The organism is Lysobacter sp. 22409, from assembly GCF_052045105.1.
Lineage (GTDB): Bacteria > Pseudomonadota > Gammaproteobacteria > Xanthomonadales > Xanthomonadaceae > Lysobacter > Lysobacter antibioticus_B.
Map to the genome: position 1 here is coordinate 1 of NZ_JBQEOE010000023.1, position 57,340 is coordinate 57,340.

49 protein-coding genes (1 of these 49 cut by a window edge) are annotated in these 57,340 nt (G+C 67.5%); 24 read left to right on the forward strand and 25 right to left on the reverse strand.

Annotated features, from left to right (window positions below):
- From ACTJJK_RS12980 to ACTJJK_RS13000, 5 genes are all read right to left on the reverse strand, one after another.
- On the reverse strand, nt 1-2,441 hold a 2,441-nt coding region (locus ACTJJK_RS12980; protein WP_440730402.1), incomplete at its 3' end, for a non-ribosomal peptide synthetase.
- A 70-nt stretch (nt 2,442-2,511) separates the two neighbouring features.
- Nucleotides 2,512-3,633: a hypothetical protein gene (locus ACTJJK_RS12985; protein WP_031372223.1), complete on the reverse strand. Its 1,122-nt coding sequence runs from the start codon at nt 3,631-3,633 to the stop codon at nt 2,512-2,514.
- Complete coding sequence (gene metX, locus ACTJJK_RS12990) at nt 3,623-4,753, reverse strand: homoserine O-acetyltransferase MetX (RefSeq protein WP_440730403.1); 1,131 nt, start codon at nt 4,751-4,753, stop codon at nt 3,623-3,625. Before metX ends, ACTJJK_RS12985 begins: the two co-directional genes overlap by 11 nt.
- Before the next feature lie 105 nt (nt 4,754-4,858).
- Entirely contained in the window at nt 4,859-5,122 is a 264-nt protein-coding gene (locus ACTJJK_RS12995) for an acyl carrier protein (protein ID WP_051885037.1), read from the reverse strand.
- Nucleotides 5,123-5,241: 119 nt separating this feature from the next.
- Nucleotides 5,242-6,882, reverse strand: a complete 1,641-nt coding sequence (locus tag ACTJJK_RS13000; protein ID WP_255610658.1) for a fatty acyl-AMP ligase — start codon at nt 6,880-6,882, stop codon at nt 5,242-5,244.
- A 1,189-nt stretch (nt 6,883-8,071) separates the two neighbouring features.
- Here ACTJJK_RS13000 and ACTJJK_RS13005 point away from each other — a divergent pair.
- Nucleotides 8,072-10,600, forward strand: a complete 2,529-nt coding sequence (locus tag ACTJJK_RS13005; RefSeq protein ID WP_440730404.1) for a penicillin acylase family protein — start codon at nt 8,072-8,074, stop codon at nt 10,598-10,600.
- Complete coding sequence (locus tag ACTJJK_RS13010; protein ID WP_440730405.1) at nt 10,597-12,324, forward strand: cyclic peptide export ABC transporter; 1,728 nt, start codon at nt 10,597-10,599, stop codon at nt 12,322-12,324. The genes ACTJJK_RS13005 and ACTJJK_RS13010 overlap by 4 nt, the downstream gene beginning before the upstream one ends.
- Here ACTJJK_RS13010 and ACTJJK_RS13015 read toward each other — a convergent pair.
- The 7 genes from ACTJJK_RS13015 to ACTJJK_RS13045 form a co-directional block, all read right to left on the reverse strand.
- Nucleotides 12,311-13,453 carry a hypothetical protein gene (locus ACTJJK_RS13015; protein ID WP_440730406.1) on the reverse strand — a complete coding sequence of 381 codons (1,143 nt, stop codon included), beginning with the start codon at nt 13,451-13,453 and terminating at the stop codon, nt 12,311-12,313. The genes ACTJJK_RS13010 and ACTJJK_RS13015 overlap by 14 nt on opposite strands.
- A gap of 38 nt (nt 13,454-13,491) precedes the next feature.
- Nucleotides 13,492-14,220: a helix-turn-helix domain-containing protein gene (locus tag ACTJJK_RS13020; RefSeq protein ID WP_440730407.1), complete on the reverse strand. Its 729-nt coding sequence runs from the start codon at nt 14,218-14,220 to the stop codon at nt 13,492-13,494.
- On the reverse strand, nt 14,217-14,750 hold the full coding sequence (locus tag ACTJJK_RS13025; protein WP_235186252.1) for an SRPBCC domain-containing protein: 534 nt from the start codon (nt 14,748-14,750) through the stop codon (nt 14,217-14,219). Before ACTJJK_RS13025 ends, ACTJJK_RS13020 begins: the two co-directional genes overlap by 4 nt.
- A 218-nt stretch (nt 14,751-14,968) precedes the next feature.
- Nucleotides 14,969-16,843, reverse strand: a complete 1,875-nt coding sequence (locus tag ACTJJK_RS13030) for an ATP-binding cassette domain-containing protein (RefSeq protein WP_440730408.1) — start codon at nt 16,841-16,843, stop codon at nt 14,969-14,971.
- Nucleotides 16,844-17,342: 499 nt separating this feature from the next.
- Complete coding sequence (locus tag ACTJJK_RS13035; protein WP_223619442.1) at nt 17,343-18,227, reverse strand: GNAT family N-acetyltransferase; 885 nt, start codon at nt 18,225-18,227, stop codon at nt 17,343-17,345.
- A gap of 59 nt (nt 18,228-18,286) precedes the next feature.
- Nucleotides 18,287-19,849 (reverse strand): protein adenylyltransferase SelO, encoded by a 1,563-nt coding sequence (locus tag ACTJJK_RS13040; RefSeq protein WP_440730409.1) that lies wholly within the window; start codon nt 19,847-19,849, stop codon nt 18,287-18,289.
- A 138-nt stretch (nt 19,850-19,987) separates the two neighbouring features.
- Nucleotides 19,988-20,668 carry a glutathione S-transferase gene (locus ACTJJK_RS13045; RefSeq protein WP_440730410.1) on the reverse strand — a complete coding sequence of 227 codons (681 nt, stop codon included), beginning with the start codon at nt 20,666-20,668 and terminating at the stop codon, nt 19,988-19,990.
- 140 nt (nt 20,669-20,808) lie between these two features.
- On the opposite strand from ACTJJK_RS13045, the gene ACTJJK_RS13050 reads away from it, so the two are divergent.
- On the forward strand, nt 20,809-21,276 hold the full coding sequence (locus ACTJJK_RS13050; protein WP_440730411.1) for a YaiI/YqxD family protein: 468 nt from the start codon (nt 20,809-20,811) through the stop codon (nt 21,274-21,276).
- Between the two features lie 9 nt (nt 21,277-21,285).
- Here the strand turns inward: ACTJJK_RS13050 and ACTJJK_RS13055 are convergent, their stop codons facing one another.
- Both ACTJJK_RS13055 and ACTJJK_RS13060 read right to left on the reverse strand, forming a co-directional pair.
- Nucleotides 21,286-22,608, reverse strand: coding sequence for an MFS transporter (locus ACTJJK_RS13055; RefSeq protein WP_440730412.1), 1,323 nt, complete (start codon nt 22,606-22,608; stop codon nt 21,286-21,288).
- An 8-nt stretch (nt 22,609-22,616) separates the two neighbouring features.
- Nucleotides 22,617-23,435 carry a DeoR/GlpR family DNA-binding transcription regulator gene (locus ACTJJK_RS13060; RefSeq protein ID WP_440730413.1) on the reverse strand — a complete coding sequence of 273 codons (819 nt, stop codon included), beginning with the start codon at nt 23,433-23,435 and terminating at the stop codon, nt 22,617-22,619.
- Nucleotides 23,436-23,721: 286 nt separating this feature from the next.
- On the opposite strand from ACTJJK_RS13060, the gene ACTJJK_RS13065 reads away from it, so the two are divergent.
- Together ACTJJK_RS13065 and ACTJJK_RS13070 are read left to right on the forward strand one after the other, a co-directional pair.
- Entirely contained in the window at nt 23,722-25,731 is a 2,010-nt protein-coding gene (locus ACTJJK_RS13065; RefSeq protein WP_440730448.1) for a DEAD/DEAH box helicase, read from the forward strand.
- Nucleotides 25,732-26,056: 325 nt separating this feature from the next.
- Complete coding sequence (locus ACTJJK_RS13070) at nt 26,057-26,812, forward strand: type 1 glutamine amidotransferase (RefSeq protein WP_440730414.1); 756 nt, start codon at nt 26,057-26,059, stop codon at nt 26,810-26,812.
- 518 nt (nt 26,813-27,330) lie between these two features.
- On the opposite strand, the gene ACTJJK_RS13075 is transcribed toward ACTJJK_RS13070, so the two are convergent.
- On the reverse strand, nt 27,331-27,762 hold the full coding sequence (locus ACTJJK_RS13075; protein ID WP_440730415.1) for a hypothetical protein: 432 nt from the start codon (nt 27,760-27,762) through the stop codon (nt 27,331-27,333).
- Between the two features lie 178 nt (nt 27,763-27,940).
- On the opposite strand from ACTJJK_RS13075, the gene ACTJJK_RS13080 reads away from it, so the two are divergent.
- Nucleotides 27,941-28,654 carry a DUF5343 domain-containing protein gene (locus tag ACTJJK_RS13080; RefSeq protein WP_440730416.1) on the forward strand — a complete coding sequence of 238 codons (714 nt, stop codon included), beginning with the start codon at nt 27,941-27,943 and terminating at the stop codon, nt 28,652-28,654.
- A gap of 4 nt (nt 28,655-28,658) precedes the next feature.
- Nucleotides 28,659-29,174, forward strand: a complete 516-nt coding sequence (locus ACTJJK_RS13085; RefSeq protein WP_440730417.1) for a DUF4145 domain-containing protein — start codon at nt 28,659-28,661, stop codon at nt 29,172-29,174.
- A gap of 68 nt (nt 29,175-29,242) precedes the next feature.
- Here ACTJJK_RS13085 and ACTJJK_RS13090 read toward each other — a convergent pair whose 3' ends face one another.
- Nucleotides 29,243-29,980: an Arm DNA-binding domain-containing protein gene (locus tag ACTJJK_RS13090; RefSeq protein WP_440730418.1), complete on the reverse strand. Its 738-nt coding sequence runs from the start codon at nt 29,978-29,980 to the stop codon at nt 29,243-29,245.
- Between the two features lie 188 nt (nt 29,981-30,168).
- Nucleotides 30,169-31,059, reverse strand: coding sequence for a pseudouridine synthase (locus ACTJJK_RS13095; RefSeq protein WP_440730419.1), 891 nt, complete (start codon nt 31,057-31,059; stop codon nt 30,169-30,171).
- Between the two features lie 217 nt (nt 31,060-31,276).
- On the opposite strand from ACTJJK_RS13095, the gene ACTJJK_RS13100 reads away from it, so the two are divergent.
- Nucleotides 31,277-31,834, forward strand: coding sequence for a YaeQ family protein (locus tag ACTJJK_RS13100; protein WP_440730420.1), 558 nt, complete (start codon nt 31,277-31,279; stop codon nt 31,832-31,834).
- Nucleotides 31,835-31,836: 2 nt separating this feature from the next.
- Nucleotides 31,837-33,024: an NAD(P)/FAD-dependent oxidoreductase gene (locus ACTJJK_RS13105; protein ID WP_440730421.1), complete on the forward strand. Its 1,188-nt coding sequence runs from the start codon at nt 31,837-31,839 to the stop codon at nt 33,022-33,024.
- Nucleotides 33,025-33,429: 405 nt separating this feature from the next.
- On the opposite strand, the gene rimO is transcribed toward ACTJJK_RS13105, so the two are convergent.
- Entirely contained in the window at nt 33,430-34,803 is a 1,374-nt protein-coding gene (rimO, locus tag ACTJJK_RS13110; protein ID WP_031372245.1) for a 30S ribosomal protein S12 methylthiotransferase RimO, read from the reverse strand.
- Nucleotides 34,804-34,938: 135 nt separating this feature from the next.
- Between rimO and ACTJJK_RS13115 the strand changes: the two genes are divergently transcribed.
- The 11 genes from ACTJJK_RS13115 (at nt 34,939) to ACTJJK_RS13165 (ending at nt 43,896) form a co-directional block, all read left to right on the forward strand.
- On the forward strand, nt 34,939-35,613 hold the full coding sequence (locus tag ACTJJK_RS13115; protein WP_440730422.1) for a dienelactone hydrolase family protein: 675 nt from the start codon (nt 34,939-34,941) through the stop codon (nt 35,611-35,613).
- Complete coding sequence (locus tag ACTJJK_RS13120) at nt 35,610-36,020, forward strand: HIT family protein (protein ID WP_031372247.1); 411 nt, start codon at nt 35,610-35,612, stop codon at nt 36,018-36,020. Before ACTJJK_RS13115 ends, ACTJJK_RS13120 begins: the two co-directional genes overlap by 4 nt.
- Nucleotides 36,017-36,751, forward strand: a complete 735-nt coding sequence (pxpB, locus tag ACTJJK_RS13125; protein WP_440730423.1) for a 5-oxoprolinase subunit PxpB — start codon at nt 36,017-36,019, stop codon at nt 36,749-36,751. Before ACTJJK_RS13120 ends, pxpB begins: the two co-directional genes overlap by 4 nt.
- A complete protein-coding gene (locus ACTJJK_RS13130) occupies nt 36,748-37,722 on the forward strand; it encodes a biotin-dependent carboxyltransferase family protein (protein WP_440730424.1) in 975 nt (324 codons plus the stop codon). Before pxpB ends, ACTJJK_RS13130 begins: the two co-directional genes overlap by 4 nt.
- A 181-nt stretch (nt 37,723-37,903) precedes the next feature.
- Entirely contained in the window at nt 37,904-39,742 is a 1,839-nt protein-coding gene (locus ACTJJK_RS13135; protein WP_440730425.1) for a DUF885 domain-containing protein, read from the forward strand.
- A gap of 417 nt (nt 39,743-40,159) precedes the next feature.
- Complete coding sequence (locus ACTJJK_RS13140; protein WP_031372251.1) at nt 40,160-40,327, forward strand: LiaI-LiaF-like domain-containing protein; 168 nt, start codon at nt 40,160-40,162, stop codon at nt 40,325-40,327.
- A 19-nt stretch (nt 40,328-40,346) separates the two neighbouring features.
- Nucleotides 40,347-41,093 carry a 5-oxoprolinase subunit PxpA gene (locus ACTJJK_RS13145; protein ID WP_223619429.1) on the forward strand — a complete coding sequence of 249 codons (747 nt, stop codon included), beginning with the start codon at nt 40,347-40,349 and terminating at the stop codon, nt 41,091-41,093.
- 72 nt (nt 41,094-41,165) lie between these two features.
- A complete protein-coding gene (locus tag ACTJJK_RS13150; protein WP_440730426.1) occupies nt 41,166-41,867 on the forward strand; it encodes a DUF969 domain-containing protein in 702 nt (233 codons plus the stop codon).
- Entirely contained in the window at nt 41,864-42,817 is a 954-nt protein-coding gene (locus ACTJJK_RS13155; protein WP_440730427.1) for a DUF979 domain-containing protein, read from the forward strand. The genes ACTJJK_RS13150 and ACTJJK_RS13155 overlap by 4 nt, the downstream gene beginning before the upstream one ends.
- Nucleotides 42,814-43,542, forward strand: a complete 729-nt coding sequence (pcp, locus tag ACTJJK_RS13160; RefSeq protein ID WP_440730428.1) for a pyroglutamyl-peptidase I — start codon at nt 42,814-42,816, stop codon at nt 43,540-43,542. Before ACTJJK_RS13155 ends, pcp begins: the two co-directional genes overlap by 4 nt.
- A gap of 45 nt (nt 43,543-43,587) precedes the next feature.
- A complete protein-coding gene (locus ACTJJK_RS13165) occupies nt 43,588-43,896 on the forward strand; it encodes a hypothetical protein (protein WP_440730429.1) in 309 nt (102 codons plus the stop codon).
- 232 nt (nt 43,897-44,128) lie between these two features.
- Here ACTJJK_RS13165 and ACTJJK_RS13170 read toward each other — a convergent pair whose 3' ends face one another.
- The 3 genes from ACTJJK_RS13170 to apbC form a co-directional block, all read right to left on the reverse strand.
- Complete coding sequence (locus ACTJJK_RS13170; protein ID WP_031372256.1) at nt 44,129-44,641, reverse strand: RDD family protein; 513 nt, start codon at nt 44,639-44,641, stop codon at nt 44,129-44,131.
- 256 nt (nt 44,642-44,897) lie between these two features.
- On the reverse strand, nt 44,898-45,467 hold the full coding sequence (dcd, locus tag ACTJJK_RS13175) for a dCTP deaminase (RefSeq protein ID WP_031372257.1): 570 nt from the start codon (nt 45,465-45,467) through the stop codon (nt 44,898-44,900).
- 61 nt (nt 45,468-45,528) lie between these two features.
- Nucleotides 45,529-46,596, reverse strand: coding sequence for an iron-sulfur cluster carrier protein ApbC (gene apbC / locus ACTJJK_RS13180; protein ID WP_223619426.1), 1,068 nt, complete (start codon nt 46,594-46,596; stop codon nt 45,529-45,531).
- 498 nt (nt 46,597-47,094) lie between these two features.
- Here apbC and ACTJJK_RS13185 point away from each other — a divergent pair, with 498 nt between their 5' ends.
- The 4 genes from ACTJJK_RS13185 to rnfB all read left to right on the forward strand — a co-directional run bounded on the left by ACTJJK_RS13185 (nt 47,095) and on the right by rnfB (nt 53,507).
- Nucleotides 47,095-50,070 carry a TonB-dependent receptor domain-containing protein gene (locus ACTJJK_RS13185; RefSeq protein ID WP_440730430.1) on the forward strand — a complete coding sequence of 992 codons (2,976 nt, stop codon included), beginning with the start codon at nt 47,095-47,097 and terminating at the stop codon, nt 50,068-50,070.
- A gap of 206 nt (nt 50,071-50,276) precedes the next feature.
- Nucleotides 50,277-50,714 (forward strand): DUF2147 domain-containing protein, encoded by a 438-nt coding sequence (locus tag ACTJJK_RS13190; protein ID WP_031372260.1) that lies wholly within the window; start codon nt 50,277-50,279, stop codon nt 50,712-50,714.
- A gap of 147 nt (nt 50,715-50,861) precedes the next feature.
- Nucleotides 50,862-52,967, forward strand: a complete 2,106-nt coding sequence (gene metG / locus ACTJJK_RS13195) for a methionine--tRNA ligase (RefSeq protein WP_440730431.1) — start codon at nt 50,862-50,864, stop codon at nt 52,965-52,967.
- Nucleotides 52,968-53,084: 117 nt separating this feature from the next.
- Complete coding sequence (rnfB, locus tag ACTJJK_RS13200; RefSeq protein ID WP_081930913.1) at nt 53,085-53,507, forward strand: Rnf electron transport complex subunit RnfB; 423 nt, start codon at nt 53,085-53,087, stop codon at nt 53,505-53,507.
- On the opposite strand, the gene ACTJJK_RS13205 is transcribed toward rnfB, so the two are convergent.
- The 4 genes from ACTJJK_RS13205 to mutL all read right to left on the reverse strand — a co-directional run.
- Entirely contained in the window at nt 53,504-54,064 is a 561-nt protein-coding gene (locus ACTJJK_RS13205; RefSeq protein WP_440730432.1) for a DUF4303 domain-containing protein, read from the reverse strand. The two genes, rnfB and ACTJJK_RS13205, sit on opposite strands and share 4 nt — an antisense overlap.
- Before the next feature lie 14 nt (nt 54,065-54,078).
- Nucleotides 54,079-55,266 carry a TraB/GumN family protein gene (locus tag ACTJJK_RS13210; protein WP_440730433.1) on the reverse strand — a complete coding sequence of 396 codons (1,188 nt, stop codon included), beginning with the start codon at nt 55,264-55,266 and terminating at the stop codon, nt 54,079-54,081.
- A 100-nt stretch (nt 55,267-55,366) separates the two neighbouring features.
- A complete protein-coding gene (locus tag ACTJJK_RS13215) occupies nt 55,367-56,344 on the reverse strand; it encodes a DUF1684 domain-containing protein (RefSeq protein WP_081930917.1) in 978 nt (325 codons plus the stop codon).
- Nucleotides 56,345-56,387: 43 nt separating this feature from the next.
- A protein-coding gene (mutL, locus tag ACTJJK_RS13220) for a DNA mismatch repair endonuclease MutL (protein ID WP_408953328.1) crosses the window boundary here: on the reverse strand, nt 56,388-57,340 show its 3' portion. 931 nt of this gene lie beyond the right edge of the window; the window shows 953 of its 1,884 coding nt (coding positions 932-1,884); its start codon lies off the right edge, out of view — the gene reads right to left on this strand; the stop codon is at nt 56,388-56,390.

Below are 57,340 nucleotides of genomic sequence, written 5' to 3' on the forward strand. Positions count from 1 at the left end.
TCCAGGTGCGCGTCGACGATATAGATGCGGGTGTTCGCCACCGGCTTGCCGATGTGCGAGGCGAAACCGTCGGCACGGTCCATCGCCACCCAGGTCGAATAGGTCGTGGTCTCGGTCGGGCCGTACAGGTTCGCAACCATCGCGACCTCGGTCCGGGTGAAGATCTGCTCGACCAGCGCACGCTTGAGCGGCTCGCCGGCCAGGTTGACCGTGCGCACCGTCGCCGGCACCCCACCGCTCTGCAGCAAGGCGTTGATGCCCGAGGGCACGGTGTTGATCAGGCTCAACGGGCTCGCTGGATCGGTCGCCAGCACGTCGCGCACCACGGTGATCTGTGCGCCGATGCTGAGCGGCGCGAACAGCTCGTACACCGCCAGATCGAAGTTGATCGAGGTCGAGAACAGCGTGTTCGCCAGCTGCTCACCACTGAAGTTGGCGTTGGCCCAGGCGATGAAGTTGGCTGCGTTCGCGTGCTCGATCGCCACGCCCTTGGGCTGGCCGGTCGAACCGGAGGTGTAGATGACGTAGGCCAAGTGGCGCGCAGTCAGACCGTCGACGACCGGATCGTGCTCGGGCTGATCGGCCAAGGCGGCATCGTCGGCGAACAACACCGGCACCTCGACCTCGCCGAGCAAACCGCTCAGGGACGTCTGACTCAACAGCGCCATCGGCGCGCTGTCGCCCAACATGTAGGCCAAACGGTCCGGCGGGTAGTTCGGGTCCAGCGGCACGTAGGCCGCGCCGGCCTTGAGGATGCCGAGCACACCGGCCACGAGCGACGGGCCACGTTCGAGACAGATCGCGACACGGTCGTCGGCGCGCACACCCAACGCCAGCAGGCGATGAGCGATGCGGTTGGCACGGCGGTTCAGTTCGGCGTAGCTCAGGCGCTCGCCATCGCAGACCACCGCAGTCGCCTCCGGCGTCGCCCGCACCTGCGCTTCGAACGGCTGATGCAGCAGGCGTTCGCGCGGATAGTCGAAGCCGGTGTCGTTGAAGGTTTCGAGCACGTGCGCGCGCTCATCCGCCGACAACAGCGGCAGGCGAGCGACCGGGCATTGTGGGTCGGCGATCATCGCCGCAAGCAACACCTCGAAACACTGGGCATAGCGCGCGACCGTGGCCTGATCGAACAGATCGGTGTCGTAGACGAAATCGCAACGCAGGCCGTCGTCGAACTCCATCGCCTGCAGGGCCAGGCCGATGCGGTCGCTGCCGAGGCGTTGCGGCAGCGGGAACGGCCGCAGACCGATCTCGCCCCAATGCGCCACCGGTGCATCGGACTCGTCGGCCTTCCACAGCGCCGCGAGATCCTTGCTTCGGCGCGCGTTCTGGAATACGAACACGCTCTGGAACAGCGGATGCTCGCCGCGGTCCTGGCCGGCGTGCAGGCGGTCGACCAGGCGCGAGAACGGATAGTCCTGCTGGGCCATGCCCTTGAGCGCGGCGTTGCGGGCCAGGCGCAACACGTCGGCCACGCTCTGGCGTTCGGCGAAGCCGGCACGCAACGCGACCATGTTGACGAAGTCGCCGACCACGCCGTCCCACTGCGGGCGGCTGCGGCCCGGCATCGGCGAGCCGACGACGATGTCGTCCTGGCCGCTGAGGCGGTGCAACAGAATCTGATAGGCGGCCAACAAAGTGGTGAACATCGTGCCGGCCTGGCGCGTGGCCAGGGCGGTCAGGGCTTGGGTGGTCGCCGCCGACAGCGACAGCGAGACCACTGCCTGCAAGCCGCTCGGCCGCGCCGGGCGCGGTCGGTCGCTCGGCAGGTCCAACACCGGTGCGGGCGTGGCGAAGCGGTCCTGCCAATAGGCGAACTGGCGCTCGGCCTCGGCGCTGCCGAGCCAATCGCGCTGCCAGGCGACGTAGTCCCGATAACCGGCGGCGGTCGCGCCCTGCTCGATTTCGGTCGCGGTGCCCGACAGCAAGGCGCCGAATTCTTCGAGCAGGCGCCAGTAGGACCAGCCGTCGCAGATCAAATGATCGAAAGCCAGCACGAACACCGATTCGCGCGCATCGCGCGCGTCACGCACATAGAGGGCGGCCCGCACCAGCGGCGCGCGCTCGTCGTCGAACGCAGCCAGCGCGTCGGCGCCGACCCGCGCCCTCAACTCGTCCTCGTCGAGCCCGGCGGCATCGACGATCGACAGCGGCACCTGCGCGCCGGTCGCGATGCATTGCTCGGGCTCGCGGCCGTCGAGGCAACGTACGCGCGCGCGCAGCATCGGGTGACGCGCGGCCAGGGTCTCCAACGCGCGCGCGATCGCCGACGGCTCGATCCGCCCCTGCAAGGCCACGGCGAACACGTTGTTGTGGTTGCCGCGCCCGGCCGGGTCGAAACGGTACAGGAACCACCGTCCCTGCTGCGCAGCGGACAGCGGAAACCAGGCGTCCATGTCCTCGTTTCGCTCCATGTCGATGGCCCTCTCCAAATTCATCTATCGCGTCCTGTCGATTCGCGTCCTGCCGAAGCCGGTCTCGCGACCGGCGGTCCTGTGTCGCTGCGCCTCAGTCCTGGCGCGTCCAGTGCGCCGCGGCCGCGACCACGTCGCTGAGCACGCCGGCGGCGGTGATCTCCACGCCCGCGCCCGGGCCGCTGACGCACAGCGGCATGCGGTCCTGCAATTCGGTGCGGATCGAGATCAGGTTCTGGCCCGGTTCGAGCTGCGCGAACGACGAGTGCGCCGGCACCCGGCGCAGGTTGATGCGCCCGCCTTCGCGGCTGGCCTCGGCCAGCACCACCCAGCGCTCGCCCTGCTCCAGGGCGCTGGCGATGCGCGCCTTCCAGCCGGCATCGGCGACCTGCAGGGCCGGAATCAGATCGTCGGAGGCGATGTCGAGATCGGCGAAGGGCTCGATCACCAGGTCTTCGAGCTCCATCGCGAAACCGGCCTCGCGCGCCAGCACCAGCAGCTTGCGGCTGAGGTCGATCGCGCGCAGATCTTCCATCGGATCGGGCTCGGTATAGCCCAGCGCGCGCGCTTCGGCGACCGCGGCCGAGAACAGGCAGCCTTCGTGCATGCGATGCAGGATGTAGCTCAGCGAGCCCGACAGCACGCCCTGCACCGAGATCACCCGCTCGCCGCGCAGGCGCAGATCGCGCAGCGGGCCGAGCAAGGGAATCGCCGAGCCGACCGTGGTCTCGTAACGGTAGGGCACGCCGCGTTCGCGCGCGGCATGCTGCAGGTCGCGATAACTCGACAGGCTGCGCGCGTTGGCGCGCTTGTTGGCCGCGACGATGCCCATGCCGCCCATCAACAAACGCGGATAGAAATCGGCGATCTCGTCGCTGGCGGTGCAGTCGACCACCAGGGTGCGCACGCCGCCGTGGCGGCCGACGTGCGACATCAGGCGTTCGACGTCGTCGGCGCCGCGCTCGGGCATGTGTTCGTCGATCGACTCCGGGACGATGCCGTGGGTGTCGAAGGCGAAGCCGCGGCGGTCGAAACCGGCGAGCAGACGCAGATCGAGATTGGCTTCCGACAACAAGGCCGGCTGGCGATTGCCGAGCTGGCGCCGGAAGGCGCTGCCGACTTTGCCGCGGGCGCCGATCAGCACCAGGTCGACGCGGTGGGCGTCGACCACGCTGTTGCGGGCTTGGATACGTACGGGCGAGTAATCAGCCAGCATAAGTTGCGACCTCCGCTGCGTTGATGAAGCGGGCGCCGTGGCCCGGTGTGGCGGCGACGCCGCGGAATTGAGCGATGCTGCGTTCCATCGCCGCGGCATCGATGAGGAAGCCGTCGTGGCCGTGGCGCGAATTGATCTCGAGGAAGTGCGCGCCGGGAATCGATTCGCACAGCAGTTCCTGCTCGGCCGGCGGATACAGGCCGTCGCTGGAAATGGCCACGATCAGGGCCGGCTGGCGGATGCTCGCCAGGGCCGCGTCGACGCCGCCGCGGCTATGGCCGACGTCGTGCTGATCCATCGCATCGATCAGCGCCAGATAGCAATTGGCGTCAAATCGGCGGACGAAATTCTCGGCATGATGCTGCATCCAGCCGCGCACGGCGAAGTCGTCGGGAAGCTTGGCGTGAACATCGAACACCGCCGCGCCGTTGGCGCGCCCGTAACGGTCGTCGAGCGAGGCCGGGCTGCGATAGGTGGCCATGGCGATCGCGCGCGCCGCGCCGAGGCCGGCATGCGGCGCGTCCTCGCGCGGGTAGTCGCCGCCGCGGAACTTCGGGTCGGCGCGCAAGGACAGGCGCTGCGCCTCGCTCCAGCTGATGCACCAGGCCGAGTGGCGCGCGCTCGCGGCGATCACCGCGATCGACTCGACCCGCTGCGGATCGAGCAAGGCCCATTCCAGGGTCTGCAGGCCGCCCATCGAACCGCCGATCACCAACTTGATGCGGCGGATACCGAGCGCATCGGCCAAGGCCATCTGCGCACGGACCTGATCGCGGATGGTCAGCTTGGGAAAGCGCGTGCCCCAGTGGCCGCCGTCGGGATGCGGCGAGGCCGGCCCGGTGCTGCCGTAGCAACTGCCGAGCGCATTGCTGCAGACGATGAAATCGCGTTGCGGGTCGAGCGCCTTGCCGGCGCCGAACAAGGGCTCCCACCATTCGGCGGCGTCGGCCGAACCGGTCAGGGCGTGGCAGACGATGACGGCGTTGTCGCCGGCCGCGGACAGCTGGCCCCAGGTGCGATAACCCAGGGTGTAGCCGGGCAGGTTCTGCCCGAGTTCGAGCGCGAGCGGCGCGGCGCTATGCCAGTGGCGAGTCGCGGGCGATACCGGAAATTCGCTCATGTCGCTGATTCCTTTCGTGACGCGTTGAGCAGGCCGCCCGGTTCCGGATCGCGGAACCGTCCATGGACCAGCCTGCGGAGGGTTTGGTTCGTCGGGCCCGCTGCTTCAACCCGGACCGACGGGCGCGGCATCCATCTCGCCGAAACGCTCGTCGAGAAAACACGCGAGCTGGCGCACGCTGGGGTGGTCGAACAACCATTCCAGTTCGACTTCGCTGCCCAGCAGGTCTTCCAACTTGCGCGTCAAGCGCAGTCCCAACAAAGAATCCACGCCGAGTTCGGCGAAGGACTCGGTCGCCGACAACTGCGAGCGGTCCACCTCCAGCACTTCGGCCATCGCATCGATCAACCACGGTTCACGCTTGCTCATTGCCCTACCCCCAACTGCTCCATGTCTTCCGGTCCGCGAGGACCGGCGCTGCACTCACTGGCGTTACGTTTGTTGTTGTCGCGGACGCAGTCCGCGTGGCCCTCTGCGGGGCCGGTCGGTCATCCCGCGCGCTGCAAGGCACCGGCGAGATAATCCATACGACACTGGTTGCGCCGCACCTTGCCGCTCGAGGTGCGCGGCAAGGTGCCGGGCTTGATCAGCACCACCTCGGACACCGGCAAGCCATAGGCGGAATTGACCGAGGCGCGCATCGAGCCGATCACATCGCCCCACTGCGGATGGCGCCGCAGCCATTCGCGCTTGAGTTCGAACACGACCACCAATCGGCCGCTGTCGCCCTCGGCGACGTCGAAGGCGGCGCCGCCGGACTGGCGCAGCGCTTCATGGCTCTGCTCGCATTCGTCTTCGATGTCCTGCGGCACGTACTTGCGGCCGTTGACGATGATCAGGTCCTTGAGCCGGCCTGTAACGAACAACTGACCGTCGTGCAGATAACCCAGGTCGCCGGTGCGCAGGTAACCGCCCGGCGCCACCGTCTCGGCTTCGCCCTCGATGCGCGCATGGAAGGCGATCCGGTTAAGTTCGGGACGCCGCCAATAGCCTTGCGCGACGCTGGCGCCGTGCACCCAGATCTCGCCGCCCTCGCCGTCCGCCACGAGGCGGTGGGTGTGCGGATCGACGACGACCAGGCGCATGCCGACGCGCGGCGTGCCGCAGCCGACCACGGCCGCACCGTCGCGGCGATCGACCGCGGTCGCGGTGCCGCAACGCACGCCGGTGATCAGCAAGGTCGACTCGGCCATGCCATAACAGGGGTAGAAGGATTCGGCGCGGAAGCCATACTCGCCGAAACGTTCGGCGAAACGCGCCACGGTGGCGGCGCGGATCGGCTCGGCGCCGCAGAAGGCGACGCGCCACGACGACAGGTCGACGCCTTCGATCTGTTCGGGCTTGATCGCGCGCCCTGCCAGGTCGTACATGAAGTTCGGGCCGCCGCTGACGGTGACGCCGAACTTCGAAATGATCTGCAGCCAGCGTTCCGGATACTGCACGAATTCGGACGGCGACATGAAGCCGGCCGGGCAGCCGCTGTACATCAGCTGCAACACGCCGCCGACCAGGCCCATGTCGTGGAACAACGGCAAGGCGGTGAACAGCACCGAGTCCGGCGACAGTTCCATCGCGTCCTGGATCGCGGCGCAGTTATGCACCAGGTTGCCGTGACTCACGACGACGCCCTTCGGGTCGCCGGTGGAACCGGAGGTGTACTGGAAGAAAGCGTGCGCCGAAGGTTCGGGGAACGCTTGAGCCCACTGCCCGGCATCGGCGCGCAAGCCCGCCGCGTCGTGTTCGCGCAGGTCGATCTTGAGCAGTCGCTCGCCATCGAATTCGAGCTCGGTGTCGAGCAATTCGTCGCCGTCGAACAACAGCGCGCGCGCCTGGGCGTCGCCGACGATCAACTGCAGGCGGCTCTGCATCACCTGACGGCGCGGCGGCGCCGACGGCACCGCGACCACGCCGGCGAGCATGCAGGCATAGAAGGCGACTACGAAACTCTGCTGCGACTTGCACACCAATACCGCGCGCTGGCCCGACAGGCCGCGCTGCTGCAACCGCGCCGCCAGGCCGGCGGCTTGCTCGAACAGGCCGCCGAAAGTGAATACCTCCGGCTCCAACGAGGCGCCCTTGAAAAAGCGGCAGGCCACGGCGTCGGGCATGGTTCGGGCACGGTGAAGCATGATCTCGGGAAAACTTTGCACACTGACTTCCTTGAGCAAACCTTTGCTTGACTGAACTGCTTCCGTTCGAAGACCCCATGTCTGGCGTGCTTCGCTTCATGCGATATGCGGACCAACAACTCTCCATCGACGCGCGAAACCCGCGCGCCGCCGCTGGTACTTCCTTTCGATTTCCCCCTGAGTCCGAGCCGATTCGGTTCGGACGGTGCGAGCCTAATGGCGCTGGTTCGCACTCGTTGCGACGGTCGTCAACGCGATCCGCGCAACTCCGGGGCCCATGACGCTTGCCACTGCATCTTGCGTAATCGGCCCTCGCGAGGCTTATACGCTTGGCGTCTCAAGCGCGTCAAATGTACGTATGGAATCTGTGCACTTGGTCTCTACAACCACACGAAACTGAAACGCAGTCACATAAAAAATACGGCCAGGTACGTGCAACCTACACACTTCAATGCACGCGCCCTGATTCGATGTGAAGGCGATGTATTAGGCAAATCCCCAGGGAAAACACCACTTTCGAGTGCACTGACGATTTTTTCGCCAACTCGATTCACCTACATGAGCGAGAGTCATTTTATTGACGCCACATTCTCATTAAGCTATTGCTGTGTGACGTTGGTCTTTCATCGACAGCTGTTCTCGTCGAACCGATGACCGCCTATCAGCAAGGATCCGGGGACGCCATAGGCGCATGATCATTGCGATAGCCGACAACGTGATCGCACTCAAGAATCTGCAAACAAAGGATCGAAACCCCAAGGAACAGGGAAATATCCGAAACCCAGTAAACGGCATCCGGGGGATGCACAGGACACGACCCGCTTCTGCGGCCTGCCAGGCCACGGGCGGTCGCGTCTGAACGCCCGCATGGCCTGATGGGGTCGAGTATCGCGTTAGCTATCGCACGGTGGCGACTCGTGCGCCCGCCCGCTGCGGGCCGGTGCGTCTCGTCATGTGCAACGCCGAGCCGCGAGGATGGCGAACCGACGCTGCGCAGTCCGTTCTCGTCGCGACGACCTGACTACGCGCGGCAATGGCATCCGCGCCGGGCGCGCGGCGCTTCGGCTCGGCGCATGGGCAAAGGCGAAAGCCGGCGCCGCAATGGAACGTACGCATCGACACTCCGTGGGGACGGCGTCGACGGCGGAGACAGGGAGTCGTCCCCTTCACGATCATGGCGAGAGCATCGGTGAAGTTTTTTGCATTATTCAGTTCCTTTCCGCTCGCCTCGCGGTTTCTGGCCATCGTCGTCGTACCGTTGCTGGCCGCTTCGGTCTGGACCTGGTCGTCGCTGAAAGCGAGCCTGCCGCAAACGGCGAACTTGCAGATCGGCCGCGCGCAGCTCAGCCGCGGCGCCACGGCACCGGCGACGATCCGGCGCGATGCCGACGGCATGGTCCACATCCAGGCAGCGAGCGACGACGACGCTTTCTTCGCGGTCGGCTATGCGCAAGCGCAAGACCGTCTTTGGCAGTTGGAACTGCAGCGGCGCCTTGCACGCGGCCGCGTCAGCGAGATATTCGGCAAGGACAGCGTCGACACCGACGTCTGGTTCCGTACCCTGGGCCTGTACGAATCCACCGCCACCGCGTGGCCGGCACTGAGCCCGCAGGCGCAGCGTTCGCTGACCGCCTACACCGCCGGCATCAATGCCTGGATCGGCGAAGGCCACCCGCTGCCGAGCGAATTCCGCGTGTTCGGCATCGCGCCGGAGCGCTGGACCGAACGCGATTCGCTGGCCTGGATCAAGATGTTCGCGCTCGACCTGGGCGGCAATTTCCAACGCGAACTGGCGCGCTACGTCGCCCAGCGCGGCCTCGACGAAACGCAGCTGAAACCGTTCTTCCCCGATTACCCCGCCGATGCGCCGACCACGGTAGCGGCGCTGGGCGCGCGCGATGCCGCGCCGCTGGCCTCGATCGGCCGCCTGCAATCGCAGTTGCAGCGCGACTACGGCCTGGCGGTGCCGAACACCGGCAGCAATGCCTGGGTGGTGGCCGGTCGCCTGACCTCCGACGGCGCCGCCCTGCTCGCCAACGATCCGCATCTCGGCCTGCAGATTCCGTCCTTGTGGTATCCGCTCAGCATCCAGGCGCCGGGGTTGAAAACCTCGGGCATGAGCCTGGTCGGCCTGCCGGTGGTGGTGTTCGGACGCAACGAGCGCCTCGCCTGGGGCGGCACCAATATGATGGCCGACACCCAGGACTTGTTCTTCGAGCGCGTCGACCGCGGCAGCGAGCATTACGAAACCGGCGCCGGTTGGCAGGCGTTCGCGGTGCGCGAGGAGCGCATCGAGGTGCGCGCCGATTTCCCGCGGCAGTTGCGCGAGCAGTACGCGCCGGTCGCCTTGAAGGTCCGCTCGACCCGGCACGGGCCGATCATCAGCGATCGCTACGGCGTGTTCGATCAACCGGTGGCGCTGCGCTGGACCGGGCTCGACCCGGGCGACACCAGTTACGAGGCGTTCTTCCGCCTCGGTTATGCGAAAGACTGGGACGGCTTCCGCCAGGCTCTGGCCTTCCACGTCGCCCCGGCAATGAACATGGTCTACGCCGACCGCGAGGGCAACATCGGTTACCTCGGCGCCGGTCGCCTGCCGTTGCGCAAACAGGGCGAAGGCACCCTGCCCTCGCCGGGCTGGGACGAAGCCTACGGCTGGTCCGGCGAAGTGCCGCCGGCGCAATGGCCGCAAAGCTACAACCCGCCTTCGGGCTACATCGTCACCGCCAACAACAAGGTCGCCGGCGATGGCTACCCGTATTTCGTCTCGCACGACTGGGCTTCGCCGGCGCGCGCGCGCCGCATCGAGCAATTGCTGCGCGAGCGCATCGACACCGGCAAGCGCCTGGGCGTGGCCGACATGCAGCGGATCCAGGCCGACACCCTCGACCTGGAAGCGGCGGCGCTGATCGGCGAGTTGCGCAAGCGTCTTTCCAAACTCTCCGACAGCAGGCTTTCGGACGGCAACGCCCCGGACAAGATGGGGGAACACCGCGCGCAAGCGGCCCGCCATCTCAAGGACTGGAACGGCGACATGCGCGCCGACAGTCAGGCCGCGGCGATCTTCCACGCCTGGATGCGGCACTTCCGCGAGCGCGTCTACGCCGACCGCCTGCAGGCGAACTGGGGCGAGACCGAGGGCGAAGACATCCTCGACGGGCTCGTCGAAGGCGTCGGCCTGGATCAGCTGACCGCGCTGCTGCGCGCCGACGGCGCGGGCTGGTGCGACCGCCCCGCCACCGCCGCGCGCGAGGCCTGCGACCAGGCCCTGGCGGCCTCGCAGGAACGCGCGTTGTGGGAGTTGTACAAACTCAAGGGCGACTGGAGCATGGACAGTTGGCGTTGGGGCGAGGTCCAGCACACCGTGTACCGGCATACGCCCTTCAGCCAGTGGAAGCCGTTCGACAAACTGTTCGAGCGTCGCGTCGGCAACGGCGGCTCGCCGAATTCGGTCAACGTCGCCGGCGCCGCCTACGCCGGCTCGGACGGTTATCTGCAGGCCTTCGGCGCCGGCTTCCGGCAAGTGATCGCGTTGCGCCGCGACGCGGTGCAGCACCACTACATGAATTCCACCGGCCAGTCCGGCAACGTGTTCAGCCCGCACTACGACGACAGTGTCGAAGCCTTCCGCAATGTCGAATACCGCAGGCTGGAGGCGAGCTACGACCGGCCCGCCGCCGCGCCCCGCGCAGGCCAGGCCACAGGAGCCGCCGAATGAAACTGTTCGCCGAGTATTCGCGCCGCGCGCCCAACAAAGTGTTCTTCTCGATCCTGCTGGGCGGCCTGTCGGGCATCTGCTATTCGTTGCTGATCCCGCTGGTGATGAACGTGCTCAAGCAAGGCGACCCGCGCCTGCACACGATCGCGGCCGCGCCGACCCGGCTGTTCTCGCTGGAGATCGCCAACGCCCCGTTCGCCCTGGTGTTCACGCTGGTGTGCGTGTTCATCCTGATCACCCGGACCTTGTCGCAGGTGGTGCTGACCCGGGTCGCGATCGACGTCGCCTCCAGCCTGCGCACCCGCCTGTACGACCGCATCGCCCAGGCGCCGCTGTCGGCGCTGGAGAAGATCGGCCACTCGCGGCTGATCGCCGCCCTGACCTCGGACGTGCCACGCATCGTGTTGGGCGCGCGCATGTTCCCGGACATGCTGATCAACCTGGTCATGCTGCTGGGCATGCTCGGCTTCTTGCTGGTGCTCAACGCCGATCTGTTCTGGTTCGTGCTCGGCTGCATCGCCTTCGGTGTGGTCACCTATCAAATCCCGATGCTGATCGGCGGGCGTTATTTCAACAGCGCGCGCCAGCATTTCGACCACCTGCAGGAATCGATCCAGGGCCTCATCCACGGTATCAAGGAGCTCAAGCTCGACGACGCCAAGCGCGAGGCCTTCTTCGACAAGGTGCTGATGCACTGCGAACGCTCGGTGCAGAAGGACGAGAAGACCGGCTATACGATCCTGCGCGCGGCCAGCAACTACGGCGACCTGCTGAGTTTCTTCGTGATCGGCTCGATCGTGTTCATCGTGGTCAACTACCGCACGATCAGCAACGAGCAGTTGATCGGGGTGATCATGGCGCTGCTGTACATCGCCGGGCCGATCTCGGCGATCCTCGGCTTTTTGCCGCAGATCTCGATCTCGCGCGTATCGATCCAGCGCGTGGCCAAGCTGTTCGAGGAGATCCCGCAGGAGACCATCTCGGCCGTGCAGGAGCCGGCGCGCGACTGGGACAGCGTGCGTTTCGAGCAGGTCAGCTACCGCCACGGCAGCAAGGACGACAAGGACGACGGCTTCCGGGTCGGCCCGCTCGACCTGGAGTTCCGCAAGGGCGAGATCAGCTTCATCGTCGGCGGCAACGGCTCGGGCAAGTCGACCCTGAGCAAGCTGCTGACCCTGCACTACCGCGCGGTCGGCGGCACCATCCGCTTCGGCGAGCACGCCGTCAGCGACGATTCGATCGGCACCTACCGGCAGTCGGTCAGCGCGATCTATTCCGACTATCACCTGTTCGACCAGATCCTCGGCGCCGACGACGACCAGCTCAAGGCGACCGTCGACCACTACCTCAAGGCCCTGCACCTGGACCGCAAGGTCAGCTACCGCGACGGCCGCTTCTCCACCCTCGCCCTGTCCGACGGCCAGCGCCGGCGCATGGCCCTGCTGGCCTCGATCATCGACGACAAAGAACTGTATTTGTTCGACGAATGGGCCGCCGACCAGGACCCGACCTTCAAGGCCGTGTTCTATCACGAGATCCTTCCGGCGCTGAAGGCGCGCGGCAAGGCGATCGTCGCGATCACCCACGACGACCGCTATTTCGATGTCGCCGACCAGTTGATCGTGATGGAGGAAGGCCGCGTCGCCCGGGTCGAGCGTCGCGAGACGCGCGCGGCGCAGGAACTCCCGTTGCCGCGCGCGCAAGCTTTCGTCATGGCCGGCTGACAGGCGCCGCGGCCGCGGCCGATTTCGCCTCGCCGCTGTTAACCTCGCCGGTCTTCGCATCGCCCTCGGCCTCGCGCCGCTGGGTGTCGGCGATCAGCACTTCGCGCGCGGTGCGGCGCACCGCTTCGGGATCGGCCTTGCGCAGATCGGCGTCGGCGGCCAGGCCGAGCTTCGTCGCCACCTCGGCGGTGACGCGCTTGTTGGCGTAGGGATGCGGGTGATCGGGTTCGTCGTCCTGGCTGCGATAGAAACGGTCGAGCAGTTTCTCGCGGGTGGTATCGGCCTGGGCCAGTTCGACCAGCTTGGCGCGGTACTCCAGGGTCCAGGCCGGCATCTTCGGCCAGCGCTTCATGTCGGCGAAATGCTGGGCCTCGTGGCCGAGGAAGCTGACCCGGAAGTCTTCGCCCTTCATGTCGCCGTAGGAACTGCGCACTGCGTACAGGCCCTCGGGCTTGGCCCAACCGGCCGCGCCGGTGCGCTCGCATGAGGTGTAGTGGCCCCAGCCGCGGCTGACCCAACCGTCCATCACGAACACCTTCACCGGCTGCCGCTCGCCGCTCGGCAGATCGACGGTGTAAGCCCGCTCCTCCTGCCGGCCCCACAGCATCAGGTCGTACAACGGCGGCGTGCGGCCCTGCAGCGGATGAAAGCCGCGTTTGCGCAGTTCGACGTTGATGCGTTCGTTCAAGCCTTCGAAAGCTTCTTCGGTCGGTGCCGGCGCGGACTCGCCGATCAGCGCGGCCAGATCCGTCTTCAAGCGCGCCTCTTCGGCCGGACGCACCGCCGGATCGCGCAACGCCTTCCACCAATAGCGCTGATACACCTCCAGCACGCTGCGCGCGAACGGATCGGCGACGGTGCCGGCCAGGTACGGCGGCGTGCTGCGGTCGTGACGGCTGAGCATGCAGGCGCGGAATGCGGCGTCCTTGGCATTGAATTCCTCCAGCGGCGCCGCCTTCAAGGTGCTCAGCGCGGTCGGCATGTCGGCGCGCAGCGACGCGCCGAGCGCATCGTTGACCGCCTTGGCCGCAACCGGGCCGCTGGCGGGGATCGTCGTCGATGCGCCGCTCGCCGCCCAGGCGAGCAGGACGGGCAAGGCCGTGGCGGCGGCAAGTCGGGTGAGGTTCATGGCCTGGCTCCTGGTGCGCCGGCGGCGCGTTGGAGACATTAAGCCGCGATGGCCAGGGGCCGGTCTTGTACGCAATTGATCTGTTGCCGGAGCCGGCCGCGGACCTGTTCGCGCAGCCGCGCCGGCGTGCAGCCGGCATGGGCGACGACGATGCGGTGCAGATGGCTCTGGTCGCTGAAGCCGGCGGCGGCGGCGACTTCGGCCAGCGATGCATTGCCGGCCAGCAGCTGCAACGCATGACGCCAGCGCGCTTCGCGGCGCAGCGCCTGTGGCGACATGCCGTAGGTGCGGGTCAAGGCGCGGCTGGCATGCTCGGCGGAAACGCCCAGGCGACGCGCGAGGGTGCCGATCTCGTCGTCGCATTCGGCCATCGTGCGCAGCAGTTCGCCCTGCCAATCGGGCACCACCACGGCCGTCTGCGGCGTTGCGCAGGCCAGCAGTTCCGACAGGCGCTGCGGACAACGCGCGAACACTTCCTGGGCTTCGCGCAGGTCGTGCACCTGCCAGGCGCTGGCGGCGAAGACGAAGCGATCGTTCGGCAATTCGATATTGATCGCGCTCGCGCCGAGGCGGCCGAAACGATCGCCGTGGGCGTGATACGGCGGATGCAGCACCAAGGTGCCCGGGCCGCACGGCAAGGGGCCGTCGAGACTGGATTCGGTGTAGTCGCCGTCCAGCACCAGCGCCGCGTACGGCGCGTGGTGGCGGTGCGTCGCCAGGATCGCGCCGCGATCGTGGCGGGTGCGATAGGCGAGCCCGGAACTCACTTGCCCGAACCTGCCTTGGCCGGGTCGCGCGCGCGGCGCAGGTAATCGGCCAGACCGCCGAGTTGCAGCCCCTGCACCTTGTCGACCAAGGCGGCGAATTTGCTGAGGTCGTCGGGCGTGTAACCGCCGGCGCGGTAATGCAGGGCGATGCGGGTGCCGCCGTCGTTGACCGGGCTCAGGCGGAACTCCATCGCCCCGCCCAGGCCCATGCCCTGCAGCGGCCCGAGGCCGCCGAGCAGGCGCAAGGTCTTGCCGGGGTCGACGAAGCTGACCGTCATGTGCTGGGCTTGTTGTTGGCCGTTGCGGCCGATCTCGCAGAAGCAGCCGCCGGCGCGGGCGTCGATCGACAGGGTCGATTCGGCGCCCCACCAGGTGTGGTCCTTGGGCCACCAACGGTCGACGTCTTCGACCAGGGCCTTCCATGCGGTGGCCTGGTCGACCGGGACGACCTGCTCGTTCTCGATAGTGAACCCGTTCGGCGCCGCGTCCTTGACCGCGGCCACGGCGTGGCCGGTGCCAAGCAAGGCCAACCCCAGCGCTCCGACCCATCCGAGCCGGCTCAGTCCGATTCGGGCCAGTCCGATTCGATCCGATCCGCTCCGACCCAATCCGCTCCGATCCGATCCGACCCTGCGCATCGCCGCTCTCCCCTCGCCGGCCGCGCCGGCGTTCGAGGGGATTAGGAACCGCCGCCTACGCTCCGCGCAAGCGACGGAAGTTGGGGGCCGGCGGCTAGGCCAGGCGCCCTTCAGCCGTCCAGTTCAGCCCAGCGCGCATAGGCCGCGTCGAGCGTGGCCTGGGCCTCGGCGAGGGTCGCGTTGTGGGCGTTGATCGCGGCGGCGTCGCGCTGGTAGAAGGACGGCTGGTTCATCTGCGCGGTGAGTTCGGCCAAACGCGTTTCCAAGGCCTCGATCTTCGCCGGCAGTTGCTCGAGTTCGCGCGCGTCCTTGTAGCTCAGCTTGCGCTTGGCGACGACCGGTGCGGCCGCTTCGGCGTCCGGCTTCGGGGCCACGGTCTTGTTGGCAACGCTCCTGGCCGCAGCGTTGGCGCGCTGACGCACCCAGTCGCTGTAGCCGCCGACGTATTCGCCGACCCGGCCTTCGCCTTCCATGACCAGGGTCGAGGTCACCACGTTGTCGAGGAAGTCGCGGTCGTGGCTGACCAGCAGCAAGGTGCCGGTGTAGTCGCCGAGCAATTCTTCCAGCAGCTCCAGGGTCTCGACGTCGAGGTCGTTGGTCGGTTCGTCCATCACCAGCAGGTTGGACGGTTGCGCGAACAGCTTGGCCAGCAGCAGGCGATTGCGCTCGCCGCCGGACAATCGGGTGATCGGCGCACGCGCGCGCTCGGGGGTGAACAGGAAGTCCTGCAGGTAGCCGATGATGTGCTTCTGCTTGCCGCCGACCTCGACGTATTCGCGGCCCTCGGCGACGTTCTCGATCGCGTTCCAGTCCTCGCGCAGGGTCGCGCGGTACTGGTCGAAATACGCGACCTGCAGCTTGCTGCCTTCGCGCACTTCGCCGGCGCTCGGCTTGAGGTCGCCGAGCAAGGTCTTGAGCAGGGTGGTCTTGCCGCTGCCGTTGGGGCCGATCAGGCCGATGCGGTCGCCGCGGAAGATCGTCGTCGACAGATTGCTCAGCAAGGGCTTGCCGCCGTAGTCGAAGCTGACGTCCTTGGCCTCGATGACCTTGCGCCCCGAGGACTCGGCCTGGGCGAAGTCCATGCGCACGTTGCCGACGGTGTCGCGGCGCGCCTGGCGTTCGTTGCGCATCGCCTTGAGCCGGCGTACGCGGCCTTCGTCGCGGGTGCGGCGGGCCTTGATGCCCTGGCGGATCCACACTTCTTCTTGCGCCAGCAGCTTATCGAAGCGGGCGTTTTCCTGGGCCTCGGCGTTCAGGCGCTCTTCGCGGCGGCGCACGTAGTTGTCCCAGTCGCCGGGCCAGCTGGTGACCTGGCCGCGATCGATCTCGACGATGCGGGTGGCGAGCGAACGCAGGAAGCGGCGGTCGTGGGTGACGAACAGCAGCGCGCCCTGCCAGGACTTGAGGAATTGTTCGAGCCAGTCGATGGCTTCGATGTCGAGGTGGTTGGTCGGTTCGTCGAGCAGCAGCAGGTCGGGCGCCGAAACCAGCGCGCGCGCCAGCAGCACGCGCCGCTTCATGCCGCCGGACAGACCGGAGAACGCGGCTTCGCCGTCCAGGCCGAGGCGGTCGAGGGTTTCGGTGACGCGCTGATCCAGGCCCCAGCCGTTGGCGGCCTCGATCTTGGTCTGCACGTCGGCCAGGGCGTCGCCGTCGAAGGGTTCGGCGTGGCTCAGGTGATGGTATTCGGCCAGCCAGTGGCCGAGCTCGCCGAGGCCGTCGGCGACCACGTCGAACACCGTGCCGCTGGCGCCGGGCGGCACTTCCTGTTCGAGCCGGGCGATGCGCACGCCGGATTCGCGGCGGATTTCGCCGTCGTCGGCCTGCAGTTCGCCGGCCAGCAGTTTCATGAGAGTGGACTTGCCCGCGCCGTTGCGACCGATCAGGGCGATGCGTTCGCCCGGTTCGATGGACAGTTCGACGTTTTCGAGCAGGAGCGGGCCGCCGACGCTGTAGTCGGCGTTCTGTACGGTAATCAGGGGCATCCGACCATTCTACCGGGCGCGGCGCGCCAATCGGCAGGTCGGGTCGGGCGGCCGGGGCGGGCCGGCGGCCCCGTGGTTCAGCCGCAAGGCCGCGCCAACGGAGGCTGGCGGACGCAGGCGCCGACCCGCCGGGCGGCGCATACTTGGCCACGGGCGCCCGCCATCCGCTGCGACGCGCCGCCATCGAACGAGGAAGAGATCATGAGCAAGGGAATGGACCGCAAGAAGGAAACCAAGAAGAAACCGGCCAAGACCATGAAGGAAAAGCGCGCCGAAAAGAACGAAAAGAAGACCACCAAGGGCTTCGCCCCGGTCTGAACGACCGGCCCGGCGGCTGCGGCGGCGCCGCGGCGCCGGCCGTCATCGGGCCACGGCCGCCGCGCGATGCGAGTCGTCGGCGCGGCGCAGCCGGGCGGCCCGGGATCGACGGCGGCCAGCGCCGTCGGCGACACCGGCCCGCCCTCGCCACTCTGCCGTCGCCACTCTGCCGCCGCCGCGCTTAGGTGCGCGCGAGCAAGGGAAACCGGTGCGGCCCCGCCGGCAAGACCAGATTCCGCACGAACAGATCGGCGTCGGCCTCCGCCGCGACCGCACGGGCCCGCGGCCACAGCCGTTCCGGGGTGAAGCCGAAACGCACCGTGTGGATCGGCTGCGCGATCAAATGCGGCAGCGCCGCCGACAGATCCAACGGCCGGGTCGCGAACACGTCTTCGATCGTCAGTACGCCGTCCTCGACCTCGGCGAACACCCAGGTGTCGTCGTCGAGCCGGTGCGCAGGGCTGGCGTAGCCGTTGGCGACGTACCAGGTCGCGATGCGGCCGTAATCGCGCGCGGCGAAGCGTGCGCTGACCGGCGACGCCGCGGCCGCCGAACGCAGGAAGGCTTCGCGGATTTCGCCGTCGGCAAGGTCGAGGGCGGCGGCGCGAACGATGCGGCCCTCGCCCGCCGGCTCGGCTTGCAGCTCGGCTTCGAACAGTGTTTGCGGCGCCGGCGCGAAGCCGAAGCGCGGGTAGAAGTCGAGCACGCTGTCGTTGGCGAACAAGAACACCGGCGCTTGCCCGCAATACGCCAGCGCGGCCTGCATCGCCCTGCGCGCCAGCCCCTGCCCGCGCGCCTGCGGCAGGCAGCCGACGGCGCCGAGCTGATAACCCACAAGCTCGCGCCCCTCGACCAGCAAGCGCATGCGCGACACCGAGGCGTTGGCGAGCACGCGGCCGTCGTCGCCGACGATGCAGAACGCGCGGTAGTCCTCGCCCCACTGCCGCCATTCGCACCAACGGCGGAAATCGGCCTGGCGGAAAACCTGCGAGACGTAATCGCAATACGCGCCATGCCATGCGGCATCGTCGCGGTCGACGACACGGAGTTCGAGAAGCGGGTTCATGGCAGCGGATTCTGCGGCAAACCCCATGGGTTCGCGATGCCCGCTCAGGAACTACGCACTCATGAGCTGCACGACAGCATCGAGCAACCGGCGCGGTCGCGGGCCCATTCCGGGCGGCGCGCGGCATAGACGTCGCGGCCCGGCTGGTCCTCGTACGGCCGGCGCAGCACCTCCAGCAGTTCGGCGATGCCTTGCAGGTCGCCCTGCCCGGCGCGGTCGATGGCCTGCTGGGCCAGATAATTGCGCAGCACGTAACGCGGGTTGGCGGCGTTCATGACGGCGATGCGCTGGTCCGCGGGCCAGGCGTCGGCGCGCGCGCGTTCGGCGTAAGCCGCCAGCCAGGCACGCAAGGCCGCCTCGCCTGTCGCGCCCAGTTCGGCGTCGTAATAGGCCTCGGCGAAAGCCTGCGATTCCGGCTGCGTCTGCGCGATATCGACCGAAGCCAGGGCGCGGAAGAAGATCGTCATGTCGACCTGATGGCGGTGCAGCCACTCGCGCAGTTGCTGCATCAGCTCGACATCGCCGTCGCCGCATTCGCGCAGGCCGAGCTTGCGCGCGATGCTGTCGCGCTCGGCGAGGTTGTAGGCGTCGACATAACGGCGCAGGCCGTCCTGCAAGGCCTCGACCGGCAGCAACAGCGACAGCGCCCCGGCCAACCGGCTGAGGTTCCAGTACGCCACCTGCGGCTGCTGGCCGTAACGGTAGCGGCGCTGGCCGGCGTCGGTGGTGTTCGGCGTCCAGTCCGGGTCGTAGTCGTCGATCCAGCCGTAGGGGCCGTAGTCGATGGTCAGGCCGAGAATCGAAAGATTGTCGGTATTCATCACGCCATGGACGAAGCCGACCCGCATCCAGTGCGCCATCGTCACCGCGGTACGTTCGCAGACTTCGCCGAACCAGGCGCCGTAGCGGGCCTCGCCCTCGCCGCCCAGGTGCGGGAAATCGCGGGCGATGCAGAAGTCGACCAGTTGCCGCAGCAGTTCGGTCTCGCCGCGCGAGGCCGGCAGCTCGAAATTGCCGAAGCGAATGAACGACGGCGCGACCCGGCACACGACCGCGCCGGGCTCGGCCTGCGGATGGCCGTCGTAGAACATATCGCGCACCACGTCCTCGCCGGTGCCGACCAGGCTCAGCGCGCGCGTGGTCGGCACGCCGAGGTGGTGCATGGCCTCGCTGCACAGGAATTCGCGCACCGACGAACGCAGCACCGCGCGGCCATCGGCGGTACGCGAGTACGGCGTCGGGCCGGCGCCCTTGAGCTGCAGTTCCCAACGCTCGCCGGCGGCGTTGACGACTTCGCCGAGCGAAATCGCGCGGCCGTCGCCGAGCTGCCCGGCCCAATGGCCGAACTGATGGCCACCGTAATTGGCCGCATACGGCTGCATGCCGTCGAGCAAGGCATTGCCGCCGAACACCTCGGCGAAGGCCTGGCTGGCGACCTCGTCCTCGCTGAAACCCAGGCGTTCGGCCATCTCCGCCGACCAGGCCAACAACCGCGGCGCCGCCACCGGGGTCGGGTCGACCCGCGAATACAGCGCGCCATGCACCTGGCGTATGCCCGGTGCGGTGTCGGGGTCGCCGGGAAGTTCGCGGACGAAGGCGTTGTCGAAGTGCGGCGAATGCATGCGGGGCTACGGGGCTCGAAAGAACGGGGCTCGAAAGGACGATGCTCGGAAGAAAGGCAGCGCCGGCGTGGCGACGCGTTCCCCATCAGTGGGCCCGGACCGGGCCGAAACCAAGCCGGCGCGGGTTCGGCTCGGCAGTCAGCTCAGCAGCGAGTACGGCCCGCCCTTCTGCAGGGCGCGCTGGTAGGCCGGCCGCGCCTGGATGCGTTCGACGAAAGCCTGCATGCGCGGCCGTTCGCGATCCTTGGCGCGGGCGACCGCCGCTTCGACCGGGAAACTCATCTGGATGTCGGCGGCGGTGAAGCGATCGCCCGCGAACCACTCGTGCTTGCCCAATTCGCTTTCGATGTAGTCCAGATGCAGGGCCAGTTGCGGACCGACGAAGGCCGACACCGCCTTGTCGGCGATGCCGCGGGCGATGGGCTTGGCGAAAAACGGCATCGGCGCGCGGCGCAATTTGGAGAACACCAGGTTCAACAGCAAGGGCGGCATCGCCGAACCTTCGGCGTAATGCAGCCAGTAGCGATAACGCAGGCGTTCCTCGCCGTCCAGCGGCTGCAGCGGCGGCGACAGACGATGGCTGCTGTCGAAGCGCTCGCTCAGGGTCTCGATGATCGCGGCCGATTCGGCCAGCACCCGGCCGTCGAGCTCGACCACCGGCGACTTGCCGAGCGGATGGACCGCGCGCAGTTCCGGCGGCGCCAGCATGGTCTTGGCGTCGCGCTGGTAATGCACGATCTGGTACGGCAGTTCCAGCTCTTCGAGCAGCCACAGCACGCGCTGCGAGCGCGAGTTATTGAGGTGATGGACCTTGATCATGCGCGGCGCCCCACTGAGATGGCCGCCAGGACCGCGGCGGAGACGAACATGGTAGCGGGCCGCGGGCGACGGCAGGCGACGCGGCGCACGGCTTGGCGCGACAATGCCGGATCGTTGCCGAAGCCGACCTCGCCCGCCTCATGACCGACACCCCCGCGCCGCAGATCTGGGTCGATGCCGATGCCTGCCCCGGCGCGATCAAGGAGATCCTGTTCCGCGCCGCCGACCGCGCCCGGGTGCAGGTGACCCTGGTCGCCAATCAGTGGCTGCGCACGCCGCCGTCGCCCTATATCCGCGCGATCCAGGTGCCCGGCGGCTTCGACGTCGCCGATGCGCAGATCGTCGAGCGCGTGGTCGCCGGCGACTTGGTGGTCACCCAGGACATCCCGCTGGCGGCGCTGGCCCTGCAAAAGCATGCGGTCGCACTGAATCCGCGCGGCGAGCTGTACACCGCGGACAACATCGCCGAACGCCTGTCGATGCGCAATTTCATGGACGAGTTGCGCGGCGCCGGCGTGCAGACCGGCGGCCCGGCGGTGTTTCATGCGCGCGACCGCCAGGCTTTCGCCGCGCAACTCGACCGCTGGCTGGCGCAGCGGCCGCGCTGAACCTTCGATTCAATCGCGCGCCGCGGCGATGCGCGCACTGGCCGCGACCGCGACCAGCGCCGCACCCAGCAGCACGAACGCCACCGGCAAGCTGCTGAACTTGGCGACCCAGCCGATCGCGGCCGGCCCCACCAGGATGCCGGCATAACCCAGCGTACTGACCGCGGAGATCGCCGGACCGGCCGGCATCGCCGTCTGCCGGCCTGCGGCGCTGAACAGGATCGGCACGATGTTGGAGGCGCCGAAACCGACCAGGGCGAAACCCAGCAAGGTCGGCAAGGCGCCCGGCGCGAGCGCCGCCAAGGCGAAACCCGCAGCGGCGCAGGCACCGCCGGCCGCCAGCACCGGGCGCGGGCCGAAACGGTGGACGATGCGGTCGCCGCTGAAACGTCCGATGGTCATCGCCAAGGCGAACACGGCGTAGCCGATGCCGGCCACGCTGGCCGCGACGCCGCGCTGCGACACCAGCAGCAAGGCGCTCCAGTCGAGCATCGCGCCCTCGGCCAGGAACACGATGAAACACAAGGCGCCGATCAGGATCACCACGCCGTGCGGCAACGCGAACATCGAGCCGCCGCCGTGGCTGTCGTCGCCATAGCGCAACAGGCCGCGACTGCCGGCCAACATCAACAGGGCCAAGACCACCGCGACGCTCATCGCCGCGATCGCAGGCGCCGCCTGCAGCCACAGCAGCACGCTGACCAGACCCGCGCCGGCGATGCCGCCGACGCTGAAAAAGCCGTGGAAACCCGACATCAGCGCACGCCCGCTGGCCTTCTCGACGATCACCGCCTGGATGTTGATGGCGACGTCGATGGTGCCGATGGCGGCGCCGAACACGAACAGGGTCAAGGCCATCGCCGGCACGCCGGAGAAATGCGTGAGCAAGGGCAAGGCCGCGCAGACCACGGCGCTGGCGAGCAGGATCACCCGGCGGCAGCCGTAACGCGCGGCGATGGCGCCGGTCAGCGGCATGGTCACCAGCGAACCGGCGCCAAGCGCGAGCAACAGCAGCCCGAGCATGCCCTCGTCGATGCCGGTGCGGGCCTTCGCATACGGCACCAGCGGCGCCCAGGCCGCCATCGCCAGGCCGGCGATGAAGAAGGCGATGCGGGTCGACAGGCGCTCGCTCGCGCCGATCGGCGCGTCGGCCCGCGCGGCATCCGTCGTCGCAGTGGCGCTGGCGTTTTCGCGTTCGCCCGCGGCGCTTGCCTCGTTATCCGCCGCAACGGCGGCGGGATCGAATTCGGTCATGATCGTTCTCGGTTCGATGGCGGCGTGTCGCCGCGACAGGACGATGCGGAAGGCATCGGCGCCCAGGCTGTTGGTCATGCGCTGCTCTAATCGGCAGGTTCGGCGCGCAGCACGCGCGCGGCATCAGTCGGTGGTTCGGCGCGCAGCACGCGCGCGCCGAGTCGAGCGAAGGCTTCGGCCTCGGCGGCGTCGCCGCCGTGCTCGATCACCAGCGCCTGCACACCCTCGGCCGGCCACACCGTGTACGGCGCGGCAGTGCCGAGCTTGTCGTCGGTGGCCACCGCCACCACCGCTCCGCTGGCGGCGGCGACTGCGCGCTTGAACTGCGCATCCTCGTAGTCGATCGCGCTGATGCCGGCCTGTGCATCGGCGCCGCAGACGCCGACGAAATACAGATCGCTGACGATCGCCGCGGCGTCGCGGATCGCGCCGCTACCCAGGCTGGCGCCGACGTGCGGATCGACGCGGCCGCCGATCACGATCAGCTCGATGTCGTCGCGTTGCGCGAGCAGGGCCGCGATCGCCGGCGCATTGGTCGCTACGGTCAGGTCGAAATCGCGCGGCAAGACCTCGGCGATGGCGATGTTGGTCGAGCCGGCATCGAGGAACAGCAACTGCCCGCGTTCGACCAAGGCCAACGCGGCGCGCGCCAGCGCCGCCTTGCGGGTCGGCGCCTGGGTCCGGCGCTGCGCCAGCGAACCGTGATCGGGCGCCATCGGCAAGGCCCCGCCATAGACCCGCCGGCATTGCCCGGCCGCGGCCATCTCGCGCAGGTCGCGGCGGATGGTGTCGTGGGAGACCTCGAGTTCGCGGGCCAGGTCGACCGCGATCACCCGGCCCTCGGCCAGCAAGCGCTCCAGGATCAGGCGATGACGCTGTTGCGGCAACAGTTCCTCAGCAGACATTTCGGCTCAATCGTTAATGATTGAGATCAATTGTGCACAAACGTGCAAACGAAGCAAGTTGCAGCCGACGGGTCGCCCGCAAAGGACCGATCCGGCACAGCCGACGTCGGGGCGAGCCGGAAGATCGTCGAAACCCACCCGATCGCCCTCGCCGGCCGTCCCGCACCTGTACCCAGGATGCCCGCCGAAACTACGACCGAGCCGTAGCTCCACACTCATAGGAGTAAACTGGTGGGTCTTCCGACCGGCATCGCCGGCGCTGCTGAGCCTCGTTATGAGCGCCGACCTGACCAATACCGCCCCCGATACCCCGAAATTCACCGACCTCGCCCTGTCCGAGCCGCTGCTGCGCGCGCTCAAGGACGTCGGCTACGAGTCGCCCTCGCCGATCCAGGCCGCCACCATCCCGCCGCTGCTCGAAGGCCGCGACCTGCTCGGCCAGGCCCAGACCGGCACCGGCAAGACCGCGGCGTTCGCGCTGCCGATCCTGGCCCAGATCGATCCCAAGCAGTTCAAGCCGCAGGCCCTGGTGCTGGCACCGACCCGCGAGCTGGCGATCCAGGTCGCCGAGGCCTTCCAGAAGTACGCCGTGCACCTGCCCGGCTTCCACGTGCTGCCGATCTACGGCGGCCAGAGCTATTACCCGCAGCTGCAGGCGCTCAAGCGCGGCGTGCACGTCGTGGTCGGTACGCCCGGCCGCGTCATCGACCACCTCGACCGCGGCACCCTGGACCTGTCCGAGCTGCGTTGCCTGGTGCTCGACGAAGCCGACGAAATGCTGCGCATGGGCTTCATCGACGACGTCGAGAACGTCCTCAAGAAGACCCCGGAATCGCGCCAGGTCGCACTGTTCTCGGCGACCATGCCGAGCCAGATCAAGCGCATCGCCCAGACCTATCTGAAAGAGCCGGTCGAGATCGCGATCAAGTCGACCACGACCACCGCCGCCAACATCCGCCAGCGCTATTGGTCGGTCAGCGGCGTGCACAAGCTCGACGCGCTGACCCGCATCCTCGAGGCCGAACCCTACGACGCGATGATCGTGTTCTCGCGCACCAAGCTCGGCACCGAAGAGCTGGCCGAGAAGTTGTGCGCACGCGGCCTGTCGGCCGCTGCGATCAACGGCGACGTGCAGCAGGCGCAGCGCGAGAAGACCATCCAGAACCTCAAGGACGGCAAGATCGACGTGCTGGTCGCCACCGACGTCGCCGCGCGCGGCCTCGACGTGGACCGCATCAGCCACGTGCTGAATTACGACATCCCCTACGACACCGAAAGCTACGTCCACCGCATCGGCCGCACCGGCCGCGCCGGCCGCAAGGGCGAGGCGATCCTGTTCGTGACCCCGCGCGAGCGCGGCATGCTGCGCGCGATCGAGCGCGCCACGCGCCAGCCGATCGAGCCGATGGAGCTGCCGAGCGTCGAGACCGTCAACGAACAGCGCGTCGCGCGCTTCCTCGGCCGCATCACCGAAGCCCTGGAAAGCGCCGATCTCGGCCTGTTCCGCGAAATGGTCGAACGCTACGAGCGCGAGAAGAACGTGCCGGCGGTCGAGATCGCCGCGGCACTGGCCAAGGTGGTCCAAGGCGACAGCCCGCTGCTGCTGACCCCGCCTCCGGCGGCGCGTTACGAGCGCGAAGAACGCGACGGCCCGCGCGAACACCGCGGCGCGGCGACGCGCAAGTTCGTCGAGCGCGACAACGCCTCGAATTCCGGCGCGCACCGCAAGGAATACCGCCAGACCGACGCGCGTCCGCCGCGCGAAGGCGAGCGCGCCCCGGCGCCGCGTCGCGAAGACCGTCAGTACACCCCGCCGTCGGCGCGCCCGTCCAACAAGGCCGAATCGCTGTTCGACGACGAGTCGCCGGCACCGCGCGCCGAGCGCAGCCCGCGCGGCGCGCCCGAAGTCGGCATGGAAACCTTCCGCATCGAAGTCGGCCACGCCCATGGCGTCCAGCCCGGCAACATCGTCGGCGCGATCGCCAACGAAGCCGACCTGGAAAGCCGCTACATCGGCCGCATCGACATCCGCGACGACTACACCCTGATCGACCTGCCGGAAGGCATGCCGCGCGAACTGATGGAGCACCTGAAGAAGGTGCGCGTGGCCGGTCACCCGCTGCGCATCCAGCACGCCAGCCCCGGCGACACCGAAGGCGGCCGCAGCCGTCGTCCGGGCCCGGGCGGCCCGCGTGGTCCCGGCGGCCCCGGTGGCCCGCGCGGTCCGGGCGGCCCCGGCGGCCCGAAGTCGCACGGTGGCCCGCGCAAGCCGTTCAAGCCGCGCCCGCCGCGCTGAGTCGAGCTGAGGGGTGATGCCCCCCTTCTCTCGCGTTCGGGAGAAGGGGGCGGAAGAGCCTGCCCCGCGAAGGCGGGCGCCGGATAAGGGGGCGCAAGCGGCCCCTCTAACCCGCACCCCCGCCCGAACGCCTGGCGTTCGGGCGTTCGCAAACGCGCGAGCCAATGGCTCGCAAGCGGCGTTCGCTCACCCCGCCAGCAGGAGAGGGAGCCGTTAGCGGCAGCGGCAGCCAGCCACCGCATCCGCACCAAAACTCATAAGCCAACCATCGCGTATCGGCGCCGATCTTTGGCATAGTCGCAGCGTAGTCGCTACGCCGCCGCACATGCCCCGCATCCTGGTCTTCCAACACGTCGCCGCCGAACCGCTGGGCACGCTCGATCCCCTGATCCGGCGTCGCGGCCATCGCATCCGTTTCACCAACTTCGACCGCGACCCGCAGGCGCAGCCGAACGTCGACCGCTACCGCGGCCTGATCGTGCTCGGCGGGCCGATGAACGTCGAAGACCAGGCGCAGCGCCCGCATCTGCGCACCGAATTGCTCGCGATCGAACGCATGCTCGAACAGGGCAAGCCGGTGCTCGGCATCTGCCTGGGCGCGCAACTGCTCGCCCACGTGCTCGGCGCGCCGGTGCGCAAACACCACCGCCCCGAAATCGGCTGGTATCCCCTGCAGACCACCGAGGCCGGCCACGGCGACCCGGTACTCGCGCCGCTGGCCGGCACCGCACCGGTGTTCCAATGGCACCGCTACAGCTTCGAAGTTCCGCAGGGCGCGCACCACCTCGCCCGCACCGACACCTGCGAACAACAGGCCTTCCGCTGGGGCGACAACGCCTACGGCTTCCAATTCCATCTGGAAATGGACGTGCCGCTGATCGAACGTTGGCTGGCCAACCCGGTCTATCGCGAAGAACTGGCCGAACTCGGCCACGACACCAACGAAGCGGCGATACGCGCGCATACCCTCGAACACATCCACGCCATGCAGACCCGCGCCGACGCGGTGTTCAACAACTTCCTAGATCTGATCGGCCAACCGCAGCGGCGCTACACCCTGCCCTCGCGCGAGTGGGTTTGATCCCGCGCCTTTCAGGATGCGCAGACCCGCTCCAAGGGTAGGAGCGGCGCGAGCCGCGACCGCGCCGCTTCCGGCCGCGACGACAATGAAGACCGAGACGTTCTTCCTGCCTGCTTAGTTAGAGCATCTGACGGTTAATCAGGGGGTCATTGGTTCGAGTCCAACTTCGGGCCCCAAGAAATACATGCATTTAGGCCGCGAGCTATCGTGGCCTTCGTCGTTTCTGGCCTAGGCTAAACACGAACTAACAACGGAAGCGCGTACTAGCGAATTCCTAGCAACTCGATCACGCCTTATAGAAGGTGTGATTCGCGGCCTCAGATCTCATCGACAGTGCACCCTTCCCGGTGCAGCCGCTGACGTGCCACGTCCTCGCTGAAGAACAGTCTCCCGCAGGACATGCAGGACCGCCACCCGACGTGGCGCACTAGGCGCGGGCGCGCATCGCCGCGTCGAAGCGCAGCATGTGGCGCTGGATGCCCTTGGCGAGCAGGCGCGTCGAGACGACGCCGAGGTTGTCAGCGCTGGGCATTGTCGTGCTCCAGTACGTTGCTGCGCTCGGCGTCCGCGTACTTGGACAGCAGCGCGCGCAGCTGCTCGCGGTCCTCGTGGGGCATCGCCAGCAGCGTGGCCGGGTCGAGGCCCGTGGACTGCTCGACCTTCACCGCGAGACGGTCCGCCATCTGATCGCCGTAGCGGAACTTGAGCAGCACCTCCAGCAGGCGGTCGGACTTCTCCTTGGTGGCGCGCCTGTGCGCCTCGCCCAGCAGGTCGTCCAGCGCGCGCTGGACGGCCGCGCCCCACTCCTGAGCGAAGCCCAGGTCCTGCTTCCTCTCGCTGTACGCGGTAGTGCGGCTGACGCCCGCCGCCGCAGCGGCGTCCTTCACGCAGCACGAGTCCTCGAGCACCTCAAGGAACCGCTCCTTCGCCTTATCGTCGAACTTTCCCATGGCCTGCTCGTCTTGAGGGTTTACAACGAGCATTCGGTCGCGACTTTGCGCACGCGCCCCCCCTAAGTGCAGCCCTATTTTCTGAGACAGCCTTGTGTTAAATAGCTGATTTGGCGGGATAAGCTCGCCAGAACGGGGGCCTCAGGGGGAGGTTCCGTCCTTCGGCGGAGACATTTTCATGGCAGATGACAAGAAGAAGTCTTATCCAAAGATTCCGCGTGCGAACTGGTTCTCGCTGCGCGACAGGTTCCGGCAAAAGCCTCCGAGTGAAGTCACCGTGTCCTATCTCTCTTCGGCACTGGGCATCACCGAGCCGTCTGCGGCAAATCTGATTCCACCGCTCAAGGCACTCGGCCTCGTCGGTAAGGACAACAAGCTCACAGACTTAGCCTTCGAGTGGCGCGACGATGCCACCTATGCGGGCGCATGCGAGAAAATGCTGGAGTCCACATATCCAACAGAGGTTCGTGAGCTGTACCACGATTCCTCTGCAACCCTACGGGACGTAGCGGGTTGGTTCTCAAAGCACTTGCGAATTGGCGAATCGGCAGCGAGCAACATCGCGTCACTGTATCTACTTCTGCTTGAGCAGGACCCCAAGGGGAAAGAGAGCGCTGCCAAGCCTAAGGCAACAGGCGCGCCTGCCAAGGCTGCACCACGCGCTCGTGCAGCGCTTCCATCGCTGAAAGAAGCTGCTCGAGTGGGGCGTAAGCCCGACAACACCGGGGATAGTGGGCAAGGCGGAGACGGCGAGAAAGGTCAGGGTCAGCCTCGGGGCTTCAGCCCGAAACTACACGTCGATATCCAGATTCATATATCCCCCGACAGCACTGCCGAACAGATCGACAAGATCTTCGAGAGCATGGCGAAATACCTTCCGCTGAAGGGCTAGTTCCGTGTCTATTGGCTTCGATGCAGCCATGGAGTCCGTCAGGCTTCTGCGTGACGGAATACGAGCAAAGAATCCACCGCCCGACGAGGGAGGCCCTAGTGCGGAGGACAACATCGTTATGTTGTCGCTGGTACGGGGTACGCGCCCCTACCTCGAACGGATCGTTCACCAAATAAACGGCAGCTATGAGAACGGCTGGTATGACGCCTCGGCGGTCATGGTAAGGCGCTTAGTGGAGACGTTGATAATCGAGGTATACGAGGCTAACGGGCGTGCTGCCGATATCAAGGACGGTAACGGGGACTTCCTGTTCCTAGCAGACTTGATCAGCACGATACTGGCCGATCAACAATTCAACTTGAGCAGGGCCGCAAAGAAAGCACTTCCGGACTTAAAGGACGTCGGAGACAAATCTGCTCACAGCCGGTTCTATACCGCACATCGCAAGGACATTGAGAAGCTTGCCCCGTTATTGCGCAACGTCGTCCAGGAACTGCTGGCCCTGGCAAAGCTCAAGTAGCCGACACCGTGTCAGCGGGTCATACCGCCCAAGCCCTTGAACGGAAAGGGGGCGACATCTGACCGCCCCTACCCAATAACGCCACAGCAACGCCCTAGTGCAGGGTCAGGCCGTCGAACCACCTGGCGTCGGCCAGTCCCTCCCTGGACAGGTAGCAGTCCAGGGGACGGTAGTAGTGGAAGTCGAACCGGGCCGGCATCCACCTTCCGCTTCTTGACCCCGTGGAAGTCCACGTTGGCTGTCGGGTTGGCCGGGAGGTCCCGGTGCTCGCGCAGGCCGCGACCGTAGACGGCGCGGAAGGTGCGGAACGTCGCGTCCGCCGTCGCCTTGCCGCTCATCTTGGTGATGCGCTGGTGCCGCTCGCGCACGCCGACGCGGTCCGCGCCGATCTCTGCCAGCGTTCGGTCGAGCCAGTCTGACAGGTAGTTCTCGATGACGTAGCGGTAACCATCGACCGTCTTGGCCGACAGCGGCTTGCTGGCGAGGTGCAGCTCAAGGGCCTGCCTGAGGGTGATGCCCTTCGCGCGGGCCTTCCGTCGCTCCTCGCTGGGGTTCACGCCGGACCGCATGGAGACGAGCGTCTTGGCGGCCAGCGCGCGTGCCTCCTTGGCGGTCATCGCCGGGTGGTCGCCGATCTTGGTCCGCACCTGCTTCCCGTTGACCTGGGACTGCAGGTAGGAGCCGCGCTTGGTTGGGCTGACTATCAGGTAGAAGCCTCGCAGCTCCTGGTCCGCGTACAGCGACGGAGGACCGCTCAGCTGCCGAGGCGCGTTCTCGACGAGCGCCTGGGTGATCTTGGTTCTCATGGGATCTGCTCCGTGTTATTGGACACGAGGCAGACACGGTTTCTCGGCTATCCAATACTCCAGAAAGCCGTACAGACCATCTGACTCGAAGCCAATATGGCGAGCAATTCCCAGCTTGTAAGCGCGTGTTTTGCCCTACAGAGCAAATCAGGGCTCTAGTCGCAAAACGCGACTGTCAATCAAGGGCTCTAAAGCCCCAACCCACTCTCAAACCACCGCTCGCTCCCCTCCAGCGGATCGACGAAGCGCAGCGAGCGCGCCAGCAGTTTCAGCGGCCGCGTGTAGTCGTCGGCCGCTGCCTGCGGCGACAAGGGGTAGAACGGGTCGTTGAGGATCGGGGCGCCGAGGGCGGCCAGGTGCACGCGCAGTTGGTGTTTGCGGCCGGTCACCGGTTCCATGGCGTAGCGCCAGACCGGGCCGTCGCGGTCGATGACGTCGATGCGGGTCTCGCTGTTGGGTTCGCCTTCGGCCTCGCACATGCGGAAGAACGGCTCGCCTGCGACCAGGCGCGAACGCCGTACCAACGGGAATTCTAGGTCCGGCAGGGCCGGCGCCAAGGCTTCGTAGCGCTTGTGGATGCGGCGTTCGCGAAACAGGGCCTGATAGGCCGCTCGCGAGGTTGGGTCGCGCGAGAACAGCATCACCCCGGCGGTGCCGCGGTCGAGCCGATGCAAGGGCACCAGTTCGGGCTCGTCGTAACGCCGGATCAGTCTCGTCAGCAAGGTTTCGGCGACGAAGCCGCCGGACGGGGTCACCGGCAGGAAATGCGGTTTGTCGACCACCAGCAGGTGCGCATCGCGATGCAGCACGCGCTCTTCGAACGGAATCCGCGGTTCCTCGTCGACTTCGCGGAAATACAGGATTTCCATGCCGACCCGATAGACGGCGTCGGCCCTCAGCGGCTGGCGCTGCGCATCGAGTACGCGGCCGCGCGCGAAGCGGTCGAGCCAACGCTCGCGTGCGATCACCGGAAAACGCGCGCACAGGCCGTCGAGCAGGTTCGTCCACGGGCCGGGCGGCAGTTGCAAGCGGCTCGGGGCGATGCCGTCGAGGGGCAGATTCGATTCGTTCGGCGACATGCCGGCATCATCGCCGACTTCGCCGCCCTCGCCCACGCCGGGAACGGCGGCTCGGCGCCCCATCCAGACAAGGTCCAGCCCTGATCCAGCAAGACCTAGCCAGGATGCAGCCAGCCGGACGGCGGCCCGATCAGCCTGAACCAGCCCGGGCACCCCGAACCGGACGCGGAAGCCGCCAACGCCTAGAATGCGCGCTGTTTTCCTGCGAGCTCAGCCCATGGCGCCCAATGCCACCATCGTCAAGATCGAGTTGCAAATCAGCGACATGGACCGGCATTACTACGCCGCCCACGCCCTGACCCTGGCGCAACACCCTTCCGAAACCCAGCAGCGGCTGATGGTGCGGATGCTGGCGTTCGCGCTGAACGCGCAGGAACGGCTGGAATTCGGCCCGGGCCTGAGCAGCGAGGACGAACCCGACGTGGTCCTGCGCGACTACACCGGCGACATCGATTTGTGGATCGATGTGGGCCAGCCCGACGAGTCGCGCATCCGCAAGGCCTGCGGCCGCGCGCGCCAGGTGGTGGTGGTGAACTACGGCGGCCGCGCCGCCGACATCTGGTGGGAGAAGAATGTCGCCATCCTGCGCCGGCTCAAGAACCTGACCGTGCTCGACCTCGACCCGGCCGCGGTGGAAGCGATGGCCGGCCTGGTCGAACGCAGTTTCCGTCTCGATTGCCAGATCCAGGACGGCGAAGTGTCGCTGAGCACCGACAAGGGCGCGCTGGTGCTGACCCCGGGCCTGCGCCAGAGCGCGGACGCGCGAGCCGCCTGAGCATGACGGAAGCGGTCGATGTGGTGATCGTCGGCGGCGGTGCCGCCGGCTTGATGTGCGCCCTGACCGCAGGCCGCCGCGGCCTGCGTGCGGTGGTGATCGAGCACGCCAACAAGGTCGGCAAGAAAATCCTGATGTCGGGCGGCGGGCGCTGCAATTTCACCAACACCGGCACCACCCCGGCCAATTACCTCTCGGCCAATCCGCATTTCTGCAAGTCCGCGCTGGCGCGTTACACGCCGTGGGATTTCATCGCGATGGTCGAGCGCCATCGCATCGCCTATCACGAGAAAGAACTCGGTCAGCTGTTCTGCGACGTGTCGTCGAAGCTGATCGTGCAGATGCTGGTCGACGAATGCCTGGCGGCCGGGGTGCGCATCGAGATCGGCTGCGCGGTCGAACGCATCGTCCACAACGAGGGCGACAGCGGTTTCCGCGTGCACACCGCGCGCGGCGGGTTCGCGGCGCGGTCGTTGGTGGTCGCCAGCGGCGGCCTGTCGATTCCGAGCATGGGCGCGACCGGCTTCGGCTACGAGTTGGCGAAGCGCTACGGCCACAACGTGTTGCCGACCCGCGCCGGCTTGGTGCCGCTGACCCTCAGCGGTAAACATCAGGAACGCCTGCAGGACCTCAGCGGCGTCGCCCTGCCGGTCACCGCGAGCTGCAACGGCCAGAGTTTCAGCAATCAGATGCTGATCACCCATCGCGGCATCAGCGGCCCGTCGATCCTGCAGATTTCATCGTATTGGCAGCCCGGCGACGATCTGCGCCTGGATCTGCTGCCGGGGCACGATGCGCTCGATTGGCTGCAGACGCAGCAACGCGATCGTTCGGCCGCGGAGTTGAAGACCGTGCTCGGCGAGGTGGTGCCGCGGCGTTTCGCCCAGCGTTTGTGCGAGGTCTGGCTGGGCAACAAGCCGATGAAGCAATACAACCTGCCGGAGCTGAAGCAGCTCGCCGCGACCTTGAGCGAATGGCCGCTGGTGGCCAGCGGCACCGAGGGCTATCGCACCGCCGAGGTGACCCTGGGCGGTGTCGACACCGACGAGCTGTCGTCGAGCACGATGCAGTCCAAGCGCGTGCCGGGCCTGTATTTCATCGGCGAGGCGATCGACGTCACCGGCTGGCTCGGCGGCTACAACTTCCAATGGGCCTGGGCGTCGGGGCATGCGGCGGGCCAGGCGGTCTGACTGTGGTTGCGTCGTGGGCCTGTTGGCGCGGTCGCGACTTGCGCCGCTCCTACAGGGGATGGCGGCGTCGCGGATGTAGGAACGGCATGAGCCGCGACCCGTATCCGTAACGGCGTCGCAAGTCTGTTGGTTGGGTCGCGACTTACGTCGCTCCTACAGGAGATGGCGGCGTCGCGGATGAAGGAGCGGCGTGAGCCGCGACCGCGAAACCACGGTTACGGCGTAATCCGATTGGCGCGGTCGCGACTTGCGTCGCTCCTACAGGGGTTACGACGTCGCGACCTCGTATCTGCAGTCGCGCCGTAGTTCTATTGCCGCGGTCGCGACTTGTGACCGCAGGAAATCCCTGTGGGACGTCGCTCCTACCCCGGGACCTCGGGATGACACCGCCGCTCGGCGCCCGCCTCAATCCTGTTCGACGGCTTCGCCGAAAAGGTCGTGTTCGTCGCTGCCCATGATCTCGACGTCGACGAACTGGCCGACGCGCAGCTGCGCTTCGAGGCCGTTCTGGATCTGCACCAGGCCGTCGATCTCCGGCGCATCGGCCATCGAACGGGCGATGGCGAGGTCGCCGTCGATGGCGTCGACCAGGCAGCGCTGGATGCTGCCGACCTTGGCTTCGAGCTTGGCCGCGGAAATCTCGGCCTGGCGCTCCATGAAACGCGCCAGACGCTCCTGCTTGACGTCTTCGTCGACCGGATCGGGCAGATCGTTGGCCTTGGCGCCGTCGACCGGCGAATAGGCGAACGCGCCGACGCGGTCGAGCTGGGCTTCGTCGAGGAAGTCGAGCAGTTCCTCGAACTCCTGCTCGGTCTCGCCGGGGAAACCGACGATGAAGGTGCTGCGGATCGCGATGTCCGGGGCGATCGAACGCCAGCGCTGGATGCGCTCGAGGGTCTTGTCGACCGCGCCGGGGCGCTTCATCAGCTTGAGCACGCGCGGGCTGGCGTGCTGGAACGGAATGTCGAGGTAAGGCAGCAGCTTGGGCATCCCGTTATGAGTCTGGGCCATCAAGGGGATGATGTCGTCGACGTGCGGATACGGATACACGTAGTGCAGACGCGTCCAGATGCCGAGTTCGCTGAGGCCTTCGCACAGCGCCTTCATCCGGGTCTGGTAGGACTTGCCGCGCCATTCGCGCTCGGCGTATTTGACGTCGACGCCGTAGGCCGAGGTGTCCTGCGAGATCACCAGCAGTTCCTTGACCCCGCCCATCGCCAGCTTTTCGGCTTCGCGCAGCACCTCGTCGACCGGGCGCGAGACCAGGTCGCCGCGCATCGACGGAATGATGCAGAAGCTGCAGCGGTGATTGCAGCCTTCGGAAATCTTCAGATAGGCGTAGTGCTTGGGGGTGAGCTTGACGCCGATGCCGTCGTCGCGGCGCGGCACCAGGTCGATGAACGGGTCGTGCTTCGGCGGCAGCGCCGCGTGCACCGCGCTCATCACGCTGCCGTAGTCCTGCGGGCCACTGATCGACAGCACGCCGGGGTGCGCTTCGCGGATCAGCTCCGAGCGCTTGCCCAGGCAGCCGGTGACGATGACCTTGCCGTTCTCGGCGATGGCCTCGCCGATCGCGTCCAGCGATTCGGTCACCGCCGAGTCGATGAAGCCGCAGGTGTTGACCACCACCACGTCGGCGGCGTCGTAGGTCTGGACGATGTCGTAACCCTCGACCCGCAACTGGGTGAGGATGCGTTCCGAATCGACCAGCGCCTTGGGGCAACCGAGACTGACGAAACCGACTTTGGGATTGGCTGGCGAGACGCTGGCGGAAGACATGAACGAGGAGACCTGAACAAGAGAGCCGGACGCCGCGGGGGGCGGCCGGGCCCGGGCGGGAACCGCCGGGGCGCGAATTATAGCCTCCGGGGCTAAACTGGCCGCGGTTTGGATGAATTCGTTCGGGAGCAGGCCATGGGCCACTGGATCGACCTCGACACCCCGGCCGGCACGGTCGCCGCCTGGCGCACCGACCCCAGCGCGGTCCCGCGCGGCGGATTGGTGGTGATTCAAGAGATTTTCGGGGTCAACGCGCATATCCGCGACGTCGCCGAACGCTTCGCCCAGGCCGGTTACGCGGTGCTGGCCCCGGCCCTGTTCGACCCGGTCGAGCGCGGCGTCGAGCTGGGCTACGACCAGTCGGCGGCCGCGCGCGGGGTCGAATTGCGCAATGCCGTGGGTTTCGACCGCGCCACCGAGATCGTCGGCGCCGCCGCCCACCTGCTGCAGGGCGAAGGCCTGCGCACCGGCGCGGTCGGCTTCTGCTGGGGCGGCTCGATCGCCTTTCTCGCCAATACCCGCCTCGACCTGCCGGCGGTGAGCTACTACGGCGCCCGCACCGTGCCGTTCCTGAGCGAGCGGCCGCGTGCGCCGGTCCGCGCGCCGATCCTGTTCCACTTCGGCCGCCACGACGGCAGCATCCCGCCGGAAGCGATCGAACAGCACCGACAGGCGCTGCCGACCGCGCCGATCCACCTCTACGAAGCCGGCCACGGCTTCAACTGCAACCTGCGCGCCGACTACGACGCCGACAGCGCCGCGTTGGCCTGGACACGCACGCTCGATTTTCTAGCGGACAGCCTCAAATGAACCCCTGGCACCTGCACCCGCAACTCGCCGACGACACCCATCCGGTCGCCCAGTTCGAACTCAGCGAACTGCGCCTGATGGACGACGCCAACCACCCCTGGCTGATCCTGGTGCCGCGCGTCGACGGAGCGGTCGAACTGATCGATCTCGACGAGCAACAACAGCTCGCCCTGACCCGCGAGATCGCCCGCACCAGCCGCGCGTTGCAGGCCGCGTTCAAGCCGCACAAGCTCAACGTCGCCGCGCTGGGCAACCTGGTACCGCAGTTGCACGTGCACGTGATCGCGCGCTATCGCGAGGACATCGCCTGGCCGCGTCCGGTCTGGGGCATGGCCAGCGCGCAGCCGTATTCCCCCGAGATCCTGGTGCAACGCATCCGCCGCCTGCAGGACGCGTTGCCGGCGTGAGCGCGGCTACGGCGTCGGCGCCATCGGCCTTCGTGTTCGAAGCGCTTGCCGACGATGCCTGGCTGCTGCGGCTCGGCGACGGCATCGACGACGCGGTCAACGCGCGCGTGCACCGCCTCGCCGCGCGGCTGCGCGCGCAAGCGCCGCCGTGGCTGCGCGACCTGGTGCCTGCCTACGCCAGCCTGGCGCTGTTCTTCGACGAGGCCGCGGTCGACGCCTTGAGCGTGCAGGCCTGGCTGATGACGCAATGCGCTGTCATCGACGCGAGCGATGACGAGCTACCCACGCCGCAACGCATCGTCGAGATCCCGGTCGCCTACGGCGGCGACTACGGCCCGGATCTCGACAGCGCCGCCGCCGAACTCGGCCTGTCCGCGCACGAGCTGATCGCACGTCACAGCGGCGGCGAATACACGGTGGCGATGATCGGCTTCGCCCCGGGCTTTCCGTATCTGTCCGGGCTCGACCCCGCGCTCGCGCTGCCGCGCCTGGCGACGCCGCGCACCGAAGTCGCCGCCGGCAGCGTCGCCATCGGCGGCGCCCAGACCGGCATCTATCCGCGCCCCGGCCCCGGCGGTTGGCGTCTGCTCGGTCGCACGCCCCTGCCCTTGTTCGACCTCGCGCGTGCCCAGCCGAGCCTGCTGCAACCCGGCGACCGCGTGCGCTTCGTCGCCATCGACGCGGCCGCGTTCGCCGAACTTGCGCGCCTGCAAGCGCAGACGCCGGCATGAACACACGAAACGAATTCATCGAAGTGATCGCGCCCGGCCCGCTGACCAGCGTGCAGGACCGGGGCCGCCACGGTTGGCGCCATCTCGGCATCGCCCGCAGCGGCGCGCTCGACCCGGAACTGGCCGCGCTGGCCAATCATCTGGTCGGCAATCGCGACGACGATGCCGTGCTCGAACTGAGCCTGCACGGCCCGAGCCTGCGCCTGCCGCGGCCGTCGCGCATCGCCCTGCTCGGCGCGTCGGTCGATGCCCGCTTCGAGGGCACGGTGTTGCCGATGGCGCGGCCGATCGATCTGCCGGCCGGCACGCTCAAGCTCGGCGGCGTGCGCAACGGCGTGCGCGCCTGGCTGGCGATCGCCGGCGGTTTCGAAGTGGCGCCGGTGCTCGGCAGCCGCAGCACCGATCTGCGCGGCGGCTTCGGCGGTCACCAGGGCCGCGCCTTGCAGGCCGGCGACCGTCTGCCGCTCGGGTCGGCGCCGAGCTTGCGCATCGACTCGCCGCAGATCGCGCGCTGGTGGGTCGACCCCGACTTCGACGAAGACCCGGACCTGCCGATCCGCTACCTGCCTGTCGCAAACCCGGCGTTGGCCGACAGCGCCGCAGCGCTCGCCCGCCAGCCCTGGAGCGTCGCCGCCGCCAGCAATCGCCAAGGCCTGCGCCTGGACGGCGCGCCCTTGCCCGCCGTCGGCGGCAGCGGCGTGTCCGAGCCGGTCGCGCCCGGCACCATCCAATTGCCGGCCGACGGGCGTCCTATCGTCCTGCTCGCCGACGCCCAGACCGTCGGCGGTTATGCGCGCCTGGGGTATGTGATCGCCGCCGATCTGCCGCGTTTGGCGCAGGCGCCGCCGCATGCGCGGCTGCGCTTTGAGGCCTGCGATGCGCCAGCGGCGATTGCTGCGCTGCGGCATCGGCGCGAACGCATGGCGCGTCTGCGCCTTGCGTTGGCATCGCGCTTGCCGCACACGCGCTAGCGGCATCGCGGATCTCCGCCACTGTGCCGAATTCGGCACCCAGCTAGGGCAAAAGGCACTATCGCTTCCGGCCCGGTTGCCGCGACGATCGACGGCGCACTCACGCCGCCGCTCAGGCGGTCCGCACCTGCTCGACCGTCACACGAACCGCTTCGCCGTCATCGCCTTCTGGAGATCCCGCATGCGTTCCCTGCGTCTGTTGTCGCTGTCCGTCTGTGTCGTCGCCGCGCTCGCCGCCGGCTGCAAATCCGAAACCGCCGCACCGCCCGCCGGTGCCGATGCCGCGCCCGCCGCGGCCAAGCCGGCCGGCGCCGAATGGAACGCCGCCGTCGACGGCTTCCTCAGCGGTTTCTTCGAACACTTCCCGACCTGGGGCGCGAACGCCGGCAAGCACGAGTTCGACGGTCGCCTGCCGGATTTCTCGGCCGAAGGCCTGCAACGCAACATCCAATGGCTGCACCAGCAGCGCGACGCCATCAACGCGTTCGGCGACGAGCGCCTCGACGCCGCTCAGCGCTATCAACGCGATTACGTGCGCGCGGTCATCGACGGCCAGTTGTTCTGGCTGGAAGAGTCGGGTTTTTCCGCCAAGAACCCGGCCTTCTACGCCGGCGACCTGTCGCCGAGCATGTACCTGACCCGTCCTTATGCGCCCTTGCCGCAGCGCATGGCCGCGTTCGTGACCTATCAGGAAAACCTGCCCAAGGCGGTCGCGCAGATCCGCGCCAACCTCAAGGGCCCGTTCCCCGAAACCTATATCCAGCTCGGCACCGCGGTGTTCGGCGGCCTCGCCCAGTTCTTCGACACCGACGTGCCGAAGATCTTCGCCGAGGTCAAGGACGACGCCCTGCAGGCGCGCTTCAAGCAATCCAACGCCGCCGCCTCGGCCGCCATGCGCGAACTGGCCGAACACATGGCCTCGCAGAAAGCCCAGGCCACCCAGGATTTCGCCCTGGGCGCGGACAAGTTCGCGAAGATGCTCAAGGCCACCGAAGGCGTCGACCTGCCGCTGGACCAGCTCAAGGCCGCCGGCGAAGCCGACCTCGAACGCAATCTCGCCGCATTGAAGAGCGCCTGCGACCAATACGCCAAGGGCAAATCGCTCAATGACTGCATCACCCGGGTCAACGACGACAAACCGGTCGGCGGCGCAGTCGAAGGCGCGCGCGCGCAGTTGGTCGGCTTGCGCCAGTTCCTGGTCGACAAGGACCTGGTGACGATCCCGGGCACCGAGCAGGCCAAGGTCGAGGAAGCGCCGCCGTTCAACCGCAACAACTTCGCCTACATCGAGATCCCCGGCCCGTACGAGAAGAATCTGCCGTCGGTCTACTACATCGCCCCGCCCGATCCGAACTGGCCGAAGGCCGAACAGGACGCCTACGTGCCGGGCAAGGCCGACCTGCTGTTCACCTCGGCGCACGAAGTGTGGCCGGGCCATTTCCTGCAGTTCCTGCACGCCAACCGTTCGCAGTGGAAGTTCGCCCAGTTGTTCGTCGGCTATGCCTATGCCGAAGGCTGGGCGCACTACACCGAGGAAATGATGTTCGACGCCGGCCTCGACGGTGCGACCCCGGAAATCCACATCGGCCAACTCACCAACGCGTTGCTGCGCAACGTGCGTTATCTGTCGGCGATCGGCCTGCACACCGGCGGCATGACCGTCGCCCAGTCCGAACAGATGTTCAAGGACAAGGCCTTCCAGGACCCGGGCAACGCCCGCCAGCAAGCCGCGCGCGGCACCTACGATCCGGCCTACCTCAACTACACCTTGGGCAAGCTGATGATCATGCAGTTGCGCGAAGACTGGACCGCTACGCGCGGCGGCCGCAACGCGTGGAAAGGCTTCCACGACCAGTTCCTGAGCTACGGCGGCCCGCCGATCCCGCTGCTGCGCGGGCAGATGCTGGGCACCAAGCCGGAAACCAAGTTGTGGCAGGCGCCCAAGCCTGCGGCCACACCGGTGGCCAGCGCAACGGCACCGTCTTCCGCGGCGCCGGCCGCGACCGGCGCCGCGCACTGAACCGATCGAAACACCGATGACGACAAGAACGGGGCCGCACGCGGCCCCGTTCTTGTTCGGGCGGCAACCGGCTTGCGTACGCGAAACTCCGCTGTATATCCCCGCTTTGAAATCTGTTTTAGATCCCCCCTTTGAAAAAGGGGGGCCAGGGGGGATTTGCTCTTCGCTGAAACGGCAAAGCGAATCCCCCGGCGCAGCCGCTCTACCCCGACCTCCGTTCGCGCGGGCCCCTGCCCCCTCAACAAAGGGGCCGAGCTTCCAACTCGTTCGTACTCACAGGCTCGGCCGCCCTCGCTCGTACGATGCATCCCGCAAGCCAGCCGCGCCTAGCCCGCCTCTTGGTCCCCCCACCCCAACCCGTCTAGACTCCTTACGTCCCCGGGCCCGGCGCCCTGCACCACTTACGAGACCGCACCAATGAAATCCAACGTCGTCGGCGCCCTGATCCTGATCGTCATCGGCACCCTGTTCCTGCTCAACAATCTGGGCCTCACCAATGTCAGCCTGACCCGCTTGCTGATGACCTGGTGGCCGGCGATCCTCATCGCCGTGGGCCTGGGTCTGCTGTTCAAGCGCGGCAAATAGCCGCGCGGAGTCTCGCCTCATGCAGGACCGCATCGATTTCAATTGCGATCTCGGCGAGGGTTGCGGCGACGATGCCGCGATCCTGCCCTTCGTCAGTTCGGCCAACATCGCCTGCGGCGGCCATGCCGGCGACGAAGCGACGATGCGCGAAACCCTGCGCCTGTGCCGCGAACACGGCGTCGCCGCCGGCGCGCATCCGGGTTACGACGATCCCGAACACTTCGGCCGCCGCACCCTGCCGCTGAGCCGCGACGAGATCGGCATGCTGATGCTCAACCAGCTCGCCCGGCTCGCCGCGGTCGCCGCCGACGAGGGCGTGCGCCTAAGCCACGTCAAACCGCACGGCGCGCTGTACAACCTCGCCGCCGACGACCGCATCGTCGCCGAAGCCATCGTCGGCGCGGTCGCCGCGTTCGATCCGAACCTGATCGTCTACGGTCTGTCGCAATCGCAGCTCACCGACGCGGCCGAAGCCGCCGGCCTGCGCGTCGCCCACGAGGTCTTCGCCGAGCGCGGTTATGCCCGCAACGGCCGGCTGTTGCCGCGCGGCCAGCCCGGCGCGGTGATCGAGTCGCTCGACGCGGCGATCGCCCAGGTCCATGGCCTGGTCGTGCGCGGCGAAGTCGCCACCGCCGACGGCGGCCGCATCGCGCTGCGCGCCGACACCCTATGCCTGCACGGCGACCGCAGCGACGCGCCGGCGTTCGCGCGCGCGCTGCGCGACGCGCTCGTGGCCGACGGCATCCGCATCCTGCCGGTGGCATGAGCGCCCGCGCCCTATCGCAGACGGCGCCATCGGCAAACCGCATCACCGAATTTCCATGAGCGAGGGCGTGGCATGAACTATTGGCCCCTGATCGGCGTCGCCGCGGTCGTGATCGGCTTCGTACTGCGGCTCAATCCGGCCCTGGTCGTGGTCGCCGCCGGTTTCAGCACCGGTCTGGCGGCGCAGCTGTCGCCGCTGGACATCCTCGAAGTGCTGGGCAAGGCGTTCACCGAGAAACGCTTTCTGTTGCTGTTCCTGCTGACCCTGCCGGTGATCGGCCTGCTCGAACGCCACGGCCTGAAGGAACACGCGCAAAACTGGGTCGCGCGATTGCGCGGCGCGACCATGGCGCGGCTGTTGGTCGCCTATCTGCTGATGCGCCAGTTGTCTTCGGCGATCGGCCTGACCAGCCTCGGCGGGCATCCGCAGACGGTGCGGCCGCTGCTCGCGCCGATGGCCGAGGGCGCGGCGCAGACACGCCATGGCGAGCTCGACGACGACGAACGCCAACGCATCCGCGCCCTGGCCGCCGGCACCGACAACGTCGGCATGTTCTTCGGCGAGGACATTTTCATCGCCTTCGGCGCGGTGCTGCTGATCCAGAGCTTCTTCGCCGAGCACGGCTTCACGCTCGATCCGCTGCAGATCGCCTTGTGGGGCATCCCGACCGCGATCTGCGCCTTCGTCATCCACTCGGTGCGGATCGTGCGCTTCGAACGCGGACTGGCGCGACGGCGCGCCGTTGCGGCGACGACCGAAGCGCCCGCGCCATGATCACCCTGACCTTCGTCTACTGGGTGCTCGGCGCCTATTTCGGCGTCCTCGCCTGGCGCGGCCTGCGCGATCGCTCGAATCCGCGCCGCCATGCGAACGGCGCGTTCTGGGGCCTGATCGCATTGCTGATGTTCGCCGCCGAGCATCTTCCGAACAAAGTCGTCGGCGCCTGCGTGGTCGTGCTCGCGGTGCTCGCCGGTTTCGGCGGCCTCGGCAAGGGCGGTTACGACGAAACCGCCGCCGAAGAAAAACAGGACGAAGCGCAGCGGCTCGGCAACCGGCTGTTCTGGCCGGCGCTGTTGATCCCCAGCGTGACCCTGATCGGCGCGCTCGGCCTGAAGTACGTGCGCATCGGCGACACGCCCTTGCTGCAGACCGCCAACGTCACCCTGATCGCGCTCGCCATCGCCTGCCTGATCGCGCTCGCGGCCGCATGCCGGCTGACCAGGCAAACCCCGTGGAGCGGCGTCGAGCAATCGCGGCGCCTGGTCGATTCGATCGGTTGGGCGGCCTTGCTGCCGCTGTTGCTGGCCACGCTCGGCAGCGTGTTCGAAGCCGGCGGCGTCGGCCAGGCCGTGGCCGGCGTGGTGCGCTCGGTGATTCCGGTCGACAACGCCTTCGTCGTGGTCGCGGCCTACGCGCTCGGCATGGCCTTGTTCACCGTGATCATGGGCAACGCCTTCGCCGCGTTCCCGGTCATGACCGCCGGCATCGCCCTGCCCTTGCTGGTCCATCACCACGGCGCCGAACCGGCCTCGCTGGCGGCCATCGGCATGCTCTCGGGCTATTGCGGCACCCTGCTGACGCCGATGGCGGCGAACTACAACCTGGTGCCGGCGGCCTTGCTCGAACTCAAGGACCCCTACGGCGTGATCCGCGCGCAATGGCCGACCGGCATGGTGCTGCTGGCTTGCAACGTCGCGCTGATGTACTGGATCGCGTTCCGATGAAGGCGCGTCCGCCGACTGTGCAGGCACCGACTCTACAGACACCGACTCTGCAAGCGCCGGCTCTGCAAGCACCGATCCTGTTGACCGGCTTCGCGCCGTTCGGCGGCGAAACCGACAACCCGAGCTGGGACGCGGTACGCCGGCTCGACGGCGCGTCGATCGCAGGCAACGACGGCGCCGAACATCGCATCGTCGCGCGTTGCCTGCCGGTCGCGTTCGGCCAATGCCTGGACGAATTGAACCAAGCCATCGACAGTTTGCGGCCGGCGCTGGTGCTGTGCGTCGGCCAGGCCGGCGGCCGCGCGCAATTGTCGCTGGAGCGCATCGCGATCAACCTCGACGATGCGCGCATCGCCGACAACCGCGGCGCGCAACCGATCGACGAGCCGGTGGTCGCCGACGGCCCGGCCGCGTATTTCACCGACCTGCCGATCAAGGCCATGCTCGCGGCGCTGCGCACGGCCGGCATCCCGGCCGAGGTGTCCCAGACCGCCGGCACCTATGTCTGCAATCACCTGTTCTATGGGCTGATGCATACCCTGCGCGGCCACGACGGCGTTCGAGGCGGCTTCATCCACATTCCGTATGCTCCGGCACAGGCTGCGCGCCATGCCGGTGCGCCGAGTCTGGCGATCGATACCGTCGTGCAAGGCCTGCGGGTGGCGCTGGAGACGGCGCTGACCACGCGGGTCGACCGACGCATCGCCGGCGGCGCCGAACACTGAACCGGGCGTTCGCCTACCCATCCAATATCCGACGGAGTATCCCCCATGCATCGCCTGTTGCTCGCCGCCCTGCTCGCCACCGCCGCCGTCGCCGGCTCGATCGCCGCCCCCGCGCACGCCGGCCTGTTCGACAAGAACCCCGAGCAGGTCGCCACCGAGGCCGTCAACAAGAACCTGATCGCGGTGACCCTGTGGGTCGACGCGAGCTGGGGTTTCCGCAACCAGGGCGCGGCCAACGCGTTGAGCCGCGCGCATCAGGCCTTCACCTCCCGCGATTACGACGTGGTCAGCGTCGAGCCGTATATCGAGAACGGCGATCTGCAGGGGTTTTTCGTTACCTATCAGCGGCGCTGAGCGCGGGCTTTCTGAAGGCTGCGCCGGTGGTCTTAGCGGCGCGGTCGCGGCTCGCGCCGCTCCTACCCTGGAATCGTCGACATCTTGTGGATGCGCGGTCGCGGCGTATCACCGGAGGAAATCCCTGTGGGACGCCGCTCCTACCCAGGTCCCGGGCGTTCTCGAGGCCATAAAAAACGCGCCGATGCGAAAGCATCGGCGCGTTTTTTTTGAGGCGAGGACGCGTCCGGGATCAGCGCGCGACCACGACCTTGGTGCCGGCGATCTGATCGTGCAGGCAGCGGCGGTCGTCGCGGAAGATCATCAGCACGTCGACCAGTTGGACGATCGCGCCCAGGCACGGAATCAGGCCGACGCCCTGCGAGAACAGGTAGCGCTTGCCGAGCAGCTCGGCCAGGCTCGGCTGCAGGCCGTCCATGTCGACGATCTTGATCTTCATGACCTTCTTGCCCCAGGTCTGGCCGCTGGCGTTCAGCGGGTAGGCCTGGACCAGGAAAAACACCACGATGCCGATCAAGCCCCACATCATCTGCAGGCCGAAGGTCTGTTCGCCGGCCTGGGCCGCGGTCATGACCTGTTCGAAATAACCGCCGACGAACATCACCGGCATCAGCAACACCAGCATGATCACGGCGTCGATGATGGCGGCGACCAGCCGGATGCCGCGATCGGCCAATTCCTCGCCGTCGGGCTCGGGCGCGGTCAGCGAGGATTGCGGGCTTTGATACGGGTTCTGCGGGTCCATTCCTTTGCTCCTTGGTTGAGATGGCGCCAACGGCCCCCTGCCGCGACGCCTGTCGAATTGTGACGGCGAACGATAACAGGCCAGCGGCATCAATACGCATCCTGTCGGCCGATTCGCGTCGACCGATTCGCCGCCTTGCGTCCGCGCCGCCGGCGGACCGGCGCGGCGGGCCGCACGCATACGAGAACGGCCTGGCACGCATCCGCGCCAGGCCGTCGGTCGTCGCTGTCGCCTCGCTCGCCGCAGCGGGCCGGGCTCAGGTGCGCGGCAGGGTCACGCCGACCTGGCCCTGATACTTGCCGCCGCGGTCCTTGTAGGAGGTCTCGCAGACTTCGTCGGACTGGAAGAACAGCATCTGCGCCACGCCTTCGTTGGCGTAGATGCGCGCCGGCAGCGGCGTGGTATTGCTGAATTCCAGAGTGACGTGGCCTTCCCACTCCGGCTCCAGCGGGGTCACGTTGACGATGATGCCGCAGCGCGCATAGGTGCTCTTGCCCAGGCAGACCACCAGCACGTCGCGCGGAATGCGGAAGTACTCGACGGTGCGCGCCAGGGCGAAGGAGTTCGGCGGAATGATGCAGACGTCGTTCTCGATGTCGACGAAGCTGCCCGGGTCGAAATGCTTGGGGTCGACGATGGTCGAGTTGATGTTGGTGAAGACCTTGAACTCGCGCGAGCAGCGCACGTCGTAGCCGTAGCTGGAGGTGCCGTAGCTGACGATGCGCTGGCCGTCGGCGGCGTGCTTGACCTGGCCGGGCTCGAACGGCTCGATCATGCCGTGCTGCTCGGACATGCGGCGGATCCAACGGTCGGACTTGATGCTCATTGCGATGTTCCAGTAAGGGCAGCCAGGCCGCCGATGGTAAGGGAGGTAATGCGGGCCGCGCTCAGCCGAGCAGCGAGGCCGAGATCGACGGCGTCACCCGCGGCCGCAGCGCGAGCTGCACCGCGAGCCGGCGCGCGGCGGCGCGGTAGGCGCGCGCGGCGGTCGAATCCGGTGCCGAGGCGACGATCGGCACGCCGGCGTCGCCCTGCTCGCGGATGCCGATTTCCAACGGCAGGCTGCCGAGCAGGCTCACGCCGTATTGCGAGGCCATGCGCGCGCCGCCGCCTTCACCGAACAGATGCTCGGCGTGGCCGCAGTTCGAGCACACGTGCACGGCCATGTTCTCGATCAGCCCGAGCACCGGCACTTCGACCTTCTCGAACATGCGCAGCGCCTTCTTGGCATCGAGCGTGGCCACGTCCTGCGGCGTGGTCACGATGACCGCGCCGGCGACCGGGATTTTCTGCGACAGGGTCAGCTGGATATCGCCGGTGCCGGGCGGCAGGTCGACGATCAGATAGTCGAGCTCGCCCCAGCGGGTGTCGTTGAGCAAGGTGGTCAGCGCCGAAGTCGCCATCGGGCCGCGCCAGATCATCGGCGTGTCCTGCTCGACCAGCGGGCCGATCGACATCGCTTCCAGGCCGTGCGCGCGCATCGGTTCGATGCTCTTGCCGTCCGGGCTGTCGGGGCGGCCGCTGAGGCCCAGCATCATCGGCACGCTGGGGCCGTAGATGTCGGCATCGAGCACGCCGACGCGGGCGCCGTCGGCGGCCAGGGCCAGGGCCAGGTTCACCGCGGTGGTCGACTTGCCGACACCGCCCTTGCCGGAACCGATCGCGATCACGTTGCGCACGCTCGGCAACGGCGCCAACTTCGGCTGGACCGCGTGCGAGACGATGCGGGTGTTGAGTTCCAGGCTCGCCAGGCTCAGGCCTTGGCCCGCCAACAGCTCGCCGATCGCCGTTTCCAGCGCGGCACGCAGGCCCTCGAGCGGATAGCCGGCGGTAATCGAAACCGCGGCGCGGCCTTCGCCGACGCCGGCGCGGATGCGCGCCTCGCTGTCGCCCAGGCGCACGTCGGTCTCGGGAATGAAAAGTGCCGCGATCGCGGCCTGCAAGGTCTCGCTCATACCGGCCGTCCGGCCGTACGGGGTGTGTGGATGCGCATGGGGACTCTGAATGGGGGTCGGGCCGCGCGGCGGCCTGCGCACATGGTAAGGCCTGCGCCTGGCAGCGTCCTGCCCGACATGCGCGCGCGGCCGCATTCGACGCCGCTTCGACAGGCCGGCGGCGGCGGCGCCCGACCGGCTCGGCGCCGGCAACATGGCCGCTCAATCAGCAACCATAAATTGCATATCACACCAGCGCGCTGTCACAGATTCCGGCGGTCGCGGTCGCGCTCATCCGTGCAGGGACCTGCCTTTCGGCAATGGTCGCCCTTCAGCAACAAGCGCGAAAATGCATTGCAATCAATCGCTTGAATGTTGGCACTCGGCAAAATCAAACACCGCCCCGGGCAAGCAGGGAAATATTACGTGCGTGTTAAGTTCAGGTTTGTAAAGGGATTGTTAATCCGCCAGGAAGGCACCCGAAACATGCATTTACGTTCTCAGTTAGGGGAAAACTCAATGGCAGTACGCAACTCGCAGGGCCTGCGCCGCAGCAGGCTGACGGCGGCGCTGGTCAGCGCGATGCTGGTCTCGGTCGCCGGCACCGGCTACGCCCAGGACGCGGCCCCGGCCGACAGCGCGGCGACCGACATCGACGCGGTCACCGTGACCGGCTCGCGCATCAAGCGCATCGGCTTCGTCACGCCCTCGCCGGTGGTCGGCATCAGCGCCGAGGAAATCCGCTCGACCGGCGCGGTGACCATCGCCGACCTCATGACCACCCTGCCGCAGTTGTCGGCCACCTACACCCTGGGCAACTCCACCCGCGCCATCGGCACCGCCGGCCTCGGCCTGCTCGACCTGCGCGGCATGGGCAGCGCGCGCACCCTGGTGCTGGTCAACGGCCGCCGCCATGTCGGCGGTACCTCGGGCTCGACCGCGGTCGACGTCAACACGATTCCGGTCGAACTGATCGAGCGCGTCGAAGTCATCACCGGCGGCGCCTCGGCCGTGTACGGCGCCGACGCCGTCGCCGGCGTGGTCAACTTCATCATGAAGAAGAAGTTCGACGGCTATGAGATCCGCGCCCAGACCGGCGACGCCAGCGAAGGCGATTTCAGCCGATCCTTCATCAGCGCCACCGGCGGCAACGAATTCGCCGGCGGCCGCGGCAACATCGTGTACTCGGCCGAGTACAGCAAGCAGGACCGTTTCGGCCGCGGCGATCGCAAGATCGGCCGCGAGTTCAACGTCAGCATGCCGAACCCGAACTTCGACCCGAGCAAGCCGCCGAGCCAGACCAACCCGCAGCGCGTATTCATGGGCCCGGGCGGCAACTCCAGCCTGTCCTACGGCGGCACCTTCAACCTCGGCGGCAAGCGCTATCTGTTCAACGACGACGGCAGCTTCCGCCCGAACCGTTACGACGGCCCGCGCGACGGACCGAACACCTGCATCGACTGCGACTTCGCCGACCTCAACGGCGTCGCCGACCTGCAACCGGGCTTCGACCGCTACAGCGTCAACACCATGCTCAACTTCGAGATCAACGAGAACCACAAGTTCTTCTTCGAAGGCAAGTACACCAAGACCGAATCGGACTTCCTCGGCCAGCCGGCGTTCGATCAGCCGATCCGCATCCGCCGCGACAACGCCCTGATCTCGCCGCAGCTCGGCGCGCTGATGGACGCCAACGGTCTCGCTTCGCCGGCCAGCCAGTTGCAGATCAGCCGCTTCAACGTCGACGCCGGCCGTCGCGGCGAACAGGTCGACCGCAAGACTCAGCGCTACGTCGCCGGTCTCGAAGGTTATCTGTCGGAGAACTGGACCTATGAAGTGTCCGGCGTTTACGGCAAGACCGAAATCGACCGCCTGAACCTCAACAACCGCATCAACGACCGCTGGCAGGCCGGCATGGACGTGGTGCGCGACGCCAACGGCAACCTCGCCTGCCGCGTCTCGGTCGATCCCAACGCGATCAACCCGAACACCGGCCGCGCCTACCTCGACATCTCGCGCGCCGGCTGCGTGCCCTTCAGCGTGTTCGGCAACGGCGCGGTCGATCCGAAGGCCGCGGCCTGGTTCAACTACGACGCGATCAACCGCAGCAAGATCACCCAGAGCGTGTTCAGCGCCTCGGTCGCCAACAGCGCGCTGTTCGAGCTGCCGGCCGGCGGCGTCGGCTTCGCCGGCGGTATCGAATACCGCAAGGAAACCAGCGAGGAAATCACCGATCCGCTGGCGGCGCAGGGCCTGACCTTCCTCAACGCCATTCCGAGCCGCAAGGGCGAATACAGCGTCAAGGAAATCTTCGCCGAAGCCACCGTGCCGCTGCTGGCCGACCTGCCCGGCGTGCAGCGCCTGAGCATGGACCTGGCCGGCCGTTACTCCGACTACGACACGGTCGGTTCGACCAAGACCTGGAACGTCGGCCTGGATTGGGCGATCAACGATTCGCTGCGTTTGCGCGGCAGCGTGGCCCAAGCGGTGCGCGCGCCGAACATCGGCGAGCTGTTCAACCCGCAGACCCAGAACTTCGCCACGATCTACGACCCCTGCGACACCCGTCCCGGCGTCACCAACGGCGTCTCGACCGCGGGCGATCCAGCCCTGCGCGCGAGCAACTGCGCCGCTCTCGGCCTGCCGGCCAACTACCGCGACACCTATTCGGGCAACCGCCCGGGCCTCAGCGGCGGCAACCCGGATTTGAACGTCGAAGAAGCGCGCTCGCTGTCCTACGGCCTGGTCTGGCAACCGGAGTTCATCGAAGGCTTCGGCCTGTCGGTCGACTACTGGCGCGTCACCCTGACCGACGCCATCGGCGCCGTCACCGCGCAGACCATCGCCACCCGTTGCGTCGATTCGCCCGGCGGCATCGGCAACGATTTCTGCGCCCTGATCCAGCGCGCGCCGGCCGCCGGTTACGTCGACTCGCAGGGCCGCACCTTCCCGGCGAATTCGATCTACAACTGGAAGGCCATCAGCGAGAACCTGGCAAAAACCCGCCGCGCCGGCGTCGACATCGAAGCCGACTACCGCTTCGAAATGCTGGGCGGCCAGGCCGCGCTGCGCTTCGTCGGCACCCGCCTGATCTCCTCGCGCGAATGGCCGTTCCAGGACTTCCCGGCCGAGTACGACGAGTACGTGACCTACGTCAGCGATCCGCGCTGGCGCGCCTCGCTCAACGCCAGCTACAAGCACGGCAACTGGCGCGGTTCGTGGGACATGCGCTACATCGACGGCAACCTGCGCGTGGTCCCGGAGAGCTACAACAGCAACCCGGGCCAGGTCTCGCCGATCCGCAACCCGTCCTACACCTATCACAACCTGCAGATCGGCTATAAGGTCCCGAACACCGGGCTGGACCTGTACATCGGCGCCGACAACGTGTTCGACAAGGATCCGCCGTTGAACTACTTCGGCGAGACCGAGGACAACGCGAACTACGACAGCATCGGCCGCTACGTCTACGCCGGCGCCACCTACAAGTTCTGATCCTCGCCGCAAGCGACACCGCATAGACAGGAAGCCCGGCCCAGGCCGGGCTTCTTTTTGCCCGCCTGAACGGCGGCCCGAGTCGACTTCCATACCCCGGCGGATGCGGTATAAAGGCTGCAACCGCGAACAGCGGCCGGCCTGTCGAGCGGTCCGAGCGCGGTCCGAATGTGGTTCGATCACGCCTAATCCCTGGGAGGGGACCCATGCGTACCAAACTGTTTGCACTGTTGCTGCTCGCCCTGCCGATGGCGGCGTTCGCCCAGGCCACGCCGGTCGGCACCTGGACCACGGTCGACGACAAGACCGGCAAGCCCAAGTCGGTCGTCGAGATCTACGAAGCCAAGGACGGCAGTCTCGCCGGCCGCGTCAACGAAGTCCTGCAATCCGATCGCGGCCCGAACCCCACCTGCGACAAGTGCTCGGGCGAGCGCAAGAACAAGCCGGTCAAGGGCATGGTGATCCTGTGGGGCATCCGCAAGGACGGCAGCACCTGGGACGGCGGCCAGATCCTCGACCCGGCCACCGGCAAGATCTATTCGGTCAAGGTCACTCCGACCGACAGCGGCAAGAAACTCGAAGTCCGCGGCTTCATGGGCTTCTCGCTGCTCGGCCGCACCCAGACCTGGATGCGCCAGCAGTAAACACGGCGCCGGTCCGCGATCCACGGAAACCCGGCCTGTGCGCCGGGTTTCTTTTTTGCGCCGACGCCGGCCGCAGACCCGGCGGTCCGCCACGGCCGGCGCGCAGGCCCATGCCATAATTCACGACCACCCACGGCACCCGCACTCATGTCCCGCGAAATCGTCGTCTCCAACGCCCTGCCCTATGCCAACGGGCCGCTGCACCTCGGTCATCTGGTCGGTTATGGCCAGGCCGACATCTGGTGCCGCGCGCAGCGAATGAGCGGCCACCGCGTTCACTACATCTGCGCCGACGACACCCACGGCACGCCGATCATGCTCGGCGCCGAGAAGGCCGGCCTGACCCCGGAAGCCTTCATCGCCGGCGTCCAGGTGAGCCATGAGCGCGACTTCGCCGACTTCGGGGTCAAGTTCGATCACTACGACTCGACCCACTCGGCCGGCAACCGCACCCTGACCGAAGGCTTCTACGCGCGCCTCGACAACAGCGGCCACATCACCCGCCGCTCGGTCGCGCAGTTGTACGACCCGGTCAAGGGCATGTTCCTGCCCGACCGCTACGTCAAGGGCATCTGCCCGAACTGCGGCACCCCCGATCAGTACGGCGACAACTGCGAGAACTGCGGTGCGACTTATGCGCCGACCGAACTGAAGGAGCCGCGCTCGGTGGTCAGCGGGGCGACGCCGGAGCTGCGCGAGTCCGAACACTTCTTCTTCGAGGTCGGCCATTTCGAGGCTTTCCTGCGCGAATGGCTGGCCGGCGACGTCGCCACGCCCGGCATCAAGGCCAAGCTGCACGAATGGCTCGACGTCGACGGCGGCCTGCGCGCCTGGGATATTTCGCGCGACGCGCCCTACTTCGGCTTCGAGATTCCCGGCCACCCGGGCAAGTACCTGTACGTCTGGCTCGACGCCCCGATCGGCTACCTGAGCAGCTTCCAGGCCCTGTGCGAACGCGAAGGCCTGGATTTCTGGTCTTACCTCGCCCGCGACAGCGAAGCCGAACTGCACCACTTCATCGGCAAGGACATCGTCACCTTCCACGGCCTGTTCTGGCCGGCGGTGCTGCACGGCGCCGGTTTCCGCGCGCCGACCCGCCTGCACGTCAACGGCTATCTGATGGTCAACGGCGAGAAGATGTCGAAGTCGCGCGGCACCTTCATCCAGGCCCGCACCTATCTCGACGTCGGCCTGGACCCGGAAGCGCTGCGTTATTACTTCGCCACCAAGACCAGCGGCGGCGTAGAGGACATCGACCTCAACCTGTCCGACTTCGTCGCGCGGGTGAACGCCGACGTGGTCGGCAAGTTCGTCAACCTGGCCAGCCGCTGCGCCGGTTTCATCGAGAAGCGTTTCGACGGCCAGCTCTCGGCGGTGTTGCCGGATGCCGCGATGTACCAGCGCTTCGTCGCCCAGCTGACGCCGATCGCCGAAGCCTATGCGCGCAACGAAGCCGCCAGCGCGGTACGCCTGACCATGGCGCTGGCCGACGAGGCCAACAAATACATCGACGAGCACAAGCCCTGGGTGCTGGCCAAGCAGGAAGGCGCGGAAACGCATCTGCAGGCCGTGTGCACGCAGGGCCTGAACCTGTTCCGCGTGCTCGCCGCCGCGCTCAAGCCGGTGCTGCCGCGCGTCTCGAGCGAGGCCGAGGCCTTCCTCGCCGCGCCGGTGACGCTGTGGGAGGACCTCGCCGAGCCGCTGCTCGACCACCGCATCGGCGCCTACGTGCCGCTCTTCACCCGCATCGACACCAAACTGATCGACACCATGATTGAAGCCAGCAAAGAATCCCTCGCCGCCTCGGCCCCGGCCGCCGTCGCTGTCGGCACCGCCGATGGCAAAGTCCCAGCAGCTGTCGTCGCCGTCGCGAGTTCAACGCCGGCTGTCGTGTCCCCGGGCGCCAGTGCAGCGACCGTCGCTACGGTTGGCATCGACGACTTCGCCAAGCTCGACCTGCGCATCGGTACGGTCCGCGTCTGCGAATTCGTCGAAGGCTCCGACAAGCTGCTGCGCTTCGAACTAGACGCCGGCGAACTGGGCACGCGCCAGATTTTCTCCGGCATCCGCGGCTCGTACGCCGAGCCCGACAAGCTGGTCGGTCGCAAGGTGGTGTTCATCGCCAACCTGGCCCCGCGCAAGATGCGCTTCGGCATCAGCGAAGGCATGATCCTGTCGGCCGGTTTCGACGGCGACGGCCTGCACCTGCTCGACGTCGACGGCGGCGCCGCAGCGGGCATGCCGGTCAAGTGACGGCCGGCGAGCAGTGAGTTTGGAGGAGTGAGAAGCGAGTCCCGGCTACAAGGCGCTTCAACAAAGCCGATACACACGGCCGCCTTTACTCACTCCTCCGCCCTCACTTCTAGCCCCATGGATCTGACCGAGCGCCTCGACCGTCTATTGCCGCAAACCCAATGCGGGCAGTGCGGCTACGCCGGCTGCCGGCCCTACGCCGAAGCGATGGCGCGCGGCGAGGCCGGGATCGACCATTGCCCGCCCGGCGGCGACGCCGGCGCGCGCGCCCTGGCGCGCCTGCTGGGCGTGCCGGCGCAGCCTTACGACCGCAGCCGCGGCCAGCACAAACCCGCGCCGCTGGCGCTGATCGTCGAAGCCGACTGCATCGGCTGCACCAAGTGCATCCAGGCCTGCCCGGTCGACGCCATCATCGGCGCGGCCAAGCACATGCACACGGTGATCGAACCGCTGTGCACCGGTTGCGAGCTGTGCGTGCCGGCCTGCCCGGTGGATTGCATCGTGCTGGTTCCGGCCACGGACGCGATGCTCGGCGCTTAGTCGCGCCAGCCGCTCGACCAAGCGGCGAATTCGGCCGCAATCGCCGGCGAATTCAAGCGCGCCACGCGCCGGTTCAATTCGGCGGCCGGCTCGTCGTCGTCGGAAATCGTCGCCAACACCACGAAGTCCTCGCCGAGCCCGGCGAAGCACTGCTTACGCAACGATTCCGCGCTCTCGACCAGCGTGTCCATCAAACGCGCCTTGAAATCGGCGAAGGCCGCGCCGCCGTCGCGAGCCTCAAGAGCGAACACATGCTCGCGCAGCCGATCGCACAAGCGTCCGAACTGTTCGTCGGCGCCGACGCCTTCCAACGGCCATTCCGACGGCGAATAACGGTAGTACAGACGCTCGCCGGGGTATTCGCTGTCGATGCGGCGCAGGTAATCGGCGGTCGCCATCGCCGGGCACACCGTCATCGCGCCGGAATCGGAGTACAGCGCGAACGCGCGCACCGGGTCGTCGCTTTGCGAGGCGGAGATCTCCGCGAACGCCGCCATGGCCGCGACGACGATGTCCTCGTGCAGCGCCGCAAAATCGAAGCCGGCTGCTTCGGTCATCGCCCGGCTCGTACTCAGCGCGACGGGGCGGTCGGCTTGGCTTCGGCGCGTGCCGGCGCGTGCTTGGCGGGGTCTTGCCTGGCCGCCTCGGCCTCGCCCGCTTCGTGCTTGCCGCTCTCGTGCTTGCCGCTTTCTTGCTTACCGGAAGCATCCTTGGCGGGCTTGTCCTTGCCGCGCTTGGGCTCGGCCGGCTTGCCGGCGTCCTTGGCGGCGAAGGCACGCTCGGCGCCGATCACCGGCACCGGGCCGTCGGCCGGCGCGCAGGTCGAACACACGCGTTCGACCGTATAGCCCTTGCTGCGCAGGCGCTCGACCAGACCGTCGTTGCCGAGCAAGTGCAAGGAACCGACCACGACCAGCGTGTCGCCTTGTTTGGACTCGTCGAGCATCTTCTGGATCTGCGGCACCCAGGCTTCGTTGCGCTCGAGGTTGACCATCCGGTAGGTCTCCGGGGTCTTCTGTTCCATCTCCACGCGCGCCTTCTCGTCGAGCATGGCGAGATCGGCGTTGCGCCAGGCCGAATGGATTTCGTCGAGCATGCCCGGCACGTCCTCGGGCTTGTCGACGAACTCGCGCAGCGCGGTGATCTGCTCGGGCAGCGGGCCGGAATCCATGACTTGCAATTGCAGTTCCATGGTCTCCAGGCCCGAGGTGGGCTTGCCGGCTTCGGCCGCCTGCCGCATCAGGTACTGGTCCAGCCCCAGTTGCGGGCTGAAGCCCATCGACTGCGAAACGCCGAGCACCAGCGACAAGTTGACGAACCACGGTTCCAGCGCGTCGAGCTGCGCCAGCGAACTGCCGTTCTTGGCCAGCACGCGGTTGAGCTTTTCGCGCAGGTCGGCCGGCAGCACCTTGCTCAGGGTGCGGCCGTCGTCGTAGCGCGCACGCGCCATGAAACGCTGCGGCACGGTCGGGTCGAACATCTCTTCCGGCGCGACTTCGAACACCAACTTGCCGGCGCCGGCGAACGCCTGATCGATGTCCGACGACAGCGGGTAGTCGTCGGCGCGCAGCAGATGGAACGAGCCCAGCAGATAGACCGCGTTGTCCTGGTCGGAGACTTTCCACAGCAAGGGCACCGGCGGCGCCTTCGCGGTCGCCGCGGGTACGTCGCCGGCGGCGATCGCGGTCGCGGAGGTCAACGAGGCGCTGAGCACCGAGGCGGTGAACAAGGGCAGGACGAACAGCTTCAGGAACCGCATGGGCAAACTGATCCTTGGGTCGGCGACGGGCGCGTCGGACTCGGGTAAAGGGGGATGGAGGGGCGCGCGGGTGACTCGCTTGGCGATGAATGCAGTCGGGTCACGAAGCCTGAGCGGTGGCGCTCGCAGCCGGCGCGGTGTCCTCGTGCTTGTAAGTCTTCTCGCCGGCGGCGACTTCCAGGTCGAGACGGTTTTCCGCCGGCGGCAGCGGACAGGTCGCGAACGGGGTGAACGCGCACGGCGGGTTGTAGGCCTTGTTGAAATCGACCGTCACCAGGCCTTGCAGGTTCGGCCGCGCGACGTCGAGGAAACGCCCGGCGCTGTAGCTCTGGTGGCCGCTGGTGCGATCGGCGAACACCAGCAGCAGTTCGTCGCCGCCCTGGTCCAGCGCCTCGATGCGATAGGTCTGGCCGTCGCGCTCGAACTCGATCGCGCCCGGGTTCGGCGTCGCCTCGATGGTGCCGATGATGTTGACGATGTCGATGCTCTTGCCGGCCGGATGGGCGATGAACTTGGCGCTGAGCTTCCACTCCTGCTGCGGCTCCCAGTAGTCGATGCCCTTGAAGCCGGTCAGGGTCGGCGCCTGCGCATGGCGTGCGCGCAACAGGTAGCGGTCGCCGCGCTTGATCACGGTCAGGATGCCCTTGCCCTCGTCGAAACCGATCTTGCTCGGGCCGGCCGGATAGTCGTCGGCGAGCAGATTGACCGCGCCCTTGAGCGGCTGGTCGTTGAGGGTCAGCGACTGGCCCCGTTCGGGGATGAAACGCAGGCGCCCCTTGTTGAGCGACAGCAGGCCGAAATGGGCCGGGCCGACGCCGAGGCGGATGCCGTTGTCGGGGTCGCTGCCGAAATAATGCGAGCCGGTGTCGATCGGATACAGGCCGACCAGGCTGGCCCAACCGTCGGGCTTGAGCAGCTCGTCCTTGCGTTGCTGGCGCCACAGTTGCTGGTCGCGGGCGAAGGTGTCGCTGACCGCGGCGGCGCGCGCGACCTCGCGCTTCTGCGCGGCCTGTCGTTCGGGCGAATCGCAGGCGGCCAGGCCGAGCAACAGCAAGGCCGACAGTGCCGGCGCGGACATCGTGCGCGACAAAGTGCGTGCAAAGGAGCGTGCTGCGGTCATCTCAACGGCCTCGCAGGAACCAGCGGTCGATCTCGGGCAGGCTGAAGCGCGCCCAGGTGGGGCGGCCATGATTGCATTGACCGGAGCGTTCCGTAGCCTCCATCTCGCGCAACAACGCATTCATTTCCGGCAAAGTGAGACGTCGGTTCGCGCGCACCGCGCCATGGCAGGCCATGGTCGAGAGCAATTCGTCGCGGGCCGCGGCGACGCGGCGCGATTCGCCGTGCTCGCGCAGGTCGGCGAGGACGTCGCGCAGCAAGGCCTCGACGTCGCCGTGCGCCAGCAGTGCCGGCACCGCGCGCAAGGTCAGCGACTGCGGGCCGCTGCGGGTGACTTCGAATCCGAGCGCGACCAGCGTCGCCTCCTCGCGCTCGGCGACTTCGGCCTCGCGCTCGGACACCGCCAGGCTCGCCGGCACCAGCAAGGGCTGGGTGCGCAGGCCTTCGCCGTCGTGGGCGGTCTTGAGCTTCTCGTAGCCGATGCGTTCGTGGGCGGCGTGCATGTCGACCACGATCAGTCCTTCCGCGCTTTCGGCCAGCACGTAGATGCCGTGCAACTGCGCGATCGCATAACCGAGCGGCGGCAGGGTCTGGTCGTCGCTGTGCGGCAAGCCCGGCGACTGCACGCCATCGCTCGTTTCGCGCGGCGGCATCGCATAGGCGCTGCCGCTGCCCGCGCCGGCGCCGTAACCGCCACCGGCATAGGAAGAGCCGCCGGCGGAACCGCCACCGCCGTTGCCGTACAGGGCGGCGTAACCGGCACGGGTTTCCTGCACCTGCAGGCCGAGCGGCGCCTGCGGGCGCCAGGCGTACATCGACGAACCGGCGGCACCGGCAGCGGCCGGTTCCGCACCCGCGGGCGCCTGCTGGGCCATGCCGGCGCGGGTCTCGGCCAGGGCATCGTTGAGGGTGCGATAGACGAAATCGTGGATCAGGCGCGCATCGCGGAATCGCA

Coding starts and splice junctions, on each gene's coding strand:
- ACTJJK_RS12985 (WP_031372223.1), bottom strand. CDS start 3,633: ATGCTGGCTGATTACTCGCCCGTACGTATCCAAGCCCGCAACAGCGTG.
- metX (WP_440730403.1), bottom strand. CDS start 4,753: ATGAGCGAATTTCCGGTATCGCCCGCGACTCGCCACTGGCATAGCGCC.
- ACTJJK_RS12995 (WP_051885037.1), bottom strand. CDS start 5,122: ATGAGCAAGCGTGAACCGTGGTTGATCGATGCGATGGCCGAAGTGCTG.
- ACTJJK_RS13000 (WP_255610658.1), bottom strand. CDS start 6,882: ATGCTTCACCGTGCCCGAACCATGCCCGACGCCGTGGCCTGCCGCTTT.
- ACTJJK_RS13010 (WP_440730405.1), top strand. CDS start 10,597: ATGAAACTGTTCGCCGAGTATTCGCGCCGCGCGCCCAACAAAGTGTTC.
- ACTJJK_RS13015 (WP_440730406.1), bottom strand. CDS start 13,453: ATGAACCTCACCCGACTTGCCGCCGCCACGGCCTTGCCCGTCCTGCTC.
- ACTJJK_RS13030 (WP_440730408.1), bottom strand. CDS start 16,843: ATGCCCCTGATTACCGTACAGAACGCCGACTACAGCGTCGGCGGCCCG.
- ACTJJK_RS13035 (WP_223619442.1), bottom strand. CDS start 18,227: ATGAACCCGCTTCTCGAACTCCGTGTCGTCGACCGCGACGATGCCGCA.
- ACTJJK_RS13040 (WP_440730409.1), bottom strand. CDS start 19,849: ATGCATTCGCCGCACTTCGACAACGCCTTCGTCCGCGAACTTCCCGGC.
- ACTJJK_RS13045 (WP_440730410.1), bottom strand. CDS start 20,668: ATGATCAAGGTCCATCACCTCAATAACTCGCGCTCGCAGCGCGTGCTG.
- ACTJJK_RS13050 (WP_440730411.1), top strand. CDS start 20,809: ATGACCGACACCCCCGCGCCGCAGATCTGGGTCGATGCCGATGCCTGC.
- ACTJJK_RS13055 (WP_440730412.1), bottom strand. CDS start 22,608: ATGACCAACAGCCTGGGCGCCGATGCCTTCCGCATCGTCCTGTCGCGG.
- ACTJJK_RS13060 (WP_440730413.1), bottom strand. CDS start 23,435: ATGTCTGCTGAGGAACTGTTGCCGCAACAGCGTCATCGCCTGATCCTG.
- ACTJJK_RS13070 (WP_440730414.1), top strand. CDS start 26,057: ATGCCCCGCATCCTGGTCTTCCAACACGTCGCCGCCGAACCGCTGGGC.
- ACTJJK_RS13075 (WP_440730415.1), bottom strand. CDS start 27,762: ATGGGAAAGTTCGACGATAAGGCGAAGGAGCGGTTCCTTGAGGTGCTC.
- ACTJJK_RS13080 (WP_440730416.1), top strand. CDS start 27,941: ATGGCAGATGACAAGAAGAAGTCTTATCCAAAGATTCCGCGTGCGAAC.
- ACTJJK_RS13090 (WP_440730418.1), bottom strand. CDS start 29,980: ATGAGAACCAAGATCACCCAGGCGCTCGTCGAGAACGCGCCTCGGCAG.
- ACTJJK_RS13095 (WP_440730419.1), bottom strand. CDS start 31,059: ATGTCGCCGAACGAATCGAATCTGCCCCTCGACGGCATCGCCCCGAGC.
- ACTJJK_RS13100 (WP_440730420.1), top strand. CDS start 31,277: ATGGCGCCCAATGCCACCATCGTCAAGATCGAGTTGCAAATCAGCGAC.
- ACTJJK_RS13105 (WP_440730421.1), top strand. CDS start 31,837: ATGACGGAAGCGGTCGATGTGGTGATCGTCGGCGGCGGTGCCGCCGGC.
- rimO (WP_031372245.1), bottom strand. CDS start 34,803: ATGTCTTCCGCCAGCGTCTCGCCAGCCAATCCCAAAGTCGGTTTCGTC.
- ACTJJK_RS13115 (WP_440730422.1), top strand. CDS start 34,939: ATGGGCCACTGGATCGACCTCGACACCCCGGCCGGCACGGTCGCCGCC.
- ACTJJK_RS13120 (WP_031372247.1), top strand. CDS start 35,610: ATGAACCCCTGGCACCTGCACCCGCAACTCGCCGACGACACCCATCCG.
- ACTJJK_RS13130 (WP_440730424.1), top strand. CDS start 36,748: ATGAACACACGAAACGAATTCATCGAAGTGATCGCGCCCGGCCCGCTG.
- ACTJJK_RS13135 (WP_440730425.1), top strand. CDS start 37,904: ATGCGTTCCCTGCGTCTGTTGTCGCTGTCCGTCTGTGTCGTCGCCGCG.
- ACTJJK_RS13140 (WP_031372251.1), top strand. CDS start 40,160: ATGAAATCCAACGTCGTCGGCGCCCTGATCCTGATCGTCATCGGCACC.
- ACTJJK_RS13145 (WP_223619429.1), top strand. CDS start 40,347: ATGCAGGACCGCATCGATTTCAATTGCGATCTCGGCGAGGGTTGCGGC.
- ACTJJK_RS13150 (WP_440730426.1), top strand. CDS start 41,166: ATGAACTATTGGCCCCTGATCGGCGTCGCCGCGGTCGTGATCGGCTTC.
- ACTJJK_RS13155 (WP_440730427.1), top strand. CDS start 41,864: ATGATCACCCTGACCTTCGTCTACTGGGTGCTCGGCGCCTATTTCGGC.
- pcp (WP_440730428.1), top strand. CDS start 42,814: ATGAAGGCGCGTCCGCCGACTGTGCAGGCACCGACTCTACAGACACCG.
- ACTJJK_RS13165 (WP_440730429.1), top strand. CDS start 43,588: ATGCATCGCCTGTTGCTCGCCGCCCTGCTCGCCACCGCCGCCGTCGCC.
- ACTJJK_RS13170 (WP_031372256.1), bottom strand. CDS start 44,641: ATGGACCCGCAGAACCCGTATCAAAGCCCGCAATCCTCGCTGACCGCG.
- dcd (WP_031372257.1), bottom strand. CDS start 45,467: ATGAGCATCAAGTCCGACCGTTGGATCCGCCGCATGTCCGAGCAGCAC.
- apbC (WP_223619426.1), bottom strand. CDS start 46,596: ATGAGCGAGACCTTGCAGGCCGCGATCGCGGCACTTTTCATTCCCGAG.
- ACTJJK_RS13185 (WP_440730430.1), top strand. CDS start 47,095: ATGGCAGTACGCAACTCGCAGGGCCTGCGCCGCAGCAGGCTGACGGCG.
- ACTJJK_RS13190 (WP_031372260.1), top strand. CDS start 50,277: ATGCGTACCAAACTGTTTGCACTGTTGCTGCTCGCCCTGCCGATGGCG.
- metG (WP_440730431.1), top strand. CDS start 50,862: ATGTCCCGCGAAATCGTCGTCTCCAACGCCCTGCCCTATGCCAACGGG.
- rnfB (WP_081930913.1), top strand. CDS start 53,085: ATGGATCTGACCGAGCGCCTCGACCGTCTATTGCCGCAAACCCAATGC.
- ACTJJK_RS13205 (WP_440730432.1), bottom strand. CDS start 54,064: ATGACCGAAGCAGCCGGCTTCGATTTTGCGGCGCTGCACGAGGACATC.
- ACTJJK_RS13210 (WP_440730433.1), bottom strand. CDS start 55,266: ATGCGGTTCCTGAAGCTGTTCGTCCTGCCCTTGTTCACCGCCTCGGTG.
- ACTJJK_RS13215 (WP_081930917.1), bottom strand. CDS start 56,344: ATGTCCGCGCCGGCACTGTCGGCCTTGCTGTTGCTCGGCCTGGCCGCC.